We start from the raw sequence: 57,671 nt of genomic DNA, 5'->3' as shown, positions 1-57,671 counted from the left end.
GCGCGGCGGCTGATAGACCGCGGTGCTCTTCGAACCGCGACCGGCGTTGATGTCGCCCTGTGCCGACCACATGAACAGATCGCCGCCAAAGGTCGTGAAGACGCGGCTTTGCCCCAGCAGCACCGATCCGAGCGAATAGATGTCGATATCACCCGAACCCATGCTGAGCACGCCGGCCGTGGACGGCGGCGCGATGCCGCCGACACCGACCAACGTCTGGCCGCCGGCCACCATCAGCTCGATATTGCCGCCGAACAGCGTGCGCACGCCCGATCCGCCGAACATGGTGAGGTCGCCGGCATAGGAGATCGCCTTGCCGTTCGCGTCCTTTTCCGGGAACAGCGTGGCGATGGCGTTGCGGCCGCGCAGATAGCTGCCGAAGCGCGGCCCATCGGCATCGTTATATTCGCGGCCGCCGGCCTTCAGCTCGTCATAATAGGCCAGGCGGACGAAGATGCCGCGTTCGACGGGCTTGAGCTCGTTGAAATAATCGAGCGCGGCTTCCGGATTTTCGGCTTTGAAGTCATAGCGCTCGGCCAGCCATTCGATCAGCTCCGCCTCATAGGTCTTGGCGACCTTGCCCTCATTCACTTCGTGCACCAGCGGATAGGCCGGATCGGCGCGATTGGCAGGATCGAGATACAGGCGGGTGAACGCATCATAGTTCGGCCCGCCCGCGCCGACGCCGGTGAGCACCGAGATACCGGCGCCGCCGTTCCGCGTGGCCGGCGTCAGGTTGAACAGCGGCCCGACGCTGGTGAGGCGCCCCTGATCGGCCTGATAGACGTTGCGTCCGGCCTCGACGATCAGATTACCCGGCCCCGCGACGGTCATATTGGCATAGACGATGTCGCGCCCGGCCGAGATCAGCGTGATGTCGCGCGGATCGTTATGGACGACCAGGCCTGCGGTCAGGAACGGCCCGCCGAAGATCTGGGTGGTGCCGCGGCAATCGACCGGCCCGGTGGCGCCGCAGCCCAATGCGGGAACGGTGCCCAGATGGATGATATCGCGCGAAGCGCGGATATCGGCCGATCCCGAGCTCATATAGATCGGCGTCTGCCCCTGCCACGCCATCATGCCGAAGGCGAAGCGCAATATGTCGCCGCCCGCCGCATAGAACAGCGCCGGTGGTTTCTGCCCCTCGAGCAGGCGGCCCAGAGCGGAATCCTTCTGGAAGGCCATGTTGCTGCCGACCCGGGCGTCGCCGATATTTCCGTTCAGTGGAACCCCGCCCTCGGCTGCCGAGGGCGTGCCCTGCACCTGCGTCGTCCAGACCGGGCGGAAGGGGTTGGGCAGCAATTCCGGGCTGTTGGACATGCCCGAAAGCCCGATCGGCATCGTCGCCGGGAAATCCCCGACGCCGTCATACATGACCCGCCCGCCGCTGATGATCGAGCCGCCCGCCAGGAACTCCACCTGCCCCTTGGGCGACGGCGAGAGTTCGAGCGCGGCGATGCCGTCGCGGCAGTCATTGCCGCAGTCCGCCGGCACCCACTGGATATTCCCGCTCGGCGCCGTCGCCGTCAGGATCGGCGGATACCAGTAGCGATTGTCGCGCCTGGCGCCGTTGCCGTTCGCCATCGCCACCGGAGAGATGCCGCCGCCCGCCGAGAACAGGTGGATGGCGGTATCGTCCTGCCACAGCGTGAACGACGTCCGCAGCATGTTGCCGGGCGCGCGCTGATAGCCGCTCGGAATCCGCGTCTCGACGATGACGCACTGGCCGGGTTCCATCTCGCAGACATTGTAGCTCGGATCGAGCGCCCAATCGTCGGTCGGCTTGCCCGGCACGCCGCCATAGAGATTGTCCTCCGCCCAATACCAGGCCCGCCGCGTGCCGCCGGCCTGGATCGCGCCGAAGGAGACGCCCGCTTCAGGAAGCTCGGTGATCGCGCCCGGATCGCCGACGCCGGCCAGGTTGAGCTGGCCGCGCGTGTTGAGGCGGACCTCGCCATCGCCCGGCACCAGGGTGATGCCGCCATAACGGCTGCTCTCGATGATGCCGATATCGGTGCTCAGGCGCGGATCGAAATTGTCGTTGCGAAGTATCGATGCCGTGCCCCGGCCGACGGCGCGCGCCAGCAGATCGGTGTCGCCGCGCAGATTGGCGATCGATCCCCCCAGATCGGTATCGTCCATGATGGTGGGCGCCATCGGGTTGAGCGCGCCGCCGATGCGGATCTCGATGTTGCCGCCGCCGGTCTGCACGACCTTGCCCCCTGTGACGAAGCCGGAAGTGCGCGTCACCTCGGTCACCCGTCCCGTGCTCGCCACCGCGAAATTGAGCGCCTGGCTCGCCATCTTGGACCGCAGCCTGTCGCTGTAGATCTCGCCGGGGCGTGCAGACCAATCCTGCTGCATGCCCGCGTCGCCGCCGGCCGATACGGTCAGGTTGCCGCCGCCCAGCGTGCCGATGCCCATGAAGCCGACCAGTATCGGCGCGTTGAACCCGACGAAGCCGTTATCGGCGACCGACGGATTGTTCGGCACGTAACCGCCGAAATTCACCCACCAGGCCGTCGGGATATCCTGTTGCAGCGCCGGTGCGCTGCCTTCCGATATGCCATAGGCACCCTGCCGCCACAGCCAGTTGGTGACGGTGCCGCTGCCCGGGCGCAGATAGCCCGAATCCCGCCCGGTCTGATAGCCGGTGAGATTGCCCTGCACCGACAACAGCAGATCGCCGCCATGATCGGGATACCAGGCCTGATAGTCGCGGATGCTGTCGGCATAGCCGTCGAACCCGGCGCCGATCCAGGGATTGGCCAGCCCGTCCGAACCGGCCAGCGGCGCGCGCGGCTGGTTGTAGACATTATAGCCGTCGGGTGTTGTGCCGCCGAGTTCGGGCGTCGGCGTGCCTGCGGTATAGACGCCGAACAGCGACATTTGCTCGTAGGATCCGCCGGCCAGCAGGTCGAGCGAGCCGATGCCGGTGCGCACGACGCTGAACTGCTGGACGGTCTTCATGCCGTTCAGCCAGTTGCCGTTGAAGCCGTCGGCGACCGATGCCTGCGGGTTCAGATAATGCCGGTCGGACAGGGTGAGATTGCCCGTTTGCCCGTTCGCGGCCAGCTCACTGGCGGCGCGCAGCGCCCGGCCGTCGGACGACCCGATATCGGCGCCGGCGACGAGGCGCATCGACCAGGATTGCGATCCCGCTTTGAGCATCGGCGCCACCGCCCAGATGCGTCCCTGGGTGCCGTCCGCCTGTGTCGGGCGCGTCGGTTCCTTCACGCCGCCCACCGGCTGCATGTTGACGCCGGCCGGAATGGTCGTGCCCGGCGGCAGGGTGACGTTGGCGTTCAGCGAGACGTCGTTGAGGAACGCGCTGAAGGCCGACCCGGCCGGAATACGCGTCGGCGCGATGCCGATCTCGTTGGGCAGGATCGTTCCCGCGCCGAAATAGGCACGCGGTTCGATATACTGCGTCACCACGTCGCCCGCCGCGTAGAGCGGCGCCGCGCCGGCGAGGAAATCGGCCTGGCTCGCCCAGATCGGCGCCTTGGCCGTCCAACCGGTCGCAAAGAGATAGTCCCAGTCGCTGCTGGCGAAGCCGAACGGAATCTCGACACCGCCACGCACCTGCGATCCTTCGCGGACGACGACGTCGAAATCGAGCATGACCGTCGACGCGGCACCGCCGGCAAAGGTGGTGACGCCCGATGCCGTCGGATCGCCCTGCAGAACATAGGGCGAGGTCAGCACCGTCGGTTCGCGCACCAGCCCGAACAGGCCGTCGAGCTCGATCACGCTGTCGCGCGGGATGATGTCGCCGGCCTGCAATTGCGCCGAAGCCGACAGGGTGAGCGTCGCCGGAAGCGTCACGCCCTTCGGCCAGGTCATCGGCTGCAATTCGACGGCCATCGGCAGCACCGTTCCCGCACCGAGCACGGTGTCCGCCGGAAGCTCCATGCCCGTCTTCATGATCGTGCCGCGCGCGATCAGCCCGCCGCCGGGCAGGCGGATATCGGCGGTCGCCGTCCAGTCCTGCGCCAGCACATAGCTTTGCGCCAGCCGCGTTTCGGCGCCCAGCACGAAATTGCCCTGTACTTCGAAACCGTCGACCGGAATGTCGTAGCCGAGCGTCGCATGCACCGGCAGCTTCGCCCCGGCGGCCAGCTTCACCGGCATCGGCAGCTTGTAATCCTGCAGCCAGCCGGTGGTGACGCCCTGTCCGCCCGGATAGAGCACCCAGCCATTATCGTCCGGCGTCCGCGCCGGCATGCCGAAACCGTCGGTGATCGAACCGTGGATGTCGAGATCGTCGGCCGCGCGGATCAGCAGCACGCCGGCCTCGCCGGAACCATAGCCGCCGCCCGCCGGATCGGCGTAATTGGCCGCGCGCGGTGTGTTCGGATTGAGGCTGGCATAGCGATAGCCGGCAAGATTGAGGTCCCCCGAGACGCGTAGGCTGCCGCCCGGCGCGCTCGCCAGTTCGACGCCCGGCCGGAAATGGAAGGCATCGCGATAGGCGCTGAGCCCCGCCATCCGGCCGATGAGCGCGCCGTTGCCGAGCGCGGCATCGATAAAGGCGTCGCTGTCCAGATGCACGGCATCGAGCAGCGCCTGATTAATGACGCCGTTCGCCGGGTGATAGGTGCGGAACGCATTGACCGAGAGGCTCTGGGCGCCGCGGATGGTGAGCGTGCCGGCGGCCTGGATGGCGACGTCGTTGGCGCCCACGCGCGCGGCGTTGAGCTCGATGCGGCCGCGATCGACCTTGTCGGGCGAGCTGACGTCGATCGTCGCCCCGGCCTCCAGCGCGAGCGTGCCGCCCGCCGAGGTCAGTTCCACCGTCGCGCGATTGGACGCTTCGATCGGCGCGCCATAGCTGTCGACCTGCAGCGCGGTGCCGTGCGCATCGAGTATGGCGGTTGCCGCGAGCGTCAGGTCGTCGCGCGCCGACAGGCGAATGCTGCCGGGCTTCGCGCCGCTGGCATCGATACGCCCGCGAACGGTCAGATCACCGCCATCGGCCGCGATGCTGACATGCCGGGCCTTCACTTCGTCGCCGATCACCAGATCGCCGGTCTTGACGATGAAGTTGCGCCGCTCGGTGACGCCGCCTTCGGTCAGCCGGGTGTTGAGCCCGGTGAAATCGGCGAGCACGCCGGCGCGGACATCGATGCTGCCCGCACGCAGGCTGGGATCCACCTTATGATCGCCATTGCGGACATGGCCGTCGATCTTGCCGTCGAGCGCCACCGTGCCGCCCAGCGCGGTCACCTTGAGCACGCCGGCATGATTATAGTCGGCGGACAGATCGATGCCGGCGCCGGCGGTCAGGCGGATATTGCCGTTCCGGCTTTCCAGCTCGACATCGCCGCCCCAGCTATAGCGCGTCTCCTCGAAAAAGTCGGTCGCCTTGCCGGCCACGTCGATCGTCGCCTTGTCGCCCAATGTCAGGTCGCCGATCGCGGTCAGCACGAGCCGGCCGCTGGGCAGCGCCACATTGGTATCGGCGAGGATCGTCGCGCCCGTCATATGGATCTCGGCGCCCAGCGCGGCATCGACCCGCTTGGCGGGACGGGTATAGTCCGCGGGCGCGGTCAGGCGGATGTCGCCGCCGGCGACATAGGTGACGTTCGATCCGGCCGTGCCGGTCAGCAGCGGCGTCGTCAGGTTGAGGTTGCCGCCCGTGCCGGGCTTTCCATATTCGGCCTGCGACTGCCAGACCGAAATGGTGGCGCGATGGTTGCTCTCGATCCGTTCGGACGCGGTGAGATTGACCGTCGAGAAACCCAGCGCGAGCCGGTCGAGCGCCAGTTCGGCCGGCACCAGCAGCCCGTCCTGATAGCCGAGCACGATGCGGTCCGCGACGAAGTTGAGACTGCCCTTGCCCGTGCCCGGACCATTGGCGATCACCCCGCCGGGAAGGCCGGCGATCGGTTCCTTCTCCCATTGGCCGCCGCGCGCGCCCAGCATCCCGTTCCACACCAGGGTCCTGGCGCTGATCGTGGCGCTGTCGCCATCGCCGCCATGACCGTAAAGCGCGGGCGTGTTGAGCACGAGCTGCAGCGACGATGCGCCCGTCGCGGGATTGCGCGTGTCGAGATCGACACTGCCATAGAAATTGATCGACTGGCTGGCCGAGAGGATCAGCCGCTCGAGCGCCGGCGCGCGCTTCGCCGGGTCGCCGAGCATCAGCCGATCGAGCACGGCCTGGGTGAGCACGATACCGTCGGGCAGGATGTCCGCCCCCGCCGCCTGTTCCAGCGAGTCCGTCGTGCCGATGTTCACATAGCCGGTCGAGAAACCCAGATAGCGCGCGCCGTAATTCGCCTTTTCGCCAAGGCTGACGGGTCCGCCGCTGGCAAAGGCCAGGGTGCCGTCGGAATAGAGCGAAGCGCCGTTCTCGACGACGATCAGGCCGGTGGCGCCGGTGACCTGGGGGGCCGGCAGTTCGAGCAGGCCGTTGGAAACCGCGAGCACATTGGCGTTGGTGTTGGTGATGACATAGCCCATCGTCGAATCGAAGGCGGGCTTGCCCTTGCCGAGCGAGGTGATCGTGGCCCCCGCTTCGACCCGGATGTCGGTGTTGCCGTCCGAGACCAGCAGAATCTGCGGTGCCGACAGGACGGCGCCATCACGCACCGCGATCTCGCCGAAACTGCCATAGCTGAGCAGTCCGCCGCCGCCCGCCGTGATGTTGATCGACGGGCTGCCGAAGCCGATGCTGCGCCCGACGCGTCCGCCGAGCACCATCATGCTGGCGCCCACCGCATTCAGGTCCGACGCGCGCAGCCAGGCATTACCCGGTGTGCCCGTCGCGCCATCGGCCAGGATCTCCAGCGTGTAGCTGCTGCCGCTGCCCCAGTTTCCCGGTACCACGGCCAGCGAACCGCCCAGCCCGTTCTCCGCCGGCGCGAACAGCCCGGTTCCGGCGAACGAGAAAACCGGCCGGGTCGCATTCGCCTTCGGCGTCGAAAGCGCCAGCACGAATTCCTTGCCGTCGCGCGGCAGCAACGGCACCGGCTGTCCGAACAGCGACGAGGCCGGCCGCTTGATCAGGAAATCCTCGAAGCTCGTCTCGTTATATTGCGAGTGGGTGCGCACCACCTTGGCCGGCGTCAGGATGATATCGACCGGCGTGGCGGAAGGTGCGTCCATATGCGCGACGCTGGTATGCACGCCCAGCGCGATCGAGCCGTCAGGCAGGCGCGTGACGGCGCCGGCGCCCGGTTTCGTCACCTTGCCCATCTCGACGCGATAGGCTCCGTCCAGCAGCGCATATTCCGCCGGCAGCAGCATATAGGTGCCGGCCTTCAGCCCCTCGACACCGTCGGGGATGATGATCTGCCGGCCGAAATCGGGCTGATCGTGACCGTCGATCGCCGCGGGCGCGGCCGAATCCCGATAGGCGGGCACGATCGCATAGACCGTGTTGTCGGGATGGCTCAGACCCTGATAGCCCGGATTCACATTGGCGAGCGCGGTCTGCAATATGTCGACCGAGCCGCCGCGGCCGGGGATGAAGCCGGCGCCGGTCGGCGTCCCGCCGCCCGACAGGTCGAGCACCGCGCCCTTGTCCGCCTTTAGCGAGCCGACGACCGTCACGCCCTGCGATGAGACCGTCGTCTCCACCTTGGTACCGTTCCGGGTCCAGCTCAGCCCATCGGTCGTGCCGCCATAGGGAATGAAAAGCCCCTTCGCGCTGACCGACGTCAGGCTGCCGGGCAGCAGATTGACTTCGCTGGTGGTGAGATTGTCCACATTCGTCCAATAGTTCCGGCCGGGCTCGGCCATTTCAGGGCCGGGAAAATAGCCGCTGCCGCCGACGCCCAGCGTGATCTGGCCGAGCGGCGCGCGCAACACGCCATCCTGGTTGATGATGTCCGCGCCGACGACCAGCCGGCCATAGAGCGAGAGCGGCGGTGCCGCCGGTACGTCGCCCGGCAGACGATGGAAGCTGACGGTGCCCCCCGACATCATGGTCGTGTAGACGCTGGTCTCACCGGGAAAGCGATAGCCGTAAATGCCCGCCAGGATGCTCGCCTGCGCGCCGGTCACGGGATAGATCTGCGCCGCGGTGAAGGCGATGTTGCTCATCGTGCGGATCTCGCCGCCGGTCAGGCGGATGTCGCTCCGGCTGATGACGTTGATGTCCTTGGGCGCGGCATATTCATATTCGAGCTGCCTGCCGCCGGAGAGGCCGATCGATCCGTTCACGCCGAACCGGATGCCCGCCATATCGACCAGCCCGCCGGTGATGGTGATGCTGCCCTCGCCGACCGTCGGCCGCTGGAACAGCGCGATCGCGCCCGAATTCTGATAGGTGATGTCGTTGCCCCACATGGTTCCGCCGCCGGCGAAATTCACATAGGCGGCGCTCAGCTTCACATGGCCGTCGGTGTCGAAATTGCCGATGGTGCCGCTGAGCGTCAGGTTGCGCCCCAGATCGAGCGCGACGTCGCCGTTGAAGAGGACGACATCGTCGCTCTTCAGGGTCAGGCTGTCGAAACCGCCGGCCTTGGCCCGATCGGCGCCGACGCGCGCCTGGCCGACGAGATCGGCCCTGCCCGCATTGCTGGCCGTCGATTGCTCGACGGTCTGGCCCGGAGACCAGCATCCGGTGATGCAATCGCCGAACCGCAATGCGCCCGGCAGGCCGGCGTCATAGGTCTGGTCGATGATGACGCTGCGCAGACGGCGCATATAGTCGGGCACCGCGCGGCTGGGCGTGCCAGTGGCGCCGAAATCGTAGAGGATGGGGGTGGTGAGCGAGACCGACAATTCGCCGCCCAGCGCGCCTGCGCCGCCCGCATGCGCACGGATGTCCCCGTCGAGGAAGACGCCATATTGCGAATCGAAAGCGACACGGCCGCCATCGGTCGCGACGAGCAGGCTCTTGCGCTGTTCGGGCAGGTTCGACGCCAGATAATCGACTTCGGCGCTGGCGCCCGAAGCATCGAGCACCGCGCCGGGGCGCACGACCACATAGGCCGAAGTCAGTTCGCGCGGCACGGTCAGGCCGCGCGGCATCAGCACCTGGCCGCCGACATGAATGTCGCCGCCTTCCGACACCTGGGCATAGCGCAGGCCGCGACGATCGACGGCCGAGATCGCCCGGCCCGACACGTCGATGACGCTGCCCGTTTCCAGCCAGATCGCGCGGGTGGAATCGTAGAGGATGGGGCCCGCGCTTGTTTCGAAGCGATTCATGTTCTCGGCCGGGCCGGCCGCCAAGTCGACCGATCCGCCGCGCGCTTCGATGCGGCCTTCGATCAGCATACGATCGGCGGCGACCACCGAGATCGACTGGCCATCGTCGACGCGCAGGGTCGTGTCGGCGCCAAGATGGAAGCTGCCGAAGACCCGCGCATCGCGGTTCGTACCGCCATAGGGGCTGGGCGCGTTGGTATCGCCCACGCCTATGGCGGTCAGCTTCAGGCTGGCGCCCTTGCGCTGGATGAAGCGTCCGTTCGCCGCATCCTCCTGGAACAGCGGCGGCAACCATAATTCCATCGCATCGTCGGGCGCCGCGCCCGACGCGACGGTGAAGCTGTCGCTGGTGATCCGCCGTACGGGGGCATTCACCTCGATCGGCGCATCGCCACGCACGAGCAGGTCTCCGCCCGCCCTCACATGATAGGCACCGAAGCCCTGCTGGAAGATGTCGGTCGCGAGATGCAGCGGTTCGGCCACCTTCGCATCGACGGGGAATCGCCATCCCTTCTGCACCGTGGTGCCGACCGGTATCACGATGCCCTTCTCCAGAACCGTGCCGGCGGGAATCCGCTCCGCGAGGGGCGTGGTCAGCCTCAGGCCATCGGGAAAGACGGCGGCGAGGCCGGCGGGCAATATGCCGGGCTGGAAGGTGGTCGATCCATAGCCGAGCTTGGTGCCGGGGGGCACGACGGAGCCGGGCGCGAAGCTGTTGAAAGCCTCGTCATAGACATAGATCCCGTTCGGCACGGTCCAGTCGATCGCCGTGGTCGAACCGGTGAAGTCGACCGTGGCGGGTGCGGTGATCCTGTCCCCGCCGAACAGCCGGGTCGTCAGCGCCAGATAGTCGAACGCCATCCTGGTGCCGACCGACAGGGTGATCGCCTCTTTCAGCTGCGTCTCGAACGGCAGCGCCTCACCGGCGGAAAGCGTGTCGCCACCGCCCAGCAAGGCCTGGCCGATCGTGATCGACCGGCTGCCGGTTGTGAGAGTGAGCGTACCGCCCGTGTTGCGGCCCGAACCGAAGGCGCGGATGGTGCCGCCCAGCACCAGTTCGTTCATGCTGTCACGCGGCAGCATGCCGGTGGACAGCGCGACATCGCCGCCGGCGGCGCCGACGAAGCTCCCGTCCTCCAGAAGGGCGCCGCCGGCAGAAGCGTCGACAAGACTGTTCTTGCCCAGCCGCAACGATCCCTGCCGGCTCTGCAACAATACGTCGCCGCCATCGAGATGGGCAAGGTCGCGGCGATCGCCGCCCGACTTCAGATTGACCCAGAGTCCGCGCGTATCGAGCATCGCGCCGTCGGCGAGATCGATGCTGGTGACGATCCCGTCGCAATTGCTGGCGCAGACCACGGGAATGGCTTCGAGCATGATCCGGCCGCTGCGCGCGGTGATGTCCCCCTGCACGTCGATGTCGACGGCGCGCAGCAGGACACTGCCGCCAGCGCCGACGGCAAGATCGGATTCCACCCGCACACTTTCGCCACTGACCCGGAACATGCCGAGTCCGGCCTTGTTGATAGCGCCCAGCGAAAGCTGGACATTGCCCGCCATCTCCGGCGCCAGCACGCTGTCGACCGTCATACCGGACGTGACGTCAGTCCCGCCGCTCAAGGTCACATCGGATTTGAAGGCCTGCGCTGACCCCGAACCAGGGACGGGCGGGACATGGAGCTGGTTGCCGACATAGAGGCCGCCGGCGAGCGGCGCCACATTCTGCGGCAATTTATAGCCATCGATGCGCGGGGCCAGCGTGCCGGTGAAATTGCCGTAATCGTCGATCGCGATCGGCAGGTCCGGACGGGCATTGGTCTGGCGATCGCCGACAATGACATCGGCGAGCACCGTCCCTTCCATCAGCAGCGTCGGCACCGAGAGTGTCAGCGTGCCCGCGTCGCGGCCGACGGTATAGCCCGCTTCCCAGCGCGTGCTGTGCGTGCGGCTGAACGGCGTGCTGTAGAGCTCGGTATAGGCCTCGCCCCAGCGCTCATGCTTGCGCATCTGCGACGCGCCGACCGATACCAGCTTCACATCGGCAGGTGCCTGGCCCGACGCATAGAGCTTGCCGTCCGATCCCATGAACAGCGTGGAGCGGATCAGGCCGGCGGCATAGTCGAGCGAGCCGCCCGAGATATCGAGGATCGCACCCTTCTGGATCACGAGCTGCCCGACATCGGGCGGCGTCACGGTCGTCACCCCGCTGCCGCTGGTGAAGGTGATCGAGCCCGCATTGGCGGCCCATTCGCCGATCCTGTGCGATGCGTTGCCAAGATGGCCGCTCACTTCGATCAGGCCGCCCGGCGTATAATAGCGGTCGCCGTCATGCCCGCCGGTGCCCGAGGGCAGCAGCACGAGATCGCGCACGTCGATCCAGACGTCGTTGTGCTTGAGCTGCTCGACTTCGCGGTTCTGGCCGGAATCGCGCATCTCATAGGGCTGGAGATTGATCTTCAGATTGTTGGAATCCATCGTCATGGCGACACCGCGCACGCCCGACACGTCGAGCACGGCGCCGTCACTCACGAAGGTCCGCTTGCGCGCAGTCACCGCGATCTGGCCGCCCTGGGCCATGGTGTACGATCCGCCCTCGAACAGTGCAGTACCGCCGGTCATGATCTCGACGCGCGACAGATCGAGCCGATCCGGCTGCAGAAAGGCAAGATTGCCGGCGGCCTGGTTGTTGAGCAGCGACGGGCGAGAGCGGGCGGGCGGGTTGATCAGCGCGTCGCGCTGGGCGTTGGTCGCGGTCTCCTTGCTGTCCAGTTCGGGCAGGATCAGCGTCAGGCTGTCCTTCGCCAGCGTGACGCTGGTATTGCCCTTGTCATTGCCGACATTGGTCAGCAGGTGGATGGTACCGCGCGTGTGGACGCTGGTCGTGGCGATGGCGACGCCGCGCTGAACCACATGCTCACCCGCGATCGTGATATCGCCCTGACGCGCCTCGATCAGCCCGCTATTGACCGCCAGACCGCTGCCGCTGTTCGCCCCGACCGTCACCGCGATTTCATTGCCGCGCGTCGTCGACGCCTGGTTGACGTCGGTGCCGTAGCCGGGGCGGATCAGGAAATCGTCACCCGCCGCCAGCACGGTCTGCCCGCGATCGGTCCGGATCGTGCCGGCATTCTCGACCTCGGTGCCCAGCAACATCACGAAACCGCCCGATTCGACGACGGTCGTGGGATTGGACGTGGCGATCTGTGCGCCCGCCTCCACCTTCACCTTGCCCTGGGCCCCGGCGAAGCTGGGCAGCTGGATCGGCGGCTCCCACCAATTGGGGTTTTCCACCTGGCGCAGATGGATGCCGAAATCGCGGAACTGCTCGTTGGTCATGTTGGCGCTGGCCACGATCAGATTGCGGACATTGACCTGCGATGCGCCGCCAAAGACGATGCCGTTGCGATTGATCAGATAGACCGAGCCGTCCGCCTTGATCGATCCGAGGATGCGCGAGGGATCGGCGCCGGGATCGACGACGCGGTTCAGCGTGATCCAGTGGCTGTTGCCGTGATGATTGAACAGCAGGTCGGTTTCGCGGCCGACGTTGAACGTGTCCCAGGTGAGGATCGCCTTGTCCTGGGTCTGGTCGACGGTGACGTTGGTGCGGCCGTTCGCGCCCTGCGACTGGGTGGGGCCCTTCGCACCGATCCACAGGCTCGGATCGATCTGGATGTCGGGAGAGGGCTGAAGCCCGCCCTGCCCCAGGCCGTTGGGGATATTCGACTGGGCAAGCAGCGCGGCCTGACGAGCGGCCTTTTGCGCATCATCCATCTGCGCGCGCAGGCGCGATGCCTGTTCGAACGCCGCGCGGGTGCGCTGGGCGGTTCCTTCTGCGGAGGCATTGCGCGCAGCGGCATTCTGCGCCGCCTGCGCGGCGGCAACCGCGGGATCGACCGTGCGACGCGCCCCGAAATTCTGCGCATGGACGGCGCCGGCGAGCGTGAGTGTGGCAAGCGACACACCAAGCAAAAGGCGGTTGCGCAGCATATGGGTGGTGACGGTCATCGGGCGAACTCCAATGGATTGGCGGCCAAATGCCTGGCCGCATCATATTCGGGCTGTTGTTTGGTGGCGTGACGCCTAGCTGCGAGGCGCACCGGACGATGGCGATCGGTCATGGCCGCGGCACGCCCGCGCGAGGCATCGGCGCCGGAGGACCTGGGCGTTGCGAATGGACCGAGCGGCCAAAAGCATCGCCCATGCGCAAGCGCGTGGCGGTTTCGTTGGCGACGCCGATCCGGACATCGGGCGATCCGGCGCCGGCGACCGGCGCATCGATACCTGCCCGCGCCTCGGCCTGCGCAGCGCGGGCAGCGTCCTGGAGCTGCAGCGTCGAGCATTCGAGATGGCCGGCACGGTGGCCGGCGATATCGACCGTGACGCACGGCCCCGAAGCCGACGGCCGCCCCCCGATCCGGACGATATCCGCCGCTTCGGGTTCGGCTGGGGGCGGCGCCGTCTGCGCCAGCGCCGTGCCGCCAAGCGCGACCATGGCGATCGCGGCAAGGATCGCGGACCGCCCGCCAACCGATGATGACAAGGTGGCCCGTCCGGCAGGGAGTCGACCGGACGGGCCGGTTCCGGCAGGGGTGGGCCGGAAAATGCGCAATGAGGCGGCGCGCGCGACGTGGCGCCCGCGCGATCCTGCGCCGAGCAAGGACAGCCGGCAAAAGCGAGGCGCCACAGTCGTCGACCTCAGAATTTGGTCATCAGGTCGACGAACAGGCGATCGACCGAGAGCTGCGGCCCGGAAACCGGATCGGAAGACAGCCAGCGCACGCCCAGATAGCTGTTGCGGGCGACCGCATAATTGGCGCCGGCGAACCAGCCTTTGACGTTGGTGCCGCCGAGACCGAAGTCGGAATCGGCGAAACCGTCGATCACCGCGTCCGATTCAAGATGGCGATAGCCGAGATGGACGCTCCAGTCGCCACGATCGGCGGACCAGTCGCCCTGGGCAAGCCCCAGAGCCAGCTTGCCGAAGGTCAGGCGAGTCTGCCAGCCGGTATTGCCGCCGTCATAATGCCCCCCGGTCTTGCCGATCACAGGCGCGAAATTGTTGAGCGCGAGCGGCGCGATCGTGGCGCGGTCGAATCCGAGATTCCGGACATAGTCGCCCTCGAGACGGACACCGATACGGTCGTTCACGTCATATTCGAGCTGGCCGCGGACATTGAGCATCTCGAATTTCGAGGCCAGGCCGAAATACTGGACTTCGGGGCTGGCACCCGGCGCCACGCTGGGATCGGGCGTGATGTTCCTGAGTGCGAGCATCGTGTTGCCGAACTGCTGGAATGACGGGCGGGTGAGATCCGTGTCGCAGACATCCTGGATCCAGCGGCAGGGCGAAGAGAAGCGGCCCTCGACACCGTCGTAACGGAAATAGCCGCCGGCCAGTCGCGCGCGCAGCGTCTTCGAGAGACCGAGTTCGAAGCCGGCCTGTGCCGCGAACAGATATTTGTCGGTCGATCCGAACGCACCGGCGTCGCGCGAACCGAAGCTGAGGCTGGTGTTGAACACCGGGAACGCGCCCGCCGTCGCGAACAGACGGAGCTGATCGGATACCGCGCCCGACCCCGAAATCGCCACGCCGTCGAAGTTCATGTCGTTGTCGAAGAGGAGGTCCGAAGTCCAGAACGGGCTGGAGAACCGGCCCAGATCGATATTGAGGCCGGCGAGCGGCATCAGCCGGATCGAGGCGCGGTCGAGCCAGAGCTGGTATTTGCCGGTGCCGCCCGCGCCCATCGTCTGATTGGTCGAGACCGGCGACTCGTCGGCGCCGGTCGCCACGCGCACATCGGCCGAAATCCAGTCGTCGATCTTCACCTTGACGCCCAGGCGTGCGCGAAGCCGAAAGCGGCGGCGATCCTCGCTCGTGTTCAGATAGGGGGGATTGGCATAGCCCGGCGCGCCCTGGTTCGCCTGGAACCCGTCGCCGTGATTGATCCGGCCCCAGTCGACGAAGTCGGTGTAATTGCCGCCGATCTGCAGGCCCGCATTGTTATAGACCGGGGCGTCATAATATCGGCCTTCCCCGCGCACCCGGACATCGCCGTAAAGCGTGATGCGGCGGGTCCATTCGGGAGTCTCGCCTGGCTTTGCCCAGCCTTCGGCCTGTGCCTGGCCGGCAAGCTCGGTGCGCAGTTCCGCCTTGATCTGATCGCGCACGACCTGCGGGATATAGGGCACGGTCTGCACCCCGTCGGCCGATACGCCGCCCACGGGCAGCGGCACGGCCACGGATACTGGCGCCGGAGACGTGCGTGCCTCGGCGATCATCTGGTCGGCCTCGGCGCGGCTGACCAATCCCTTGCTGACCATGATCTCGAGAAGCTTGTTGGGGTCGACCGCCTGGCCAAAGGCCGGCGAGGTCATGAAGATCATGGTCGCGGCACAGGCCATGAGCATGGGCCTGACGCGATTGCGGACGGATATCTGGGACATTCTGGTCTTTCCCCTGGGCGTTGAAGTGCCGGTGAGCCGGTCGGACATGACGTCAGGCTCCCGAGCGGGCGTTGAGTTCGATCCGCATGACCGGCAGGCCGGCGGGCGGACGCTGAGCGAGTTGCAAGCCGGTCAGCACCTGACGGAGGCGCGCATTGCGGCGTTCGTCGCCGCCATCCAGCACGCGGACATCGGTGATGCGTCCATCCGGACCGACGCTGACGGCAAGCCGCACGGTGTAGCGGCCGCGCGAAAGATCGCGGTCGGACTGCGCGGCGCGGCGGATGCCGGCGAGCGCGACATTGGCATAGGCCGCGAACGCGTCACCGCCGCCGGGCCGCCCGCCGATCCGGGTGCCCGAGCCGTCGCCCGCGGCCAGGCCGTAATTGCTGGGACCGGCACCTTCCCGGGCGGTCAGCGCGTCATTGCCCGGGGTCGGTTCGGCCTGCGGCGTCGGTGGCGGCGGCGTATCCACCGGCTGGTCGATCGGCGGCGCGGGCGTCGGTTCGGGCGGCTTCTCCTGGGGCTTGGGTTCGGGCGGCGGCGGTGGCGGAGGCGGCGGAGGCAGGATCACCTTCGTCGTCCTCAATTCGTTCGGCCGCTCGCTGATCGTCTGCTGCGTGAAAAACGCATAGGTCAGCACCAATGCCAGCCCGATCCCCGCCACCCCGGCCACACGGCCGAAGGTGACGGACGACGGTTTGCGGCGGCGCGGGCCGTCGGGGCGACCCATCATGCCGGGATCGGCGGTCAGGCTTGCTGCCATGATCGTTCCCCCGGCCTAGTTGCCGCCGCCGGGCGGGCGGGTGGAAGCCATGCCGAGGCTGGGAACGCCGACTTTCGAACACAGGTCGAGCACCTGCATGATCTTGTCATACTGCACCGCCCGGTCGCCTCTGAGGATGACCGCGAGTTCGGGGGTGGACGCCACGCTGGAGCGCAGTTCCGCCTCGAGCTCGGCCAGCGACACCGGCACCGCGTCGATCGAGACCGTGCCGTCATTGGTGACCGCGATCACCCGGGATTTGGGCTGATCGAGCGTCTTGGCCGACGAGGCGGATGGAAGATCGACCTTGATGCCCTGAACCGCCGCGGTGGTCAGCAGGATGAAGATGATGAGGAGCACCAGCATCACGTCGATCATCGGCGTGACGTTGATCTCGTTATACGGCTTGTCTTCCTCGCCGATCTGGATCGCCATGGTCGCGTCCCCCTATTCGGCTGCTTGCAGCGTGGGGGCCGGGGCATCCTGCCATGTCTCGGCGATGCGCTTCTCCAGCTCGTCGGCGAAGATCTGGTTCCTGGCGGTGATCTTCTTCGAGCGGGTGAGCAGGCTGTTGTAGCCGAACATCGCCGGGATCGCGACGATGAGGCCGGCGACCGTCGCGAGCAGCGCGGCGGCAATGCCCGGCGCGATCGCGTTGATATTGACCTCACCCGCCGCCGCCACGCTGGCGAAGGTGATCATGACGCCGAGCACGGTACCGGCCAGGCCGATGAACGGGCCGCCCGAAATCGAGTTGGTCAGGAGTCCCATGCGTTCCTGCAGCCTTTGCGCTTCGAGCACCTGGGCGGCGTCGAGCGCGGAGCGGATCGCCGCGATCGACTGGGCACGGATCGCGAAGCGGCTGCCGGTGGCGCGGCCTTCCTTCAACCGATCGCCAAGCTCGCGCCGTCCGATCTGGTAGAGATGGCCGAGCGAGGATTCCGCGGCATCGGGCCCAGGATCGAAGGCCGGCAGCCCGTCATGATCGCCCGAGCGCCGCGCCTGCTGGCGATAGCTGTCGAGAAAAGCGTCATTGGCGGTTTCGATCCGCGAGAAGAGCAGATGCTTGGCGAGCATCGTCCAGAGCGCGAGCGCGAACATCACCGCGAGGATCGCGATCACGATCCAGGCATCGATCGTCAGAGCGCCGAACAATATGCCGATATAACCATGCCCGCTGCCGGTCTCGACCTGCTCGCCGGTGTCGGCCATCGCCAGCCTCGCGCCCTGCCCTTCCGAGGCGGCGGCAAGCTGGAACGCCGCCTGCGGAAGCGCGCTCCCCGCGACGCGGAATTCGTCGACCTCGCCCGCAAAGCCCTGGCCGAGCAATGCCGGCCCCGATGGCGCGCCGAGCGCGCCCGTCACTTCGCCGGCGGGCTGGCCGCCAATGTAGAGCCGGGTCTTCCCGCCGTCATTGACCAGCGCGACATGCACCCAGCTTCCCTGCGCCAGCGGTGCACCGGCGGAGCGGGCATTGCCCTGGCCGATGAACAATTTGCCGCCTTCGCTGACCAGGCTGACCGCGCCGGGCAAGGTGAACAGCGTGCCGTCGGCGCCCGGCTTCACCCAGAAGCTGATCGACAGCGGCCCCGAACCGAAAGCCGATACGGGCAAAGTCACCGGCGCGGCGCCGTCAAGGACCAGGCTGTTGCCGATCAGGCCGCCGGCATTGCGGCCTTCGCCGCCGACGGCGTTGGCGCCGTTGGATGTGGCGTCCCTGGGCGCGCCTGCGGCGTCGAAATGATAGACGAGGCGATAATCGGGACCGAAAGTGGCGGCGACGTCCTGGCCGGCCTGCGCGGCCTTGTTGCCGTAATAGGCATAGATCGCCGATGCCTGTCCGGGCTGGAGCCCCTGGACATCGACCCAGATCAGCGCCTGCTGTTCCTGCGGGCTCCATTTCTCGATGTGGAATTTGAGCGGCGTGCGATCGTCGCCCGCGACGAAACGCAGGTCCGATCCGTCGGCCTTCACATCGGTGAAGTTGAAATTGCCAGCGTGGAGCCGCACCAGCACCGGCGCCCGCGCGATTTCACCCGTAACGCCCGCCGCCGCCAGGTTGAGATTGATCTTGGTGCGATAGGCATAGTCCGCCTCCCACCAGGCGAAGGCGGGTGTGGAGACGGAGACGGCGGTCGCGGCCAGCAGGAGCCCGGCCACGCCCTTCTTGAAGCGTGCAGATACAGTCATGACCTAAAATTCCCCCTGGATGCGAAAACGGGCGAAGATGTCTCCGGACCGAGATTCCGGTCCGGAAATCAGCGGCGTGCCCAGGTCGAGCACGCCGGTGAAATGCTTGAAGAGCTTGACCCGGCCGCCAAGGCCGGCGCTCGCCATGAAATGTTCGCGCTTCTGGCCCGAGAGCGGATCATGGATGCCGGTGAAGCCGGAATCGGCGAAGGCATGCAGGCGCAGTTCGCCGAGCACACCCTTGCCGAGCAGCGCCGAAAGGTCGGGCGTGCGGATCTCGGTCTGATAGGCGAAGCCGTAATCGCCCAGCGCCTCGGATTCATAATAGCCGCGCACGCTCGACATGCCGCCAAGGCTGAAGCCCTCGTTCGAGATGAGCGGATCGGGCGACCATTGCGCCGTCAGGCGCGCATTGACCTGGATGTCCTGCGCGGTGTCCTGCGTGGTCTCGGCATCGAGCTTGAGCACGATGAAGCTCGGACGGGCATTGTAGCGTTTGGCGTCGAATTGCTGCCAGCCATTGCCGAGGCCCCTCAGCCCGAACACGCCCGAAGCGGTGATGCTGGTCTGGCCGCGCTCGCCCGACCAGTCGCCACGCCACGACGCGGTGACGGGGAAATATTCGATCGGTGCCGACGCCCGGTCGGCGCCGAGCAATACGTCTTCCTTGAAGTCCTTCCAGTCGAAACCCAGCGTCAGCGAATGGTAGAAACCCTCACCGCTGCCGAGCGACTGGATGAGCCGGGCGCCGACCATATTGCCCTTGCCGACGACGCTGGTGCCACCGACCACGGCGATGTCGCTATTCGAATGGACGCCATAGAGCAGGAACTGGCTGCCGGTGCCGAGGCGCATCAGATAATTGCCGGAAAAGACGGTGCCATCGCCGGTGCGGCGGGGTGCGGTCTGCGCCGAAAGCGACAGGCTGTCGCCGCGCCCCCACATATCGTCATAGCGGAGGGTCGCCGAAGCACGCAGGTCGGTGGTCGCCGACGAACTGAAATTGTTGAGTTCGGCCGAGGCGTGGAATGGCGACGTCTCCTCCACCTTCAGCACCACATCGAGCGTGGCCGGCGCGGTCCCCGCGCGCAGTTCGGGCGTCACCCGCCGGCTCGGCTTCTGGTTCAGGGCCATGACGTCGCGCTGAAAGGCCGGCAGGTTCGGCGCCTGTCCCGGCGCGACCGACGGCGCCAGCGCGCGTATCGCATCGGGATTGCGCGCACCCTCGACCAGAAGCTGCCCGACCGCCTGCTGCTGGACCTCCAGTTGCAGGATGCCGCCATCGACCGACTGCTCGGGGACGAACACGGAGACGGCGACATAACCGGCGTCCTCGAACGCCTTTTGCAGGGACGCCCGCGCACTTTCGACATCGGCTTCGGTGCGTCCCGGCCCCATATGCGGATAGACCGCGCGCTCCACGACCTCAGGCTTCAGGACGGTGTTCCCCTTCACCTGAAAGGCGCGGATGTCGAAGGTCGCGGGTGCCTGGACCGGGCCGGGCCCGGCGGAACGATCGACCGCGTCCGCCGCGCCGTCGACGGGCGGCGGAACGGCCTGCGCGAAAGCGGACGTCCCCGTCACACCCGACACCAGTCCGAGCATGGCCAGGCTGCGCGAAATGCGCCGGTGATCTCGTTCGAACCTCAAACCCATACCCCCTGCCGTATGCGCCGCCGCAGCACGAAGGCCGGACGGCGAACGATCAATGTCGTCGCGAGTGGGCGCTTGATGATTCGATGCTGCAACGCAGCGCCCAATTGACGCCGGGCTCTTAGGACTCGATCTCAATGATCCTCAAGCACAAATCAGGACAGTGCGTGTTTCGTCCAACTTCGTCATGATACTATGTAAGTTGTGTTACACATGATCGCGATATATGATCATCTTACATGCTGCGTGATTCGGATTGAAATCGACATTCATGTTTGAGAATTCATCAGCATTTCTATCAAACAACAAAAATATCGTCCTGACCATTGGCCAGAACGTCGATTCAACATTACACGCTTCGGGTGTGGAAGCGGATCTATTCGTGCGACAGGCGAAATGCCCGCGTGCGCGTCTGGCTCGGCGTTTCTCCAAAGCGGCGTTGATAGGCCCGGTTCAGCATTCCCGATGCGCCGAAACCCGCGGCCAGCGACAGCTCGCTGATCGAACGGCTCTCCTTCGCGCTTTCGAGGCGCGACCGCACCCATTCGAGGCGGATCTGCTGGACGAGCTGCGTGACGGTGACGCCGAGACAGGTGCGGAAATTGCGGCGCAGGGTGCCGACGGTCACCCCCGCGACGGGCGCGAGCTCATGGACCGACCAGCCACGATGCGGATCGGTTCGGATATGGTCGACGGCGCGCTGAACCGATCGGGCCAGGGGGAAAAGCGTTTCGACATGACCATCGGCGCGCAGCGCGGCGACAAGACTCGCCAGGGTGCGCTTCTCCGTGCGCATCTCGTCGATGGCTATCCGGTCGATACGGCGTCCGACAAGATCTTGGTGCGGCTGGAGCGCGCCGATATTCCCGGCCATATCGGCGGACCAGTCAAAGACATGGTCGATGATCGCGAGGCGTCGCGGCGCGCCCAAGGCGCGCGACGCTTCGGCCTGGATCGACGCGCGCGGCAAATGGAGCAGCATGGCGGAGGAACCCGCCGCCCAGACGCAGGTAATCCTGCTTCCCGACGCAACCAGCAGCGCCGCCCCAACGGCAAGCGTGACGCTTTCGCCTTCACCCACCACAACGGTTTCGCCGGCGACGGGGACGACGACATGCACCATCGTTTCCGTCGACATGATCGAGATCGCGCGCTGCCGCGGAAAAGTGCGATAATCGAAGTCGAGCCGACCGACCCGAAAGCGCTGACGCAGGATCGCAGGCCGCGCACCGGCGCGATCCGACGCGGCCTGCCGCCGCGGACCTGGTGCCCGCGCGGCAGCCGGAGCCGTGGACCCGGCGCTTTCGGAAAGAATCATATTGGCCAACATGCGGTTCATCGTCCTGCTTCTCGACTTGAAGACCGATGTCGCGAGATCGAACGAAACAGTTTTTTCGCGTCAGGCGATTTTTCCGCCGCGCACGGCGCGTCGGGCGCGGCGACGCACGGCTTCGATTGTCATCAAGACGCGACAATCGCGTTCTACGGGACCTACATTTTGATGACGGAGGAGTGACGTCGCCGCAATGGATCAGGAGTCGCCAACACGGCTGATCAGCGGAGTCCTCTCGCTTTCCCTGCATCTTGTCGCGGGTTTTGCGCTGCTGATGGCGTGGAACGAAAGCCGGGCGCTGCGTAACCATTCGAGCGGCAACAGCGGCGGCGTGCTGGTCGTCGAGTTGATTCCGCTCGATCAGGAAGGCGGCGCGGGCACGCCCGAGATCATGCCCGACAACGGCGCTTCCGAACCGATCGCGGCCCCGCATCCTCCGGCCAGGCCCGGCAGCGACCGGCAGGCCGAGCCGAGCAGGCAGGCGGCGAAGCCGGCATCGAACGCAAACCGCCCGGCAGTCGCATTGCAGGATCAGGCCGGCGAAATGGCGGAACTGCCCAGCACCGAGCTTCTCGCCTATCGCCAGCGCCTCGAAACCCATCTCGCGCGCTACCGCATCTATCCGCAGCGCGCACGCGAGGCGGGGCGCGAGGGCGTCGTGATGCTGCATTTCGTCATGACGCATGACGGCATGGTGCTCAATGCCTGGGTCGGCGAGAGTTCGGGCGTCGCCGATATCGATCGGGAAGCCGTCGCCGCGGTCATGCGTGCGCAACCGCTGCCTGCCTTTCCCCAGGGCTGGCCGGGGCAGCTCAACGTCAGCCTGCCCGTCACCTTCCGGCTCGGATGAAGGCGGTTGGACGTCATCCGCACCTATGCCGACGCCGTGGCCGGATATTGGCCCTGCTGGCGTTCGGCCTTTGCGCCATTGGCCCGTGTCCGATCGGCGTATCCGGCGCCGCCCGCGCGCAATCGGCCCCCGCCCCCGACGAGCGGCATTATGCGATACAGGCACAGCCCGTCGCGCGCGCATTGGCGCAGTTCGCGACGGTCAGCGGCGTGAACATCCTTTATCCGCAGAGCCTGGCGGGAGACCATCGCTCGACGCCGGTGAACGGCGTGTTCACCGCGCCGGTCGCCCTGCGTCGGCTGCTGCAGGGTACAGGACTCACCGCGCGTTTCACCAGTCCCAGATCGGCGATCATCTTCGTCGCGGGATCGCAACCTCCGCCGCCGCCGCAAGCCGCCCCGTCGGGCAGCACGGAAAGGCCTTCGCTGCGCCTCGACATGGCCGAAGTCCGCGCACCGCTCATCGTCGGCGGCCCCGACCGCAGGGCGCTCAATCAATATGCGCTTGCCGTCCAGGCCGAGATCATGGCGCTGCTGAAAAAGGACGGCGCCTATGAAGGTCGGACCTTCCGGATCGAGATCGCGATCGCGATCGACCGGCGGGGACGGATAGCGGAGGTGACGCTGCCCCGCCCCAGCGGCGAGCGCGCATGGGACGATCGCATCCACGGGCTCCTAATCGGGCAGGTCATCGGCCACCCGCCCCCGGACGGGCTGAACCAGGTCATGCGCTTCGAAATCGAGACCGATCGCCTTGCCGGCCGATCGGCGACACGCGGCGGCGGAACGCCCCGCCGATGAGTGCGACCCGCGCCGACCTCAGATCCTCGCTCGTCGCCCGCTACACGCAATTGCGCGACCGGCTTGCCGCGCGGCTCGGATCGCAGGATCTCGCCGGCGAGGCACTGCACGAGACATGGCTGAAGCTGAACGAGGTCAATGACCAGGCGCCGGTCGCCGACCCGGAGGCCTATATCTATCGCGCCGCGATCAACATGGCGTCGACCATGGCGGCCACCCGGCGACGCGTGCTGGGCGAGCAAGAGATCGACGATATTCTGGGCGTGGCGGACGATGCCCCCAACCCCGAACAGATCGCGATCGCGAAGAGCGAACTGGCCCTGATATGGCATGTGATGAACGAACTGACGCCGCGCCAGCGTCACGTCTTCATCGAGAGCTTTACCGGGACGATGAGCCATAGCGAGCTGGCCGACCATCACAGGGTGAGCGTGCGGATGATCCAGATCGACCTGCGCAACGCGATCCTGCACTGCGCGCGCCGCACGAGACGAAAAAACCCTTTCGCTCAACGCGCCGCCCGCGTGTCTACACGATAGAAAGGAAGACTCGATTGGGGATGCCGATAGCAATGCACGCCGACGACCGGGACGATATCCGTCCATGACCGCGGCGCGGGCCCGGAACGATGATCTCGATGAGCTCTTCATCGAGGCGGCGGATTGGCTGGTCTGCCTGACTTCGGGGGAAGCCACCGAGGACGATGCCGCACGCCTGGTCCAATGGCGTGCGACCAGCCCGGCGCATGAGGCGGCGTTCCGCGAAGTTGCGGGCGTGCGCGACTATGCGCGCATTGCCCGCACCACCCGCAAACCGCCGGCGGTCAGCCGCCGTGCGGTGCTCGCCGGCGGCGCGGGCATGACGCTGACCCTGGCGGCGCTGGGCATCGCACGCCCGCCGCTCGGCCTGTGGCCTTCCTATGCGGAACTGACGGCGGATCATCGCACCGCGGTCGGCGAGCGCTTTGCCTTTGCGCCGGCCGCCGGCGTCAAGGTGGAGATGAATTCGCGCACCGCCATCTCGCTGATCGACGGCAAAGCGGGGATCAGCCTGATCAGTGGCGAGGCGTTCGTGACCGCGTCGCAACTGGGCCGGCCGTTCCGGATCGAAGCCGGCCGCCTCCGCGCCGCGACGGGCAACGCGCAATTCAACGTCCGGACGCTGACGAACGGCGTGCGCCTCGCCTGCGTCTCGGGCACGATCGCGTGCACGGCGGGTGGAACATCGATGCTGCTGCGCGCCAATGACCAGATCACGCTGGCATCCGATGGCGACGTCCGCCGCACGCGCGTCGATGGCCGCAGCGCGACCGCCTGGCGCGCCGGGCTGCTGGTTTTCGAGGGCGCACCGCTCACCGAAGTGGTCGACCAGATCAACCTCTATCGGTCGGGCCGGATCGTCCTCACCGATGCATCGATCGGCTCGCTGCCGGTCAACGCCGTCTTCCACACCAACCGCATCGACGACGCAGTGTCGCAGATCGAACAGCTTCTCGACCTGCGCGTCCGGCGTCTTGCCGGCGGCGTCGTGCTGATGAGCTGACACCCGCCGATCACGGCATCAAGAGCCTCAGCGCAGGCACCACCTGCAAACCGTTCGCCGCTCCAAGCCGTTCGGGTCGTGGAGGGCCCGCAGATAAAATTACCAACGCTCGTCCGGCACTTCGCGCGTATAATATTTGCTGCAGAATCCAGCGCCCTGATATCGCTCCGCAATGGGGTCGCGGCTGGTGAGGCCTTCGATGGCGGGCGCATAGGGATCGGCGCTGTCCTGGGGTTGCCAGCCAATCAGCGCGCGCGAATCCGCTTGCCACCAGGTCATGCGCCGATTGTTCGACACGCCCCATATCGGAATGCAGCCGACCGCCTCCGTCAGCACGCTGCGCTCGACAAGACGGACAAGATCGGGATGCGACAGCCAGGTCGTGAGCATCCGGTCTTCAGTCGGTTGTGGACGGCTGACGCCGATGCGAACCAGCACGCTTTCGACGGCGTGTTTGTCCCAATAGAGGCGCGCCATCAGCTCACCATAGGTCTTGGACAGCGCATAATAGCCATCGGGCCGCATCGGACTGTCCGCCGTCACCGCCACGCCGCGTTCGTAGAAGCCGGCGACATGGTGCGACGATGCGAAGATCACGCGCGCTCCAACCTGCCGCGCCGCTTCATAGATATGATAAACACCCCGGATATTGGGGCCGATCACGGTTTCGAAAGGCTCCTCCATCGAGACCCCGCCGAAATGGAGGATCGCCCCGCATCCCTCGGCCAGATGGCGGATGGCAGCCTCGTCTTCCAGATCGGCGAGCGTGAATTCCGCCCCATCGGGCACCGCGTCGAGGGGGGACACCCGGTCGGTGAGGCGCAACTGCCAGCCCTTGGCCGACAGGGCCTGGGCAAGCACGGTTCCCAGGGCACCCGATGCGCCGGTCAGCAGCACCGGCTTCGAGGGGATATCGGATAATGTCGTCATCCAGCTTTGTCCTGACTTGTGGCGAAGGCATCGCCAGCGTCACAAAAGGCGATCGCGCTCGGGCTCTCGCACTGCGCGACGACGGTCTCGAATGAGAGCCGGCCATTGTCCGGAGCGCACCCGAACGCGGAGATCCGTCCCTCCCCTTCGGATGCGACAAGCAGATTGCCGTTATCGGGATCGAGCATCATGAATCGCGGGCATGCGCCGTTCGCCGACGTCCACTCCACGGGCAGGATCCGCATTGCCTGCGGATCGAAAGCGAAATGGGCGATGCTGTCATGCCCCCGGTTGGAGACGTAGAGATTGCGTCCATCGGGCGAGATGACGATCGCCGACGCGGTATTGACCGCGAACATGTCGGGCGGCAGCGTCGATGCCAGGCCCAGCGGCCGGATGCCGCCCGACGCCTTATCCCAGCCGCACAGCGCGACCGAGGACTCGATCTCGTTGACGACGAACAGAACGGGAAGCGTCGGGTGGAAAACGAGATGCCGGGGCCCGGCGCCGGGCCGCATCACGGCATGGCCATGATCGCGCAATCGCAGCCGACCGCGCACATCGTCGAATTCGAAGACGAACACGCGATCGAGCCCCTTGGCGGGCACGAGCAGATAGCGCCCCGACGGATCGAATATCACCTGATGGGGCTGTGCGCTGAACTGCTCCGATCGCGGCCCCAATTCGCCCGGCAGTTCGAGGCATTGTGCGACCGCCCCCAGCGCCCCGTCCTCATCGACCGGCAACAGGCTGAGCGATCCGCTGTCATGGTTCGCGACGATCAGGAAACGCCCGCTCGGATCGAGCACATGATGCACGCCGTTCAGGCCGTCGGTCTGCGCATGGTTGATCAGCCTGAGCCTGCCGGCGACGGGGTCGATCGCGAAAGCGGAGGCATGGCGCCCGTCGCCATAGATGCAGAACAGAAGGTTTCGCCGCGCATCGACGGTCAGGAACGACGGATTGTCGAACGCCACCAGCCCGGGGAGCGCGCTCCATGTCGTGGCATCAGTATCATAGGCGTAGATGCCCGTCCCGCGCGCGCCGCGATGTTGCGTGGTGAAACATCCCACAAATGCGGCGCGGCGCGGATTCGATCGGGCCGGTTCGTCCACCTCAGGCCCGGGCTGCCAGATAGTCCTTGAAGCGGCGCTTATTCTCTTCATTGGGAGGATAAAGACCGGGAAGGCTGGCGCCGCCACGGACTTCGTTCAGGATCCACTCCTCGAGCTTTTCCTGCTCGATCGCGAGATCGGCGATCTCCGCCGCGATGGCCTGGGGCACGACCACGGCACCATCGCTGTCGGCCACGATCAGATCGTCGGGGAATATGGCGACGCCGCCGCAACCGATCGGCTCCTGCCAATTGACGAATGTCAGCCCGGCGACCGAAGGCGGCGATGCCACACCGCTGCACCAGACCGGCAGCTCGGTTTCGAGCACGCCGGCGACATCGCGCATCACCCCGTCGGTCACCAGCGCCGTCACGTCACGCAGCTTGATCCGCTCACAGAGAATGTCGCCGAAGATACCGGCATCCTGCACCCCCATCGCGTCGACGACGACGATGCAGCCCGGTGGCATCGCCTCGATCGCGGCGCGGGTCGAAATCGGCGATGCCCAGGATTCGGGCGTGGCGAGATCCTCACGTGCCGGCACGAATCTGAGCGTGAACGCCGCCCCCACCAGCCGGCCCTGGCCAGCCTGCAGCGGCATCGCGCCGCGCAACCAGACGTTCCTCAGGCCCTTCTTGAGAAGAACCGTGGTCAGGGTCGCGGTGGAAATGGCCGAGAGCTTCTCGATCACGGCCGTCATGTCTGTCTTGCTCATAAGCTGTTCCATCTACTGATCGTCAAACCGTGGGGATCAGGCCCCCATCGACGCGGAGCGTGGTGCCGGTGACATAAGCGGCACGTTCGCTGGCCAGAAAGGCGACGCCGTTTCCGAACTCTTCCGGGCGGCCGTAGCGGCCCAGCGGGATCGACGCCTCGCTTTCCGCCGAAACCTCGCCGACGGAGCGGCCTTCCCGATTGGCCTTGGCTTCATCCAGCTGCGTGATCCGGGCCGTGGCGATCCGGCCGGGCACGATGATGTTCGCGGTGACGCCATCGGCACCCACTTCGCGCGCAAGCGTCTTGGACCAGCCGAGCAGCGACATGCGCAAGGTGTTGGACATGCCGAGATTGGGGATGGGCGCGATGACGCCCGACGAGGTGCTGGTGATGATGCGCCCCCATTTGCGCTGGCGCATGCCCGGCAGGACGCGATCGGTGATCGCGATGACCGACAGGATCATCGCCTGGAATTGCCGCGCCCATGTGGCGGGATCCTGATGCGAGACCGGCGTCGGCGGCGGTCCGCCGGTGATGTTGACCAGGATATCGACAGGGCCGAGCCGGCTTTCGATCGCCGCCACATTGCCGTCGATGACCGAGAGATCCGCCAGATCCCATTGCAGGCCGAGGCACGCGCCACCGATAGCCGCGATTTCGGCTTGCGTCGCCGCGGCGGCATCGGCGTTGATATCGGCGACCGCCACTTTGGCGCCTTCCTGCGCCAATATTATCGCGGTGGCGCGCCCCAGGCCGCCCCCGCCGCCAAGCACGAGCGCCGTCTTGCCGCTGAGACCGAGATCCATATCAAATCCTTTCCGGTGTCACGTCGCGTGAGGTCATTGCCAGCCGTCGCTGTCGAAGCGCGCGATGCTCTTCTCGTCGAACCGGTAACCCAGGCCCGGCCCCTCGGGCAGCGCCAGGCCGCCATCGCGGATCTCGAGCTGGTGATCGATCAGCTCGCGGAAATTGAGCACCTTCGCGTCGGGGAAGAATTCGACGAACTGGCCATTGGGCGAGGATGCGACCAGATGGATATGCAGATCGTGGAACCAGTGCGGGCACATGGTGACGCCATGGGCATCCGCCAGCGCCGCGATCTTGCGGAATTCGGAAATGCCGCCGCACACCGCCGCATCGGTCTGCAGGATCGCCGCGGCATTCTTTTCCAGCAATTCCTTGAAGCGCCAGCGGCCGGCCTCGATCTCACCGGTCGCGACCGGAACATGGGTGGACGCGGCAAGCCTTGCATGATTGTCGATCTGGTCGGGGCCGAAAGGCTCCTCGATCCAGTAAGGATCATAGGGTTCGTAGCGTTCGAGGAAGCGCAGCGCGGTGGGCACGTCCGCCCAGGCATTGTTCGCATCGAGCATGAGCAGCACATCGGGTCCGATCGCATCACGCGCGGCGGCGATACGCGCCTCCTCCGACCGGAGATCGCCGCGGCCAACCTTCATCTTGACCGCGTTCAGGCCGAGCGCGACATAGCTCGCCATTTCCTCGCCCAGCATTTCCGGCGATTTTCCGTCGAGATAATAGCCGCCACTGGCATAGGCCGGAACGACGCCCTCGAACGCGGCGCCGAGATAGCGATAAAGGGGCAGATTGGCGGCGCGGGCATTGCAATCCCACAGCGCGATATCGACGATGCTGAGCGCGCGCATCACCGATCCCGCGCGACCGTGCAGCAGCACTTCCTGATACATCTGCTTCCACAACAGCTCGGTTGCCGTCGTGTCCCGGCCGATCAGCATCGGCGCGAGCAGTTCGCGCACCGCGACCGCCACGACGGCGCCGCCCGCATGGCCGGCATAGCAATGGCCGATGCCCTCCACCCCATCTTCCGTCCGGATCCGGACCAGGCAATAGTCGCGGCCATTGACCTGCCGCTGCGCGAATGCGGTCGGCTGGCCCAGCGGCATGCGAACGGCGCGCGCTTCGACGGACGTGATTTTCATGTCGATTTCCCCGGATTGCTGGCGCGAACCGTCGGAGCATCCGATGTGCTGCGACGGGCCGCGATATGGCTGTTCATCGGACGGGCGATTCCGCCCGCCCCCGTTTCGTCAGGCCGCCTCGGCAACGCCGACCGGCTTGTCGCCCTTCGCCCATAGCCGGTACATCAGCCGCGAATATTTCTTGTCGTCATACAAGGTGCCGGTGTGCAGCGTGCAGCGATTGTCCCACACCAGCACGTCGCCGACGCGCCATTTGTGGCGATAGACGAACCTGTCCTGCGTCACGAATTTGACGATGTCCTCCAGCAGCTCCAGCCCTTGCGGATTGGGCATGCCGACGACTTCCTTGACCGTGCCCGTGCTGACCCACAAAGCGCGCCGCTGATTGCGGGGATGGACGCGAACCAGGGGGTGGATCACGTCGGGATTGTCCGCGATCAGCTCCGGCGTGTGCGCCTTGCGGCCAAGCTCGCGCGTTTCCATGAAATGCAGATAGCTGTGATGCAGCGACAGTGAATCGTAGAAACGCCGACGATCGTCCGGCAGCTCGTCATAGGCGGCGCAGAGATCGGCCAGCAGCGTATCGGAGCCTTCGGGCGGAACCTCGACCCCGTAGAGCATCGTGCACATGACCGGATTTTCGCGGAAGGAATAATCGGTGTGCCAGCCGACCCCGTCATTGTGCGCACCGACCGGTTTCCCGTCCACCACCTTGTTCGACAAGAGATAGATCTGCGGATGCTCCGGCATCGTGAATTGCGTGATCGTATGCCCTTCGGGCTCGTTGAAGCGAGAGATGAAGCGGATCAGGTCATCCGGTTCGAGCTGCTGATCGCGCAACAGCACAGCACCCCGCAGGTTGAAAACCTCCACCACCGAATCGAGAGTCTCATCCGAACTCCGGGCGAGATCCACATCAAGGATCTCCGCACCGAAGCCCGGCTTGAGCTCTGTGGTTTTCAATCCTGCAACTATCACCATTCTTCTCCCGACGACTTCAACGACAGTTGACCCGATCTAATCCCCCGACGATTTCGCGTCTTGTCGAGGGGTGTCGGCGGAGTTGACCATTTGTCCTTGGCGACAATTTCAGGCCGGATTGCGCAGAATTTCGGGCGGACTCCCCGCATCCGGAACGGCGGCATTGCCGGCCGAAGGCGCAAAGACCGGCATGCGCATCAGCCAGACGGGCAGTGCCAGGACCAGCATGACGCCGCCCAGAATATAGAATACGGGCGTGAATGTTCCCCAGCGATCGGCGACAAGGCCGGCGACCAGCGGCCCCGCGGCCGAAAGCGTCGTCGCCAGCCAGACACCGGACAGGATGCGCGGTCCCACGGTTCGACCGAAATAGCGGATCAGCAGCACCGGCCCCGCGACATAGGCAAGCCCCCAGCCGGCACCAAAAGCGACCGCGGCGAGCAGTTGCACGGCGGGTGAAGCGGCGAACGCGAAGAATATGTTGCCGATCATTTGCAGCAGCAGCCCGACGGCCGCGATCGCTTCGGGCCTGATCTTCTCGCACGCCCAGCCCGCCGCCGCCTTCACGAAGGTCGCGACCAGCCCCAATATGCCGAAGACGAATGCCGCGCTGGTGGGTGTCGCGCCGAGATCGACGAGGTGGCGGATCACCATGCTCGACAGCGTCAGCACGCATGCCATCGTTCCCGTCATGACTGCCGCAATCAACAGGAACTGACGGGTCATCATGGCCTGGCGCGGCGTCCATGATTGCGCGTCCGGTGCCCCGGCCGCCTGATTTTTGCTGACGTTCGCCGATGCATCGCTCGCCACGTCGCGAACCAGGAAGAGGCAGATCGCGCCGAGCACGCCGGCGACGATCGCCATCGCCGTCCAGTGACCGCGCCAGCCCAGTTCGTGCACGATCCAGTCGACGATCGGCGGACCGAACGCCGCCCCCAGAGCACCGAACATGAAGTAGAAGCCGATGGCGCGCGACGAGTATTTTTCGAACCACCCGGCGATCAGATAGACGCCGGGCACCGTTCCGCTGAACGAAAAACCCGCTCCGATCATGGTCATCGCGATGTAGAAGGTGACCAGCGTATCGCCGTTCGCGCAGAGCCAGAAGCCGGCGGCCAGCAATATGGCGCCGATGCACAGAGTGGCGCGGCTGCCGAACCTTCGGATCGTCAGCGCGGGCAAGGGGCTCATCAACCCGCACGCCAGGCCCAGAAAGACGAAGCTCGAGCCCGCCGCGGTCTGCGACCAGCTCAGCTCGGCAACCATCTTGAAAAGGACGACTCCCAAAGTCTGGAATGTCGCCAGGTTCAAGAAGAAGAACATCATGGAAACACAGAAAAATGCCAGCCAACCAAGCAGAGGCGGTTGCGACTTCACGCCGGAATCAACCTGAGTCTTCATAATATATCCTCTGCGATTTGTGCGTTTCTCAACAATATGGCCGATCAGCCCTCGTGATTTTCATGGCGTGCACCTGAGACGCGCATTCATTCCTGGTACGATTCAAAAGGGATCGCCCGGTTCGATGACATCATCGGCCTGGGCGCCGGCGGCGCGGCGATATTCGCGAGGCGACATGCCATATTGATTGCGAAATGCGCGGCTGAAATGCGCGGAATCGTTGAAGCCCCAACGAAAGCAGATTTCGGAGATCGACAGCCGCATCCGCATCGGGCTGCCGAGATCGAGGCGGCACCGCTCAAGCCTGCGCACCCGGACATAATGGCCGAACGTATCGCCCGCCGATGCAAAGAGCTTTTGTATATAGCGCGGCGAGGCATGGGCCTTGTCGGCGAGCCGCCGCAACGAGAGGTCGGCGTCCGGCAGCAGGGTTTCGATCATCTGGCAGATCCGGTGGAGATAGGGCGACATCGCGCCAGCCTCGCCATTGCCGTTCTCGCTGACCACCGCCAGGCTGGCCGCGAGCAGCTCGGTCAGCGCCAGTTCCACCGGCCGCAGATCGTCCGCCGACAAATCGGGCAAGGCGTCGGCGGTGGAGCGCAGAAAGCCGGAAAGAATGCCCGCAACACCCTGGCCCGCTTCCAGCCGGCCGATCTGCAGACTGCGCGCCGACACCAGGCGATGATCGAGCGCCACGCGCGGGGCACTGACGAAGAGGATCCGGCACGATGTGTGCAGTGCCAGCGTGGCCGTTCGCCCCGTCGGCCCATAGGCGATATCGCCGATCGCCATGGACAGGCTGTCTTCGCCGTCCTGGATCGTGGCCTCTCCGCTGAGCAGAACCGCCAGCCAGATCGCTGCGGGAAGATCGGTGCGGCGCCCGCTGATCGTCTGGGCGTCCGCATCGATCAGTGCGAACTCGATCCCGAGCGGCGAGGTCAGACAGGTCACCGAGGCTTCGGGTGGGTCCCTGTCTTCAAGCTCCCCCACCGGCAAGCCGAGCCGGCTCATCGCATCTCGCCAGGCCGTGGCCCGTTCGAGCGGGGAATAGGAATCGGTGCTGAATCGCCAAGCCTCCACTGATTTTCAAACCTCTCCTGCTTCGTCGGCTGTTTGCCTCACGATATATTTCGGCGCGCTCGCGATCGACAAGCCGCCAAGGACCCGATGATTACACCCCTTGATCCACGCCTGCCTTTCGCGCCTGCCACGCGGCGAGATAGCGCAGGATCAGCCAACGGTTGAACTGCGATTGCGCGCCCTCCTGCCAGGAATAGCGACCGCGCGTGGCGAAGCGGGAACGCAGCCCCTGCTGCACCAGTTCGTCGACATGCATATCCTGGGCAATGATCTTGCGCGACGATGTCATGATCATTTCCAGCCGATGCTCGAATGCGGGATCCTTGCTCGCGCCGGGCGCCACCAGAAAACCGGTATCCTGCTCCATCGTCTCCGCCCCGTCGGGACGGAGGATCAGATAGATGACCAGATCGCTCGTCATGACCAGCGACAGCGTCGGCGGCACATTGGCGAAGGTCATGCGGCCGCGATCCTCCTCGACCAGATTCGGGAAGATCGGCAGCACCGCGCGCTGCGTGGGATTGAAGCTCGCATCTGGGTGAAGCGTGCCGTTGAAACGCAGGAAACCAGCATCGCTCGGGTCGGAATCGGGGAAGACCGCGCGTTCGCTGGGCACGAAATTGTGCAAGGGCCCCTGGTGAAGCCGGCTGGCGTGATAGCCGTCATTGTTGTTTTCGAACATCACCTTCCAGTTCCACGGAAACTGTCCGGTAAACGGCGTCAGCGTTTCCGCCTCGTCGAGGCGATAATTCGCGATCGCCTTGCCGACTTCGGCCAGCCTCGGCGCCAGCGGCGCGGCATTCCGATCGAAATTGATGAAGATGAATCCGAGCCAGATCTCGACCTTGAAGGACGGCAATCCCGCGGACGATTTTTCGAAATCGCACGTCCGGCTCATCGCCGGCGCACCGACCAGATCGCCGTTCAGCCCATAGGTCCAGTGGTGATAGGGGCAGACGAAGCTGCGCGCATTGCCCGCACCTTCCGCGACCAGCATGGCGCGGTGCTGGCAGACCGCCGACATGGCATGGATGGCCCCGTCGCGATCGCGCGCGACGATGATCGGTTCGCCGATGATCCGCGTCGTGAAATAGTCGCCCGGCTTCGCAACTTGCGCTTCCCGGCCCACGCACAGCCATTCGTGGTTGAACAGCGCTTCCTGTTCGAACCGATAGAAATCGGCATCGGTGTAACAGGCGGGCGGAAGCGTGTTGGCTTTCTCGAGCGCCACGTTCGAACTCCCGAAAGACTCGAAGAATGCGTCGCTGAGCACGTCTGAATTCACGTCCACCCCCAAATACTGGCTTCATGCAGATGTGAACTTAGGGAGCATCGCGGAGGCGGGTCTTGTTTCCAGATGCACGGAAACACTGCGCGGATTCACCTGCGGCCGGAAATCCGCGGTGCCAGGCGAATAACCGTAGAAATACAGTCTTGGCGCGTTTGCGGCGCTTCGGCATCGATGGCCGCGCCGGCACAAGGTGAGGAGCGCATCGTCATGGAACCATTGATCGTCGGATGGGGGCATACGAAGTTCGGGCGGCATGACGGGCTGGACATCGAGGCGCTGATCCAATCGGCCGCGCGCGAGGCGCTCGACGATGCCGGGATCGATGGCCGCGACGTGGACGCCGTTTGGCTCGGCCACTTCAATTCCGGCATGGTTGCGGACGGTTTCTGCTCGTCGATGATCCTCGGGATCGATCCCGCGCTCCGCTACAAGCCCGCGACGCGTTGCGAAAATGCCTGCGCCTCCGGATCGGCGGCGCTCTATTCGGCGATCGATGCGATCCGCAGCGGCCGCGTGCGCGTGGCGCTGGTGGTCGGCGCGGAGAAGATGAGCGGGCTCGATACGGCGGGCATCACCCGGGCGCTTGGCGGCGCATCCTATCAGCGCGAAGAAGCCGGCGTCTCGTTCCCCGACATCTTCGCGCGCTTCGCCCGGGCCTATGGCGAACGCCATGGCGATCCGGCCGAGGCGATGGCGCATATCGCGGTCAAGAATCATCAAAACGCGATGGCGAATCCGCTGGCGCAGATGCAGCGGCCACTAACGCTCGATTTCTGCCGCACGGTCTCGGACAGGAATCCGATGATCTCCGATCCGCTGAAGGTCAGCGACTGCTCGCTGATCTCCGACGGCGCGGCGGCGGTCGTGCTTGTCGCCGATGACATGGCGGGCGATTTCGCAAAGGGAGTCCGTTTTCGCGCCACGGCGCATGTCAGCGACCTGCTGCCACTTTCGAGCAAGGATCTGGCGGCATTCGAAGGGCCGGCCCGCGCGATCGCCCAGGCCTATGCGCTGGGTGGCGTGAGCGTCGACGATCTCGACCTCGCCGAGGTGCATGACTGTTTCACCATCGCCGAATTGCTGTTCGTCGAGGCGCTGGGGCTGGCGCCGCCCGGTCAAGGCAGGGCCGCGATCATCGACGGCGCGACCGGGCGCGACGGCAGGCTGCCGATCAACCTGTCCGGGGGGCTGAAGGCGAAGGGGCATCCCGTGGGCGCGACCGGTGTCTCGATGCATGTGATCGCCGCGCGGCAAGTGACCGGTCAGGCCGGGGACATGCAGCGTCCCGGCGCGGAGATCGCGATGTGCGTCAATATGGGGGGCGGCGCCGTCACCACCTACGCATCGATCCTGGAGGCGATGAAGTGAAGCCGATCTATCATGACGCGGAGACCGCGCTACACGACATCCTGGGCGACGAGATGATCCTTCTGGTCGGCGGTTTCGGGCTGTGCGGCCTTCCCGAAGCGCTGATCGGCGCGATCGAGACGCTGGGCGCCAAGCGCCTGACCTGCGTTTCCAACAATGCCGGCATCGACGGGATCGGGCTGGGACGATTGTTGCGCACGCGCCAGATCGCCAGGATGATCTCCTCCTATGTCGGCGAGAACAAGGAGTTCGAACGCCAATATCTTGCCGGCGAGCTGGAGCTCGAATTCTGCCCGCAAGGCACGCTCGCCGAGCGGTGCCGCGCGGGTGGTGCGGGCATTCCCGCCTTCTTCACGCGCACTGGCGTCGGCACGCTGGCGGCCCAGGGCAAGGAACTGCGCGATTTCAAGGGCGTCACCTATGTGATGGAGGAAGCGATCCAGGGGGATCTCGCCCTTATCAAGGCTTGGCGCGCCGACGAGACGGGCAATCTCCAGTTCCGCAAGACGGCGCGCAACTTCAACGCGTCGATGGCGGCGGCGGGCCGGATCTGCGTCGCGGAAGTCGAGGAGATCGTGCCCGCCGGGTCGATCGATCCGGATCAGGTTCACCTGCCCGGCATCTATGTCCAGCGGCTGCTGCTCAACCCCGCCCCCGTCAAGCATATCGAATTCATCACCAATCGCCCGAGGGAGGCCGTTTGATGCCCTGGACCCGCAACGAGATCGCCGCCCGGGCCGCGCAGGAATTGCGCGACGGCTATTATGTCAATCTCGGCATCGGCATCCCGACCCTGGTCGCCAACAACATCCCCGACGGGATGTTCGTGACGCTGCAATCCGAAAACGGCATGCTCGGCATCGGCCCCTTTCCCTATGAGGGCGAGGAGGATCCGGACCTGATCAATGCCGGCAAGCAGACCATCAGCGCCCTGCCCAATTCCAGCTTCTTCTCGTCATCGGACAGTTTCGCGATGATCCGCGGCGGTCACATCGACCTGACCATCCTCGGTGCGCTCGAGGTCTCCGAAACGGGGGACATCGCCAACTGGATCATTCCGGGCAAGATGATCAAGGGCATGGGGGGCGCGATGGATCTGGTCGCGGGCGCGCGGCGCGTGATCGTGACGATGGATCACCTGTCCAAATCGGGAGAGCCCAAGATCAAGCGCGCATGCACCTTGCCGCTGACCGGCCAGAATGTCGTCGACATGGTCATCACCGACCTGTGCGTGCTGCGCCGTGAGGGCCCGGCATCTCCTTTTCAGCTCGTCGAATGCGCACCCGGCGTGACCGCGGACGAAGTCGTCGCCAGGACCGAAGCGCGCATCCGCGTTTGAAACCCGGCATTCTGCGGAAAAGCGGGATGCAGGCGAGACACCAGTTCGGCGACGTTCCGCACGGCCAGCGTGGCCTTGATCCGCGCGAGATAGGCTTCGACCGTGCGGGGCGAAAGGTTCAGCATATGTCCGATATGCTTTGCCGTGTGGCCCGCGCATACAAGCATCGCCACATCCCGGTCGCGCGGGCGTAGCGCGCCGATATTCCATTGCCGGGAGAGATCCTGAAAGCACCATACGGCCCGCGCGAACGGATCCTCGGGCTGCAATGCCTGGCCGGTGACCGCGCACCAGAACAGGGATCCGCCCTGGCGCCGCATGACGCGTTCGTCGGCATGACGGCCGGTTGCGCGCAGCGCGCGCCCGGCATTGCCGGCGACGCGTTCGGACTCCGCGATTGCGGGGTAGAATATCTCCATCGCGAGCCCCCCGATCCGCTCGGCGGGAAGCTCGAACATCTCGGCGAACGCCGCATTGGCGCGTTTGACCACGCGATCCTCGGTATAGATGGTCGCGACGGGCGAACATTCGAAAGCCAGCGCTGCCAGCGTGCCGGACTCGCAATCCGACATTGCGGCCGCCCCCTCACTGCCCCCGATCATGCCGTGCCATTCGATGATCGCCCCGGCATGATCGAGTGGTCTGCATCAGAATTTATGCTTGAGTGTGATCCGCCATTCGCGACCGCGGCTCGGCAATGCGCCAAGGTCGGCAATCACCCCGGCATCGGGCGTGAAATAGAGCTTGTCGAACAGGTTATCGACGTTGAGCGTGACGTTCCAGGGGCCATGCTCCGCGAATAGCGAGAAGTTCGCGACGGCATAGCTCGGATAGACGACGGCACCGGGCAATATCCCCGATGTCTTCGAGGCCCTGGATACACCCGCCGTCGAACCCCAGCGCCCCCATGACAGCCGATCGCTGGTATAGGTCGCGAACGCACTCACCACCGATTTGGGAACCAGGGTGTTGATGTAGTCACCTGGTACGCCCCCATATTTCGAGAAATCGAAGGTCAGATAAGCGCCGCCAAACCCGTTTTGCGGCGACACGCCGACGATCCGCGCCGGCAGATAGATCGTGCTCTTGTCCGGACCGCTGATCTTCGTTTCCTGGATATTGCCGACGAGCGTGAAGCTCAGATTATCGGTCGCCAGCCAGCGGAATTCATATTCGAAACCCTTGCCGATCGTCGGTTGCACGATGCTGGACAGGCCGCCCAGCTGGGTCCGCTTCTGCCGGTACACGTTGAGCGCGCCCAACAGCGTGTTGTCGAACAGCTGGAATTTGATGCCGCCCTCGATCAGCGACGAGTCCGATACGAAGCTGTTCGGGATGTTCGACGGCCGGATATCGCCGGCCTGCTCGACCTCCAGCGCCGCCGAGCGCGCATAGGTGATATAGGGCATGAACCCGCCGGGCAGCTTGTAAGTGGCGCTGCCGCTATAGGTGAACTTGTCCTTCTTGCCCTCGACCCCGGTCTTGAGCTCCGGTGCGCCGAAGACGAACACGCCCAGATCCTTGGACTTGGCATAATAGGAATCGTAGCGGCCGCCGAGGATGAGGTTGAGCCGGCCGATGACGATGTCGCTGGTCAGGAAGATGCCGAAATCGTTCCACCGGCTTTTGACGTCGGTTTCCCAGCCGAGCCCGCCCTGATTGTCGAACGGGGAATCGAAGATGTCAGTGGCCGTCGGCCCGAAGATCAGGTCCCGACGATCGAGCGACAGAAGCCCGCTATTGTAGGACTCCTTTTTCCGGCCACGATAGGTCCGGTAGGATGCGCCGATCAGGTTCCTGGAGGTCAGCCCGCCGCCGAACAGATCGAGCGGGAAGGTGAGGCTGAGGCGCGTTTCGGCGGTCCAGGAGTTATAATCGGCTGGGTAACCGTAGCTGACGAAACGTTCGTTATCGAGGCTGTCATAGAATTGCTGAAGTTTGATCTGGGAATTGTCGCCCAGCGACTTCGCCAGATCGAAATAGAAAGTGTAGGTTGATGTTCGCGAAAAATCCGCGTCGCTTACGAAGACCGTGCGCGGGCTGATTTTTGCGGTTCCGAAGTCCGTATCGAGGACGAAGCGGGGGTCGGCCGCAGGCTTGAAGCCGAAATAGCCTTTGTACAGCGAGGTCGTGAACGGATAGGTGCCGCCGGGGCTGATTTCGGTAGGCTCCAGCCGCCCGTTGCCATTGGCGTCCACCAGCACGGTGTTGCGGCCGGTGATGTAAGTCTGATTGTCGATCAGATCCTGCGTCAGGCGATTCCAGCCCGGCGTCTGGATATCGCCCTTGGAATGATAAGCCATCCCGCCAAAGGCGACGCTCCAGTCGGATCCCAGATCGAGATCGACCGAAATCTCGCCGAGTTGGCGACGAGGATTGATACCGCGATAGAAACTGTGCGAATCCTCGACTTCGCCATAGGCATAGATGCCACCCTGGACACCACCCAGGCGAACCGGAAGCCCGATCTGCGCGGTGGCATTCTTTTTCTTGTAGCTGCCCGCGGTCAACGTGATCTCACCGGTCGCTTCGGTCAGATATTTGCCCTCCTTGGTGGCGGACTTGGGAATGAAATTAACCAGGCCGCCGATCTTGCCGGGGCCAAACACTGCGGCCGGCGGGCCGCGCAGGATCTGCAGTTCCGCGGCACCGCCGATCGGGGTGGAAAAGGTTCCCTTGTTCTCGATGCGCTTGAAACCGCGAAAATAATTCTCGGCCAGGGTGCCCCGGATCTGCACGGCCCCGGCAATGCCGAAATAGCTGGCGGTATAGGTGCCCGGCGAAATCGCGGTCAGCTTGTCTAGCGTCTGGATGCCGTAGCGATCCAGCGTGGTCTCGCTCACGAAGCTTGCCGATCGCGGCGTTTCAATGAGGGGCTTGTCCAGGCCGAATACGGTATCGTTCGGGAGTCTTTCCAACAGCCCGACACGGTCGGCCGTCACCACGATCTCCGGGGTATCAGCGTCCTGCGACTGCTCCGCGCTCGATGGCGCGGCGCCCGCCGCCTGCTGAGGCTGCGCGATCGCTACACCGCCGGCCAGCAGGCCGCCGATTGCGGCAGACGCGCGCATCAATGAAACGACAAACGAAATCCGACGATTCAACATGAAGCCCCTCCCTACCGATCGTTCGACTGAATTCGAAGCTCAGCCAAATCCAATTCAAGCTAATATCGATTCAGATATTCGCTCTTGTCTAAGCGCGCATCGAAATTTGCATTCGATTTTTTCAGAGACAACTATATCCAATCCGCCGCGAACATTTTCGTTCGGCGGATCAGATGATATCTTTTCCTGCTACTTTGTTACTTTTAACTATTCAGAGAACAGGATCTTTCATTTTGTTCAATTGGCCGGAAACCGGCCTATTCGCGCGTATAGTCCGATGGAATGACAGGATTTTCGCCCGCCTTCACCCACAGGATGATCTCGTTGCCCCATGGGTCGGCGAATGCGTGGTTGAAGCCGTTGAAGGTTTCCCAATAATGATTGCGCCACAGGATCGAGGCGCCGCGATCGACGGCCCGCTGGAGAATATCCTCGTGCGATTGCCCGTCGCCGACCAGGATCCAGATGCGCGCCTTGCGACCACCAGTCGCCAGGCTGCGCGGCTCGACACCGCCGGTCTCGGGATGCGGCCGCGCGTTCGCCGCGTCGAAGATGCCCAGGTGCAGATTGCCGATCTGGCTTTCGCTGCCGTCCGAATTGAGGAAGTTTCCGCCCGGCACCATACGATGAAACACGCCATGCGGACGATCGTCATCACGCCAACCGAAGACTTCGTTGTAGAATCTTCCAGCCGCAGCGGGATCGTCAGACGCCAGATCGACAAAAATCAGTGTATTGGGAGTAGTCATTTCCGCTCCTTGTCAATAATCAACTTATGTATTCGTCACGCTTTGGCGTGAATATGTCGAGATTGAGCACCGGGACATCGCCGACAACGACGCCATAATGTTCGATATCAGGTGGCAGCACGAGCAAACCTCCCGGCCCGAGATGATGGACGGCACCATCCTTCCCGACATGGAAATCGATCTGCCCTTCGATGATGTAGACGATCTGTTCGTGCACATGGCTATGCGGACGCGGCTCGTGCCCCGGCTGCAGCCGGTTCAACGAAATGGTCGCGCCTTCACCGGAGAAGACCTTGCGCTGGACGCCTTCGCGCACATCTTCCCATGCGAGCGCATCCCAGTTCGCGGCTTTCAAATCGAGCATCGCGACCTCCCTCAAGCCAGACCGTAGCCGCCGCCTCCCGGCGTTTCGAAGAGCACGACATCTTCCGGATTCATCATCATCTTCTTGGATTCGGAATGCATTTCGCCATTGACCAGGAACCGTCCCGCAGCGCCCTTTTCACCACCGTCGAGGCCGTCCGGGCCGCTGTCGAGCCGGCTCGGCACGGCATTCAGCAGCCAGGGTTCGTTGGTATTCATATGGAAACCGATGATCTGCCCGTCGCCCCCGCGCGAACGCCCTTTTCCGCCCGAACCCCGCCGCAGTTCGCGCCGGTCGAAAACGATCGGCATTGCCGCTTCGAGGATTTCGATCGGCACCGCGGCCACGCCCGTCGGGTAACAGGTCGCGCTGGGGCCGGGCTTCGTCGCGCGCGCGCCCATGCCGCCCGAATAGTTGAACATCGAGGAGGTGAACGCCTCGCCGCTGGCCTGCTTGCCTTGAATCTGCACCGTCCAGACGGCGCCCGACCCTTCGGCGATCACGCGATCCGGAATCACCTGATGCAGGGCCTTCAGGATCGGCATTGGCACGAACATGCCCACGACGTGCCGCGCGTTGAGCGGAGAGGGATAGGCCGCGTTGACGATGCACCCTTCCGGTGCCTTGACCCTGATCGGCGCGAGCGAGCCGTAATTGTTCGGCTGCTCGGGGTTGAGGCAGCTCCGCACCGCAAAGGTGGAATAGGCATGGGTGTAGTTCATGACGACGTTGATACCGAGCGGGCTGGCATCGCTGCTGCCGGTGAAATCGATCACGACCTCACCCAGTTCGTTATCGATCGTCACCGCTGCCTTGAGCGCGATCACCTCGCCACCCGGAACGTCGAACCGGCTTTCACCATGCCAGGTTCCGGCGGGCAGGTTGCGAATGGCCTCACGCGTTGCGGCCTCGGAGCGGCTGATGATTTCTTCCGACAGATCCTCGATATCGTGCAATCCCGCCCTTTCGCAGAGCGCGATCAGGCGCTCGCCCCCCGCGCGGCCGCTGGAGATCTGTGCGGCCAGATCGCCCAGGACGTGATCGGGCGTGCGCACGTTGCGGCGGATGATGTCGTGCAGAACCGGGTTGGGCTCGCCGGCTTCATATAGTTTGAGCGGCGGAATCCACAGCCCCTCCTCATGGATGTCGCGCGCGCCGGCACCGATGCCATAGCCGCCGATATCGGTGTGATGGATCGTCGAGCCGACGAACGCGATCAGCCGGTCGTCCCAGAAGATCGGCGTGAGCACCGTGATGTCGAAGAAATGCCCCGCCGACAGCCAGGGATCGTTGGTGATCAGGACATCGCCGGACACGAGCCGGTTCGCGAACATATCCGCCAGCGTCTTTCCGGCGGCGGCGAGCGAGTTGATATGCCCGGGCGTCCCGGTATTGGCCTGCGCCACCATGCGACCGCGCGCGTCGAACAAACCGCTCGCAAGGTCACCCGCCTCGCGCACGATCGGGCTGAACGCGGTGCGCTGAAGCGCCTTGGCTTGTTCGCTCACGATCCCGATGACATTCGACCACAGGATTTCGAGTTCGATTCCGTCCATGCTCATTTCCTAGTTTCCGCGACGATGCAGCCCAGTTCATTGATCATCGCGTCCCAGTTCGGCGGCAGAACGATGGTTGTCTCACGCTCTTCGATCAAAGCCGGGCCCGGGACGACCTGCCCCGTCGCAAGCGTCGCACGCTCATAGACCGGCACCGGCCCCACCCCGGGCCAGAGCGTGGTCAGGCGTTCCCGCTTCACCTTGCCCTGCTCGCCGGCGGCCGGCCGGGTTCCCCTGAAGTCGATATCGGGGCCGACCGCGGTGAGGCGCCAGTTCACGATCTCAAGCGAGACGTGCGATGGATTGACGCCGTACTGCGCAAAATAGGCGGCCTCGAAATCGGCCTGGATCGCCGCGATATCGCGATGCTGGCGCGGATCGCCCTCGAACATGATCCCGAGTTCGTTCTGCTGACCGAAATAGCGCAGATCGGCACCGAAGATCAGGCGCACCGATTCATGATCGCAGCCTGCCTCCGCAAGCGCATCCATCGCCTCGGCAACCATCTCGTCGAGGAGCAGGTTGACCTCCTGCCAGTCCAGCGCATCGAGCCGCCCCAGGCAGCTGCGCACCAGATCCAGCCGGACCGGCGTCACCAAAGTGCCGAACGCGGAGAGGACGCTCGCCTGTGGCGGGAAGATCACCGCGGAACTGCCGAGCAGCTCCCCGACGGCGCAGGCGTGCACCGGTCCCGCCCCACCGAAGGCGAGCAACGGAATGCCGCGATAATCCACGCCCCGATCGGTCAGATGGGTGCGCGCCGCACTGGCCATCGCTTCGGCGACGATACGGTAGATGCCCTGTGCCGCGCGCGCGATGTCCGTGCCGAGCGCGGAGGCGAGCGACGACATCGCGCCTTCCGCAGCGGCCCGATCGAGCTTCATATCGCCGCCCAGGAAATTGTCCGCATCGAGCAGGCCCAGGACGAGATCGGCATCGGTGACGGTCGGCGATGTGCCGCCCCGCCCGTAACAGGCCGGTCCCGGCATCGATCCCGCGCTATGCGGACCGACCTTGAGCAGGCCCAGCGTGTCGACGCTGGCGATGCTGCCGCCCCCCGCGCCGATTTCGATCATGTCCACCGACGGGATGAGCAACGGCATGCCGCTACCTTCGCAAAAGCGATACATGCGATCGACTTCGAACGTCCCCGTGACCAGGGGTTCCTGATCTTCGATCAGGCAGGCCTTCGCAGTCGTCCCGCCCATGTCGAACGACAGCAGCCGGTCGAGGCCCAGGCGTTCGGCATACCAGCTGGCGGCAAGTGCGCCTGCGGCGGGGCCGCTTTCGATCATGCGCACCGGATTGCGCGCGGCGACGTCCGCCCCGATGATGCCGCCCGAACTCAGCATGATCAGCACGCGATTGGGAATGCCGGCCTCTTCCAGGCCGATCTGCAATCCGTGCAGATAGGGCTGGGTGATCGGCATCGCATAGGCGTTGACGGCGGTCGTCGAGGTACGCGGATATTCGCGGATCTGCGGGGCGATCGTCGAGGATAGCGAGATATGGAGTTCGGGCGCCTTCTCGCTCAGGATCGCGGCCACCTCGCGCTCGTTCGCCGCGTTGCGGAAACTGTTGAGCAGGCACACGGCCACCGACGAAACGCCTTCCGCCTTCAGGCGATCGGCCAGCGCCTCGACCTCCGCGCGATCCACCTGTTTCGCGATCGAGCCGTCCGCGAGCGTCCGCTCGGCCAGCCCGAAGGTCAGCTCACCCGGAATGAGCGACGGCGCGAACTCGATCTGGGGATCGTACATTTCATAGCGATGCTCGTTCCGGATCGAGAGCACATCGCCGAACCCCTTGGTCGTGACGAGAGCGGTCGGCGACCCCTTGCGCTCGATCAGCGCGTTGGTGACGATCGTGGTGGCGTGAACGACGACGCCCGTCACATCCTTGGGGCTGACTCCGGCCTTGTCCAGGACAAGTCCGACGCCGCGGAAAAAGCCTTTCTTGAGATCGTCATGCGTCGTCAAAGTCTTGTCGAGACTGAGCGAACCATCCTCACCGCGAAGAACAACGTCGGTGAACGTGCCGCCAATATCGACCGCAAGCGAATAAGTCATGCTACCTTTACTTTCCAAACAAAATTACCGGAAGCCGCGGCGGCGGCCGCCAGGACTTCATCAAGTTGCTGTTGAGCGGGCGGATCGGTGATGAACTGTGCCGATCCGACCAACGCCAGGCCGCCACGCCAGTCTCCACGATGATCGAACACCGGCGCCGCAAGGGCGTTCACGCCCAGCATCAGTTGGTCGGGCGCCGACGCCCAGCCTTGCCGGCGCACCTGTTCCACGGCGGCGATCAGCCCCGCTTCACTCGTGATCGTCGCGGAGGTCCAGGCCTTGAGCGGCCCTTTGGCGACGGCGGGGAGAAGCTCGGGCGGCCCGAAGGCCAATGCCAGAAGACCGTGCGCCGTGGCATGATAGTCCAGGCTTGCCCCCGGTCTCACGCCGAATTCGATGAGGTTGCGGCCGTGGAGAAATTCCAGGACGACGACGGCACCATCGATGAAGGTCGACGCCGTCACGGTCTGCGAGGTTCGCTCCCGCAGCCGCGACATTTGCGGCCGCATCGCGGCCAGCACATCGAAACGCTCGCGCACCGCGTCTCCCAGTGTCATCAGCTTGATCGCGATTTCGTAGCGCTCGCTCTCTTCGTCCTGCCGCACATAGCCGCGCTTCATCAACGACCGGAGGTGACGATGGGCCCTGGCCTTGGAGATGCCCAGGTCGCGGGCGATCTCGGTGAGACGACAGGGGCGCGGCGCTTCCGCGAGCAGTTCGATCAAGCTCAACACCAGATCGACCGAGGCAAGGCCAGTCTCTTCATTTGCTTCCATTTGGCAAAGATTTGTCAAGATAACTTGGCCCGTGTTCCGCTGAGAGAAACGATGATCTGCTCTGCGATCCAAGTAACCAGCAACCGCCAAATCGGGCAATGGCCCGACTTGACCAATGGCGCACGCCGACATGTCGGGACGTTGTTCTATTGCGTAAAAGCCCGTCCGGTGTTGCCATCGATGGAGAATGGAAGGAATTTCAGCCGGTCATTCCTGGGGAGCCCGCCTTGACCAGCTTGCGTGAACGAATTCGACGGCGAGAGCCGATTCTGGGCACTTTCCTCAAAAGCGCGTCACACCATGTCGCCGAGGTCCTGGGCCGCGCCGGGCTCGATTTCATCATTGCCGATGCCGAACATGCGCCCTTCGGAATCGGCGAAATCGATCGTGTCGTCCTGGGCGCCCGCAGCGCCGATATTCCGTGTTTAGTGCGCCCCGCGGATCATTCGCCCGCGTTCATCGGCCAGTGCCTGGACCTGGGCGCAGACGGGATCGTGGCGCCGCATGTGGTCGACGGCGACCGCGCAGCCGATCTCGTCGCGGCAATGAAATATGCGAGAGGCCAGCGCGGCTTTTCGCCATCGACACGCGCGGCGGGTTTCGGTGGACATGCGGCTGGAACACAACGCGTTCAAGCCGATGCCCATACATCGCTCTGGTGCCAGATCGAGGATGAGGCCGCGCTGAGGCGGCTCGACGACATTGCGCGAACCGACGGCGTCGATTGCCTGTTCGTCGGGCGCGCGGATCTGGCCATGTCATTGGGCGCCGAGGGTAATGGCGATCCCAGATTGATCGACGCGGTCGCTGCCGTCGCAGAGGCCGCGCAGCGCAACGCGGTCGCCTTCGGGATCTTCGTCACCGATACGAGCGAGATTCCCCAGTTCCTGCAACTGGGTGCATCGGTGTTCGTGTGCGGATCCGACCAGAGCTATCTGATCGGTCAGGGACGCGCCAATCGCGCCGCGTTCCGGCACGCGATCGACGCCGTCTGAACCTAGGGCATGCTGTGATCCGCTGGAAGCGGATCGCATGCCCTAGGTTTTTGTTTTACCGCGATTTTAGCTTCGCTGGCCTACGGCTCGAGTCGTTCGATGATTCCATCGAACTACAAATCGCTCTACCCCCCCCGTTCGGCGCCTATGCGCTCCACACCTCTCGCGCCTTTTCGTACACGCCCTGATCGTACGAGAACTCGACATTGTTCCCGTCCGGATCCTTGAGCATGCAGATATAGCCGACATGTTTGGGCATCTGCTTCGGACCGAAACCGAGGCACCCATCGGCGCTCGCGCGGGCGGCGACGTCATCCACCGCTTCCTTGGTCGGCAATTCGATGCCGATATGCGCGAACGGCGCCATCGGCGGATGCTGCGCCGGCGCGAACGGGTCCTTGCCCTCGAAGAACTGCGCGAGAACCAGGACGAAGGGATTGTCAGCCGTCGTGGGATCGCCGAGCCAGGCATTGTAACCCAGCATCTCCTGCCCGCGCTGAAGCAGCTTGAGATGGGTGTAGCGTTCGTACCAGGCGATAGTCTTGTCGATATCCTTCACGTGGAGCGCGATGTGCGTCCAGCTGGCGCGGCGCGGACGATGGTCGTGATTGATCTGATCGGACATGGTCGCCTCCGCTGACAATGGACTTCAACCGACTGATGGCATCAAATGCAACGGCGTGACTTGGACGAACGCGCACGAACATGCCGCTACCGTTTCTCCGCCGCGGCACAGAAAGCCCGCCAGCCACCAAAATCGGTGATATTCCGGGCGCCGACGATTGCGCGCGGCTCGCCGACAAATCCTTTCACCGGTTCACCGTCGTCCAGCGTCAGCGTACCGATGGCGAGTGGCGCCGGCACATCGACGGTGAAGCTGCCAAACGCCGCCATCCCCATTTCATAGACTTCGACCTCGATCGCGGCGCCACCGTCCCCGACATGCATCAGCGCCGGCTTGGGCGGCACGCTGTCCGCCATCGCATAAAGTTCGTAGCAAGGCGCGGTCCGGCACTGCCGGACCAGACGCGCGCCGCGCGACGACAATTGCCAGTTGAGCGGCATGCCCGAAAGATGGGCGCCGACGACGGCCAGCCTGACCACATCCGCGGAAGGCGCAAGATCCAACAGGGGTTCTTCCATTCCGTCATCCTGAAGATCGAGGGCGAGATCGGCCAGCGCCGGGTCGCTCCATGCCGGGCCGATCAGGGTCACGCCGAAACCCGTTCCATTGCCGCGGAATCCGCACGGGATCGCGATCGCGCACAGATCCAGCATGTTCACGAAATTGGTGTACAGTCCCAGATTGGCGTTCAGGCCGAACGGCTCGGCCAGCACCTCGTCGATGCGATAGATGGTGGGGGTGGTCGGCAGGAGCAGCGCGTCGACCGTATCGAAGATTTCGCGGCAAAGACGTTCATAGCCTTTCAGCGCGGCGAGGTCCTCGAACGCCTGTCCTGCCGTCATCTGGCCGCCGGGCGCGACGATCGCGCGCACCACCGGGTGAATGGCGGAGGGGTTGTCGCGCAGCAAATCCGAAATCACGCTGTGGCGCTCGGCCACCCAGCCGCCCCGATAGAGCAGTTTCGCGCATTCGAGCAGCGGCGCGATATCGACATCGACCAAATTCAGGCCGGATTGCTCCGCCCGCCGCCGCGCCCGTTCGTAAAGCGCCTCCGACTCACCGTCGCCGCACCAGTTCAGGTTCCGGGCGAGCGGAACGCCGATCTTCGCGATCGCGCCAGGCGCGCTCGATGCGATGCGCGAATAGGGATCGTCGCGGTCGAACGCCGTCAGCACGCCATCGATCAATACGGCATCGGCGACATTCGTGGTGAAGAGGCTGACGCAGTCGAGCGAGCGGCACGCCGGCACGACGCCGCGCTTGCTCCATCGCCCGCCGCTCGGCTTGTAACCGATCAGTCCATTGAACGCGGCCGGCACCCGCCCCGATCCGGCGGTATCGGTTCCGAGCGCGAACGACACGATGCCCGCCGCCACGGCGACCGCCGATCCCGAACTCGAACCACCCGACACATAATCGCGATTATAGACGCAGGCACAGGCGCCATAGGGGCTGCGGCTGCCGACAAGCCCGGTCGCGAACTGATCGAGATTGGTCTTGCCGATCGGTATGGCGCCCGCGTCGAGCAGGCGCTGGACGGCAACCGCGCTTTCGCTCGCCACATAGCCGAAAGCAGGGCATGCCGCGGTGGTCGGGATCCCGGCAAGATCGATATTGTCCTTGATCGCGAACGGCACGCCCGCCAGCAGCAGGTCTTCGCCCGCAGCGACGCGCCCGTCGACCTCAGCCGCATGCGCCAGGACCTCATCGCGCGACAGACGGGTGATCCAGGTCTGCGGCTGCACTGCGTCATAGGCGTCGGCCCGGGCCAACGCCTCTTCGGCGATCGTAACCGCCGATCGCGAGCCGGCGCGAACCTGCGCCGCGAGCGCCGCCACACCCTGGCTGATACCGGTCACAGCGGCGCGAAATCCGGAAACCCGCCCTTGTGATACAGCAAAGGCGGCGCATCCGAAGCGAAGTCGACGCGAACGCCGCGACCGATGAAGATGACATGGTCGCCCGCTTCATAGCTGTGCTCCAGCGTGCAATCGATGAAGACCGGCGCGCCGATGATCTGCGGCGAAGCCCCTTCCGTCGCGCGATGGGGCAGATCGGTGAATCCGCTCGCATTCGGACCGTTCGAAAAGGCGAAGGCCAACGCCTGTTGACCACGGCCGAGGATATTGACGCCGAACGCCTTGCGCTCCGCAATGGGGCCGAACACCCGGCTGTTGCGCCCGGAACAGATCGATACCAGAGGCGGATCGAGCGACGCCGAGCAGAACGAACTGTACGTCGCGCCAATCGGCCGATCGCCCTCCCAGCTCGTCACCACCACCACGCCCGATGGGAAGGACCCCATCGCCGCGCGCCATTCCTCCTGCGTCGGCGCCTCCGGATACATCACAGGATCGGCCACACAGGCTGCCTGGGCAGGTTGGTCCGCGCGATGATTTCGGCACCGCGCTGCCGGGCATCGGCCATCAGTTTCTCCTCATCGATCTGTGTCGCCCGTCCACCCTCGATCACGCGGACGCCGTCGATCCAGACGCTGTGCACCGGCCCCAAAGGCGCGCACAGCGCCAGCTGGTAGACCGGATCGAAGATCGCGCTCCATTCCGGATTGTCGGTGTCGTGCAGGACCAGATCCGCCTTTTTGCCGGTTTCGAGCGACCCGATCATATCGGTCATCCCGAGCGCACGCGCGCCGTGCAGCGTCGCCAGCTCCAATATGGTCGCGGGTCCGAAAATCGTGCGATCGACGCGCGCGTCCCGGAAAAGATGCGCCGTCAGCCGGGCCGCGGCCAATATGCCAGTGGCCAATCCATCGGTTCCGAGCGCGACGTTGACGCCGGCGGCAAGCATTTCAGGATAGAGGCCATGCTGCGAAATCCCGAAGCCGCCTTGAAGTGCGGCATGCGGACAGAGGATCGCCTGGGTGCCGGTCTCGATCAGGATATCGAGTTCCGACTGGTCGATATCGGCGAGATGGGTCAGGCAGATATTGGGGCCGAGCACGCCGATCGCCGCGAGATGCTCGAGGGGGCGGCGGCCATGCCTGGCCTGGAACCAGTCAGGGTCCGACGACCGCGCACTCATATGCGCGGACACGCGGATACCATGCTGATCGGCCAGCGCCTTCGCCGCCTGCCAGACCTCGTCCGAATTCGTCGAATGCCCGACCAGAACCGGCCAGGCCGCAAGCATCGCGCCTTTGCTGTCGGGATAGCGCGCGACCTCGGATTCCAGGATCCGGATCGCATCGGCGGATTTTCTGGGCTGGTCCTCAGGATTGGATGCCCGCCCCTCCACCCATTCACCCACACGCCCACGGATGCCGGTCAGCGACAGGCCCTCCATGACCGCGTCGAGCTGACGCACCGTCCCTGCCTCGAGAAAACTGGTGGTGCCGCCCCGCATCATGGCCAGCGCCGCGCATTGCGCCGAGATCGCTTCATCTTCGGCGGATTGCGCGCGAAAGATCGGGATCACCCAGCCGCCCATCACCTGCGATGGCGCTTCTCCCGGCCCGCCCCGTTTGAAACCGCGGGTCAGCGGATCACCAGTGATGTGGATATGCGCATCGACGAAACCCGGGGTCATGACGAAACCGCGCGCGTCCAATGTCTCCCTGGCGGCGACGGTGCGCGCCAGCGCTTCGCGCTTGCCGACCGCGACGATCCTGTCGTCCGCGATCGCCACCGCGCCGTCCTCCACCACATGCCGTTCGGCGTTCATCGTGATGAGGGTGGCGCCCGAAATCAGCAGATCGGCGACAATCGGATCTTCAGCCAAGCACAGTCCTCCAACCAATATCTCTACAAGCGCGATCAGCCGAAGCGGAAGCCGGAGAGATGCGCCTCCATGGCGACATCGCTGAACACCCGCACACCCGGCGCATCGCCCGCGGCGCCGGCGGCGACCATCAACGGCAACAGATGTTCTTCGCGCGGATGCGCATTTCGCGCGGCGGGCGCTTCCGCCCAATGCGCGAGCCCATGCCAGCGGGATTCCGCATCCTCGTCGCCGATCGTATCGGTCAGCCACCGGTCGAACGCTTCCGACGGCGCGGTCGCGGCCGGTGTCCGGAATGCGCGCATATTGTGATAGCTCATGCCGGAGCCGATAATGAGCACGCCTTCCTCGCGCAGCGCCTGAAGCGCCTGCCCCGCCTTCAGATGCGCCTCCGGATCGAGATCGCGCGTCAGCGAAAGCGGCACCACCGGGATATCGGCATCCGGAAAGATCAGCAGCAAGGGGATGAAGATCCCATGATCGAAACCGCGCGACGGGCTCGTCTCGGCCGCAAGGCCGGCGCCCTGCAGCAGCTCGACGATGCGCGCCGCGACTTCGGGCGCGCCTGGTGCGGGATATTGCAGTTCGTAGGTATGGGGCGGGAAACCGGTATAGTCATAGATCATCGCGGGGGCCGCGGCGGTCGACGCGGTGAACACCGCTTCCTCCCAATGGCCGGAAATGACGACGATCGCCTTGGGCTTCGCGGGCAGCGTGTCGGCAAGGCCGCGCAGCCATGCCGCCATCTTGTCCCAGGTGTCGGCCGGGCCGCCCATCTGCCGCCAGTCCATGAAAAAGCAGGGCCCGCCCCCGTGCGGAATGAACCATGTCGGAAAGATCGTGTCCGTCACGGCGTCTTGCTGGCTGGGGGAAGCGGCTTTGGTCATGGGTCCTCGCGCGATGTCGACTGCGCTCGAACCATATAAGGCGCGACCGGAAAGTCTTGACCAGAGATGCGGCCAGACTTGGCCGATACTGTCGAAGCGGCCGGTTGCGCCCCTGATCCCGCTGCCGGATCCACATGGCGAAGCCGGCGATAGCAGCGAGTCATGAAGCGCAAATCGAGAGCGAAACCCACCAGCTTCGATGCGGCAAGCGGTTCGCACAAAACTAAAATTCCAAGCCGATCTCAGGCCGACAGGATGGCGCGGATAATATGGCGGAATCTGTCCTGTTCATCGCCCTGAGGCAGACGGCGTGCAAGTTGCCCGACAACCGCTAGCGCGGCTTCGACATGCACTTTCGCCCCCTCTTGCGCCAATGTCGGCCGCGCCTGGCAAAGCAGGGTCGCCCATCGCATGACCAACTCTGCCCGTATCGCTTCGAGCCGCGCCTGATCGGCTTCGTCCATTTCCCGCAACGTGCCTTGCAACAGGCCGATCAATGTCCCCTCGCGCAAGGCGTGATCCGCCATCAGATCGGCCATTGCGGCCACGACATCGCCATCGCCGATCGATGCGACCGACGCTTCCAGCGTCCTGATCGCCTCGGTCACAGCCGCCTCCAGCAAGGCGACGAGCAACTCGGTCTTGCGCTTGAAATAGCGATAAATGGCGGGCCCGCTGATGCCCGACGCCGTGGCGATCGCATCGATGCTCGCGGCGGCATAGCCGCGTTCCTGGAACATCTGTGCAGCGGCCGACAGGATCATCTCCCGCCGCGCCTCCGGTGTCATCCGGGTTCTTCGCCTGATCGCGTCCGCCTCTGTCTCGCCACCCACTGATGCGCTCTAGCATCGCCGCCTCCGGAATGCTAGTGAACGATCGTTAATTAGGAGACGAGACTATGACTTCGCCCCTCGCTCGCCCGCTCGCGGACCCGGCATGTTTCGATCCGGATCGGTTCGCCAGCCATGGCTATCCGCATGATATCTGGACGAAGATGCGGGCCGAGCAGCCAGTGGCCTGGCATGACGACGGCGTGCGCGAGCCGTTCTGGGCGATCACCCGCTATGCGGACATCACCGCGATCGGGAAGGACAGCGACAATTTCATCAGCAGCCCCGGCGTCACGATTCTGCGCAAGGACCAGATGGTTGCCGACAACACGCCGCGCGTGCCGCTGATGCTGACGATGGATCCGCCCGAGCATCACAAGAACCGCATGATCCTGCGCGAACGCTTCAAGCCCAGCGTGATGCGTGCGCTGGAAGAACATATCATCGCGCGCTGCGGCGAGATCGCCGACGACGTCGCCGCCGCCCGCGTCGCCGCGGCGCAGGGCGACGACGTGATCGACTTTGTCGATGCGATCGCGATGCGGCTGCCGCTCGACGTCATCCTGGAACTGCTGGGCGTGCCCACCGACGATCGCGACCAGATGTATCTGTGGAGCAATGCCGTGATCGGCAGCGAGGACCCCGAATATGGCAGCGTCGAGCTGCCGCGCGAGGCGATCGTCGCCGCGCAGCAGGCGATGTTCGGCTATTTCGCGCGCTTCATCGCAGAACGCCGGAAGGCGCCGCGCGAGGATCTGGTGAGCCTGCTGGTCGAGGCGCGGATCGACGGCACGCCGCTCAACGACATGGAGATACTGGGCTTCTGCTTCCTGCTCGCGATCGCGGGCAATGAGACGACGCGCAACGCGACCAGCGGCGCGATGCTGGCGCTGATCGAGCATCCCGAAGCGCGACATATTCTGACGCAGGATCTCTCGATCATGACCCCGGCGGTCGAGGAACTGCTGCGCTGGGTAACGCCGATCGTCTATATGGCGCGCACGGCGACAACCGATATCGACATCGGCGGCCAGACGGTGCGGGCGGGCGAGAAGGTCGTGCTGTTCTACCCCTCCGCCAATCGCGACGAGACCGTGTTCGAAAACCCCTTCTCGCTCGATTTCTCGCGGCGGCCCAATCGCCATCTCACCTTCGGCTTCGGCCGGCATAGCTGCCTGGGCAACGATCTCGCCCGCATCGAACTCCGCGCGGTGCTGAACGAGATCCTCACGCGTTTTCCGGGAATCGAGCTTGCCGGTCCGGTCAGCCGGCTGCGCTCCAACTTCGTCGGCGGCATCAAGCATATGCCCATCCGCCTGGAACCCTGAGGGCTCGACAAACTCCTCCACGTCCTATTAGAGTAAAGATTATAAGGATAGGAGGGGCTGATGCGGCGGATCGTCGCGCTTTTGCCGTGCGCGCTTGCGGGATTGCTGCTTGCGGGTATCGGCGCGGCGCTGGGCTGGTGGGGCGTTCGCCTCGCCGCGCTCGGTGGCTCTCTCTATTATGCAGCGGCCGGAGTGGCGCTGATTATCGCCGGCATCGCGCTCCTGCTGCGGCGGCGCTGGGGCTATTGGCTTTATCTCGCGACCACGCTGGCGACACTAATCTGGGCGGTGTGGGAAGTCGGCCTCGGCCACTGGGGGCTGATGGCCCGCCTGCTCGCCCCTGCCCTGCTATTGGTCGTACTGACATTGCTCGCACCTTTGCTCAGGCCGGCGCGCTTCGAGAAGGGCCGGATCGGCAGCCGCGCCCTATTCGGCTTCGCACTCGTCCAGCTCGTCATTCTGGGCGGCGCCTGGCTGGCCGTTCGCGATCCGGCCCCGTCGGCAAAGGGTGATGCGACCGAGGTCGCGGGTGTGGCCGACGGCATCTGGGCCAATTATGGCGGCGACTGGAAAGGCGATCATTTCAGCCCGCTCGGGCAGATCACGCCGGCCAATGCGGCGCGGCTCGAACATGCCTGGACCTATCGCGTCGGCGGGCTCGACGATCTCGGCACCAACAGCCGCTTCACCGCTACGCCGCTCGCGATCGACGACACGCTCTACCTCTGCGATCCGCGCAACATCATCGTCGCGCTCGATGCGACGACCGGGAAGCAGCGTTGGCGGCACGATCCGAAGGTCGTCGCCTCCAAGGCGTTTTCGGTGGTGTGCCGCGGCGTCGCGCATCATCGTTCGGGGGATGCGGGGCAGTGCGCCTCGCGCATCCTGGAAGCGACGCTCGATGCGCGGCTGATCGCGGTCGATGCGCGCGACGGGACGCCCTGTGCCGGCTTCGGCGATGCAGGCGCGGTCGATCTGCGTCCGGGCGTGCAGACACGCTTCGACGGCTATTATTACGTGACCTCCGCGCCGACCATCATCGGCGATCTCGCAGTGCTCGGCGGCTACGTCATCGACAACCAGCGCGTCGATGCGCCGCACAGCGTGATCCGCGCCTATGACGTGCGCAGCGGCGCGCTGCGCTGGGTGTGGGACGCCGGTGCACCGCCGGGCAAGCCGCCGGGAAAACCGGGCGAGCTGTTTTCCGCAGGCAATCCCAATGCCTGGACCGCGTTCAGTGCCGATCCCGCGCTCGGGCTGGTCTATGTGCCCACGGGCAACAGCTCGCCCGATTTCTTCGGTGGCCTCAGGACGCCCGCGGCCGAGCGCTACGGCACCTCGATCGTCGCGCTCGACGCGGCGAGCGGCGCGGTGCGCTGGTCGTTCCAGACCGTCCATCACGACCTGTGGGATTACGACATGCCGGCCCAGCCAGCGCTGGTCGACCTGGGCAATGGCGATGACGCGGTGCCCGCGCTGGTGGCTACCGGCAAGACCGGCGAAGTCTTCCTGCTCGATCGTCGCGACGGACGCCCGATCGCCCCGGTCGAGGAACGCGCCGTGCCGCGCTCCACCGTGCCCGGCGAACGGAGCGCCCCCACCCAGCCCTATTCGGTCGGCATGCCCAGCTTCGCGCCACCGCGCGTCGAGGAACGGACGCTCTGGGGCGCGACGCCGATCGACATGCTGCTGTGCCGGCTGCGCTTTCGCGAGCTCCATTATGCAGGCGCCTATACGCCGCCATCGGTCGAACCCTGGCTGATGGCGCCCGGGACGTTCGGCGCGATCAACTGGGGCGGGGTCGCGATCGACCGGTCGCGCGGGCTGATGATCGTCAACAGCTCGTCCATGCCCTTCACCGGACAGCTCGTCCCGCGCGCCGAGGCCGATGCGCAGGGCGCAGCACCCTTCGATCCGGACTCGAAGCGGCCGTCGCGCCCGGTCAAGGGCCAACCGATGCCGCCCATGGCCATGCAGGGCACCCCGTTCGGACTGCGGTTGATGCCCTTCCTGTCGCCGATCGGCTTCCCCTGCGCCGCGCCGCCCTGGGGCGAGATCGCCGCGATCGACCTGAAAAGCCGCAAACTGGCATGGCGCCGTCCCTTCGGCACCACCAAAGGCCTTGCGCCGTTCGGCCTCGCTTTGCCGACGGGCATCTTCAATCTCGGCGGGGCCGTGACCACCGCCGGCGGGGTCACCTTCATCGGTGCGGCGACCGATGGCTATCTCCGCGCGATCGAAACCGCCACCGGTACCGAACTCTGGCGTTCGCCATTGCCCGCCGGCGGCCAGGCCACGCCGATCAGCTATTCGGCGCGCGACGGCCGCCAGATGGTCGCGATCGTCGCCGGCGGGCACGGATCGCTCAGAACCCCACGCGGCGATTATGTCGTCGCCTATTCGCTTCCCCGCAGCCAGATCAGAAAGACGACGCCATGACCGATTGGAACAGCCTGTACGCATCGCGCATGGACGGCGTCGTCGCGTCGGACATACGCGAGCGCATGAAGCTGCTCGCGGCGCGCGAGATCATCCATCTCGGCGGCGGCCTGCCCGATCCGGAGATCTTCCCTTATGATGCGCTTTCGGCGGCGTCGCAGGCGATCTGGGCCGATCGGGCGCTGGCACGCACCGCCCTGCAATATGCGCCGAGCGAAGGCCATGGGCCGCTGCGCGCGTGGATCGCGGACTATCTGACGCGCACCGGATCGCCATGCGGCGTCGACAACATCCTGATCACCAACGGATCGCAGCAAGGCCTGGATTTCATCGCCAAGCTGCTGCTGTCGCCGGGCGACACCGCGATGGTCGAGATTCCCAGCTTCATCGGCGCGCTGCGCGCCTTCGATGCCTATCAGCCGCGCTATCTCGGCCTGCCGGAAGATGCCGAGGACTGGCGGGCGGAGAAACTTTCGGGCGCCAAATTCTGCTATGTCGGCCCCGATTTCCGCAATCCGACCGGCACCACCATGACGCTCGACGAGCGTAACGCGCTGCTCGATCTGGCGGACGCGACGGGCATGGCGCTGGTCGAGGACGGCTGCTACGAACAACTCCGCTATGACGGCGAGACGATACCGTCGCTGCTGTCGCTCGCCATCCGGCGCCATGGCGATATCGAGAATATTCCCGTCCTCCAGACCGGCACCTTCTCCAAGACCATCGCGCCGTCGCTCCGCGTCGGCTGGATCGCGGGACCGGCCGACGCGATCCGCAAGCTGGTGCTGATCAAGCAGGCGAGCGATCTCGCGACCAGTGCGCTCAACCAGATGCTGCTGCTCGAGGTGGTGAAGACGCACCTCGACGACGCGATCGCGCTGGCCTGCACGGTCTATCGCGAGCGGCGGGATTCAATGCTGAAGGCGCTTGCCGACAACATGCCCGAGGATGTGCGCTGGACGATGCCCGAAGGGGGTCTCTATGTCTGGGTGGAACTGCCGGACGGCATGGACGCCACTCTCTTCGCGCAGCGCGCATTGGCCGAGCATTCGGTATCGGTCATCTCCGGCGCGGCCTTCTATCCGGCCGGCGCGAGCAACGTCACCGTCAAGCGCAACACCTTCCGCCTGAGCTTCTCGATGATCGGCGCCGATCCGGCGCGGACGGGTGTGGAGAGGCTGGGGATGCTGGCGCGGGAGATGGCGGTGGTCTGAACTTTAAAACCCTCGCCCCCTTTAGGGGGAGAGGGTGATCGAGCGTAGCGAGATCGGGAGAGGGG

The 57,671-nt window shown here is 65.1% G+C and carries 42 protein-coding genes (1 of these 42 running past the window's edge); 12 read left to right on the top strand and 30 right to left on the bottom strand.

The genetic code is table 11. The features are described from left to right. The 8 genes from AC3WN8_RS13030 to AC3WN8_RS12995 form a co-directional block, all read right to left on the bottom strand. Positions 1–13,173, bottom strand: partial view of a filamentous hemagglutinin family protein gene (locus tag AC3WN8_RS13030; RefSeq protein WP_492669860.1) — the 5' portion only. The gene continues 402 nt to the left of window position 1, outside the view; the window shows 13,173 of its 13,575 coding nt (coding positions 1–13,173); the start codon lies at positions 13,171–13,173; the stop codon falls past the left edge of the window. 109 nt (positions 13,174–13,282) lie between these two features. Further along, positions 13,283–13,708, bottom strand: coding sequence for a hypothetical protein (locus AC3WN8_RS13025; RefSeq protein WP_492669859.1), 426 nt, complete (start codon positions 13,706–13,708; stop codon positions 13,283–13,285). A 155-nt stretch (positions 13,709–13,863) separates the two neighbouring features. Beyond that, positions 13,864–15,612 carry a putative porin gene (locus tag AC3WN8_RS13020; RefSeq protein WP_492669858.1) on the bottom strand — a complete coding sequence of 583 codons (1,749 nt, stop codon included), beginning with the start codon at positions 15,610–15,612 and terminating at the stop codon, positions 13,864–13,866. Between the two features lie 52 nt (positions 15,613–15,664). Next, on the bottom strand, positions 15,665–16,378 hold the full coding sequence (locus tag AC3WN8_RS13015) for a TonB-dependent receptor (RefSeq protein ID WP_492669857.1): 714 nt from the start codon (positions 16,376–16,378) through the stop codon (positions 15,665–15,667). 15 nt (positions 16,379–16,393) lie between these two features. Further along, positions 16,394–16,813, bottom strand: a complete 420-nt coding sequence (locus AC3WN8_RS13010; protein WP_492669856.1) for an ExbD/TolR family protein — start codon at positions 16,811–16,813, stop codon at positions 16,394–16,396. A gap of 12 nt (positions 16,814–16,825) precedes the next feature. Continuing rightward, on the bottom strand, positions 16,826–18,568 hold the full coding sequence (locus AC3WN8_RS13005; protein ID WP_492669855.1) for a DUF2341 domain-containing protein: 1,743 nt from the start codon (positions 18,566–18,568) through the stop codon (positions 16,826–16,828). A gap of 3 nt (positions 18,569–18,571) precedes the next feature. Then, the gene (locus tag AC3WN8_RS13000; RefSeq protein ID WP_492669854.1) at positions 18,572–20,218 is read right to left on the bottom strand and encodes a ShlB/FhaC/HecB family hemolysin secretion/activation protein; all 1,647 of its coding nucleotides are present in this window, start codon (positions 20,216–20,218) and stop codon (positions 18,572–18,574) included. Between the two features lie 379 nt (positions 20,219–20,597). Beyond that, entirely contained in the window at positions 20,598–21,362 is a 765-nt protein-coding gene (locus AC3WN8_RS12995; protein WP_492669937.1) for a helix-turn-helix domain-containing protein, read from the bottom strand. Between AC3WN8_RS12995 and AC3WN8_RS12990 the strand changes: the two genes are divergently transcribed. From AC3WN8_RS12990 to AC3WN8_RS12970, 5 genes are all read left to right on the top strand, one after another. Then, positions 21,336–21,737 (top strand): hypothetical protein, encoded by a 402-nt coding sequence (locus tag AC3WN8_RS12990; RefSeq protein WP_492669943.1) that lies wholly within the window; start codon positions 21,336–21,338, stop codon positions 21,735–21,737. The genes AC3WN8_RS12995 and AC3WN8_RS12990 overlap by 27 nt on opposite strands. Before the next feature lie 10 nt (positions 21,738–21,747). Next, a complete protein-coding gene (locus tag AC3WN8_RS12985) occupies positions 21,748–22,404 on the top strand; it encodes an energy transducer TonB family protein (protein ID WP_492669853.1) in 657 nt (218 codons plus the stop codon). Positions 22,405–22,451: 47 nt separating this feature from the next. After that, complete coding sequence (locus tag AC3WN8_RS12980; protein ID WP_492669852.1) at positions 22,452–23,204, top strand: STN domain-containing protein; 753 nt, start codon at positions 22,452–22,454, stop codon at positions 23,202–23,204. Next, complete coding sequence (locus AC3WN8_RS12975) at positions 23,201–23,743, top strand: RNA polymerase sigma factor (protein ID WP_492669851.1); 543 nt, start codon at positions 23,201–23,203, stop codon at positions 23,741–23,743. Before AC3WN8_RS12980 ends, AC3WN8_RS12975 begins: the two co-directional genes overlap by 4 nt. Before the next feature lie 64 nt (positions 23,744–23,807). After that, positions 23,808–24,746 carry a FecR family protein gene (locus tag AC3WN8_RS12970; protein WP_492669850.1) on the top strand — a complete coding sequence of 313 codons (939 nt, stop codon included), beginning with the start codon at positions 23,808–23,810 and terminating at the stop codon, positions 24,744–24,746. 99 nt (positions 24,747–24,845) lie between these two features. On the opposite strand, the gene AC3WN8_RS12965 is transcribed toward AC3WN8_RS12970, so the two are convergent. From AC3WN8_RS12965 to AC3WN8_RS12925, 9 genes are all read right to left on the bottom strand, one after another. Then, positions 24,846–25,676, bottom strand: a complete 831-nt coding sequence (locus AC3WN8_RS12965; protein WP_492669849.1) for an NAD-dependent epimerase/dehydratase family protein — start codon at positions 25,674–25,676, stop codon at positions 24,846–24,848. Beyond that, on the bottom strand, positions 25,673–26,791 hold the full coding sequence (locus tag AC3WN8_RS12960; protein ID WP_492669848.1) for a lactonase family protein: 1,119 nt from the start codon (positions 26,789–26,791) through the stop codon (positions 25,673–25,675). Before AC3WN8_RS12960 ends, AC3WN8_RS12965 begins: the two co-directional genes overlap by 4 nt. A 1-nt stretch (position 26,792) precedes the next feature. After that, entirely contained in the window at positions 26,793–27,506 is a 714-nt protein-coding gene (locus tag AC3WN8_RS12955; protein WP_492669847.1) for a ribonuclease activity regulator RraA, read from the bottom strand. Between the two features lie 22 nt (positions 27,507–27,528). Beyond that, positions 27,529–28,314 carry an SDR family oxidoreductase gene (locus tag AC3WN8_RS12950; RefSeq protein WP_492669846.1) on the bottom strand — a complete coding sequence of 262 codons (786 nt, stop codon included), beginning with the start codon at positions 28,312–28,314 and terminating at the stop codon, positions 27,529–27,531. 33 nt (positions 28,315–28,347) lie between these two features. After that, complete coding sequence (locus AC3WN8_RS12945) at positions 28,348–29,466, bottom strand: mandelate racemase/muconate lactonizing enzyme family protein (protein WP_492669845.1); 1,119 nt, start codon at positions 29,464–29,466, stop codon at positions 28,348–28,350. 108 nt (positions 29,467–29,574) lie between these two features. Then, positions 29,575–30,447: a TauD/TfdA dioxygenase family protein gene (locus AC3WN8_RS12940; protein ID WP_492669844.1), complete on the bottom strand. Its 873-nt coding sequence runs from the start codon at positions 30,445–30,447 to the stop codon at positions 29,575–29,577. A 108-nt stretch (positions 30,448–30,555) separates the two neighbouring features. Further along, positions 30,556–31,776, bottom strand: coding sequence for an MFS transporter (locus tag AC3WN8_RS12935; protein ID WP_492669843.1), 1,221 nt, complete (start codon positions 31,774–31,776; stop codon positions 30,556–30,558). A 177-nt stretch (positions 31,777–31,953) separates the two neighbouring features. After that, positions 31,954–32,862 (bottom strand): helix-turn-helix domain-containing protein, encoded by a 909-nt coding sequence (locus AC3WN8_RS12930; RefSeq protein WP_492669842.1) that lies wholly within the window; start codon positions 32,860–32,862, stop codon positions 31,954–31,956. A 160-nt stretch (positions 32,863–33,022) separates the two neighbouring features. Next, positions 33,023–34,162, bottom strand: coding sequence for an aromatic ring-hydroxylating oxygenase subunit alpha (locus AC3WN8_RS12925; RefSeq protein WP_492669841.1), 1,140 nt, complete (start codon positions 34,160–34,162; stop codon positions 33,023–33,025). 267 nt (positions 34,163–34,429) lie between these two features. Between AC3WN8_RS12925 and AC3WN8_RS12920 the strand changes: the two genes are divergently transcribed. From AC3WN8_RS12920 to AC3WN8_RS12910, 3 genes are read left to right on the top strand one after another with little or no spacing between them, the layout of a single operon-like run. After that, positions 34,430–35,590: an acetyl-CoA acetyltransferase gene (locus AC3WN8_RS12920; RefSeq protein WP_492669840.1), complete on the top strand. Its 1,161-nt coding sequence runs from the start codon at positions 34,430–34,432 to the stop codon at positions 35,588–35,590. Continuing rightward, entirely contained in the window at positions 35,587–36,294 is a 708-nt protein-coding gene (locus AC3WN8_RS12915; protein ID WP_492669839.1) for a CoA transferase subunit A, read from the top strand. Before AC3WN8_RS12920 ends, AC3WN8_RS12915 begins: the two co-directional genes overlap by 4 nt. Beyond that, on the top strand, positions 36,294–36,929 hold the full coding sequence (locus tag AC3WN8_RS12910; protein WP_492669838.1) for a 3-oxoacid CoA-transferase subunit B: 636 nt from the start codon (positions 36,294–36,296) through the stop codon (positions 36,927–36,929). Before AC3WN8_RS12915 ends, AC3WN8_RS12910 begins: the two co-directional genes overlap by 1 nt. On the opposite strand, the gene AC3WN8_RS12905 is transcribed toward AC3WN8_RS12910, so the two are convergent. The 7 genes from AC3WN8_RS12905 to AC3WN8_RS12875 all read right to left on the bottom strand — a co-directional run bounded on the left by AC3WN8_RS12905 (position 36,854) and on the right by AC3WN8_RS12875 (position 45,550). Beyond that, positions 36,854–37,501 carry a helix-turn-helix transcriptional regulator gene (locus AC3WN8_RS12905; protein ID WP_492669837.1) on the bottom strand — a complete coding sequence of 216 codons (648 nt, stop codon included), beginning with the start codon at positions 37,499–37,501 and terminating at the stop codon, positions 36,854–36,856. The genes AC3WN8_RS12910 and AC3WN8_RS12905 overlap by 76 nt on opposite strands. 75 nt (positions 37,502–37,576) lie before the next feature. Beyond that, entirely contained in the window at positions 37,577–40,036 is a 2,460-nt protein-coding gene (locus AC3WN8_RS12900) for a TonB-dependent siderophore receptor (protein WP_492669836.1), read from the bottom strand. 257 nt (positions 40,037–40,293) lie between these two features. Beyond that, a complete protein-coding gene (locus AC3WN8_RS12895; RefSeq protein ID WP_492669835.1) occupies positions 40,294–40,785 on the bottom strand; it encodes a VOC family protein in 492 nt (163 codons plus the stop codon). A 19-nt stretch (positions 40,786–40,804) separates the two neighbouring features. Next, positions 40,805–41,149 carry a cupin domain-containing protein gene (locus tag AC3WN8_RS12890; protein WP_492669834.1) on the bottom strand — a complete coding sequence of 115 codons (345 nt, stop codon included), beginning with the start codon at positions 41,147–41,149 and terminating at the stop codon, positions 40,805–40,807. 11 nt (positions 41,150–41,160) lie between these two features. Then, positions 41,161–42,705, bottom strand: coding sequence for a hydantoinase B/oxoprolinase family protein (locus tag AC3WN8_RS12885; protein WP_492669833.1), 1,545 nt, complete (start codon positions 42,703–42,705; stop codon positions 41,161–41,163). Between the two features lie 2 nt (positions 42,706–42,707). Further along, a complete protein-coding gene (locus AC3WN8_RS12880) occupies positions 42,708–44,774 on the bottom strand; it encodes a hydantoinase/oxoprolinase family protein (RefSeq protein ID WP_492669832.1) in 2,067 nt (688 codons plus the stop codon). After that, the gene (locus AC3WN8_RS12875; protein WP_492669936.1) at positions 44,771–45,550 is read right to left on the bottom strand and encodes an IclR family transcriptional regulator; all 780 of its coding nucleotides are present in this window, start codon (positions 45,548–45,550) and stop codon (positions 44,771–44,773) included. Before AC3WN8_RS12875 ends, AC3WN8_RS12880 begins: the two co-directional genes overlap by 4 nt. A gap of 227 nt (positions 45,551–45,777) precedes the next feature. On the opposite strand from AC3WN8_RS12875, the gene AC3WN8_RS12870 reads away from it, so the two are divergent. Further along, positions 45,778–46,545, top strand: a complete 768-nt coding sequence (locus AC3WN8_RS12870) for an HpcH/HpaI aldolase family protein (RefSeq protein WP_492669831.1) — start codon at positions 45,778–45,780, stop codon at positions 46,543–46,545. Between the two features lie 145 nt (positions 46,546–46,690). Here the strand turns inward: AC3WN8_RS12870 and AC3WN8_RS12865 are convergent, their stop codons facing one another. The 6 genes from AC3WN8_RS12865 to AC3WN8_RS12840 form a co-directional block, all read right to left on the bottom strand. Further along, a complete protein-coding gene (locus AC3WN8_RS12865) occupies positions 46,691–47,170 on the bottom strand; it encodes a VOC family protein (RefSeq protein WP_492669830.1) in 480 nt (159 codons plus the stop codon). Positions 47,171–47,256: 86 nt separating this feature from the next. Then, complete coding sequence (gene atzF, locus AC3WN8_RS12860; protein WP_492669829.1) at positions 47,257–49,029, bottom strand: allophanate hydrolase; 1,773 nt, start codon at positions 49,027–49,029, stop codon at positions 47,257–47,259. Further along, on the bottom strand, positions 49,026–49,532 hold the full coding sequence (locus AC3WN8_RS12855; protein WP_492669828.1) for a flavin reductase family protein: 507 nt from the start codon (positions 49,530–49,532) through the stop codon (positions 49,026–49,028). The genes atzF and AC3WN8_RS12855 overlap by 4 nt, the downstream gene beginning before the upstream one ends. Then, positions 49,517–50,908, bottom strand: a complete 1,392-nt coding sequence (locus tag AC3WN8_RS12850) for an amidohydrolase family protein (protein ID WP_492669827.1) — start codon at positions 50,906–50,908, stop codon at positions 49,517–49,519. The genes AC3WN8_RS12855 and AC3WN8_RS12850 overlap by 16 nt, the downstream gene beginning before the upstream one ends. Positions 50,909–50,943: 35 nt before the next feature. Next, complete coding sequence (locus AC3WN8_RS12845; RefSeq protein ID WP_492669826.1) at positions 50,944–51,795, bottom strand: DODA-type extradiol aromatic ring-opening family dioxygenase; 852 nt, start codon at positions 51,793–51,795, stop codon at positions 50,944–50,946. 242 nt (positions 51,796–52,037) lie between these two features. Further along, positions 52,038–52,583 (bottom strand): TetR/AcrR family transcriptional regulator, encoded by a 546-nt coding sequence (locus AC3WN8_RS12840; protein WP_492669825.1) that lies wholly within the window; start codon positions 52,581–52,583, stop codon positions 52,038–52,040. A 110-nt stretch (positions 52,584–52,693) separates the two neighbouring features. On the opposite strand from AC3WN8_RS12840, the gene AC3WN8_RS12835 reads away from it, so the two are divergent. The 3 genes from AC3WN8_RS12835 to AC3WN8_RS12825 are packed head-to-tail and all read left to right on the top strand — an operon-like array spanning position 52,694 to position 57,606. After that, the gene (locus AC3WN8_RS12835; RefSeq protein ID WP_492669824.1) at positions 52,694–53,953 is read left to right on the top strand and encodes a cytochrome P450; all 1,260 of its coding nucleotides are present in this window, start codon (positions 52,694–52,696) and stop codon (positions 53,951–53,953) included. A gap of 60 nt (positions 53,954–54,013) precedes the next feature. Beyond that, entirely contained in the window at positions 54,014–56,392 is a 2,379-nt protein-coding gene (locus AC3WN8_RS12830) for a membrane-bound PQQ-dependent dehydrogenase, glucose/quinate/shikimate family (protein ID WP_492669823.1), read from the top strand. Next, complete coding sequence (locus tag AC3WN8_RS12825; RefSeq protein WP_492669822.1) at positions 56,389–57,606, top strand: aminotransferase-like domain-containing protein; 1,218 nt, start codon at positions 56,389–56,391, stop codon at positions 57,604–57,606. The genes AC3WN8_RS12830 and AC3WN8_RS12825 overlap by 4 nt, the downstream gene beginning before the upstream one ends. Positions 57,607–57,671: the final 65 nt, after the last annotated feature.

This window comes from Sphingobium sp. FW305-3-2-15-F-TSA7, from assembly GCF_058787155.1.
The sequence above is the reverse complement of the archived record's forward strand: the minus strand, read 5'-3'. Positions and strand labels throughout refer to the sequence as shown.

Coding starts and splice junctions, on each gene's coding strand:
- AC3WN8_RS13020 (WP_492669858.1), bottom strand. CDS start 15,612: ATGTCCCAGATATCCGTCCGCAATCGCGTCAGGCCCATGCTCATGGCC.
- AC3WN8_RS12880 (WP_492669832.1), bottom strand. CDS start 44,774: ATGACTTATTCGCTTGCGGTCGATATTGGCGGCACGTTCACCGACGTT.
- AC3WN8_RS12900 (WP_492669836.1), bottom strand. CDS start 40,036: ATGTTGAATCGTCGGATTTCGTTTGTCGTTTCATTGATGCGCGCGTCT.
- AC3WN8_RS12890 (WP_492669834.1), bottom strand. CDS start 41,149: ATGCTCGATTTGAAAGCCGCGAACTGGGATGCGCTCGCATGGGAAGAT.
- AC3WN8_RS12905 (WP_492669837.1), bottom strand. CDS start 37,501: ATGTCGGATTGCGAGTCCGGCACGCTGGCAGCGCTGGCTTTCGAATGT.
- AC3WN8_RS12965 (WP_492669849.1), bottom strand. CDS start 25,676: ATGACGACATTATCCGATATCCCCTCGAAGCCGGTGCTGCTGACCGGC.
- AC3WN8_RS13010 (WP_492669856.1), bottom strand. CDS start 16,813: ATGGCGATCCAGATCGGCGAGGAAGACAAGCCGTATAACGAGATCAAC.
- AC3WN8_RS13005 (WP_492669855.1), bottom strand. CDS start 18,568: ATGACTGTATCTGCACGCTTCAAGAAGGGCGTGGCCGGGCTCCTGCTG.
- AC3WN8_RS12885 (WP_492669833.1), bottom strand. CDS start 42,705: ATGGACGGAATCGAACTCGAAATCCTGTGGTCGAATGTCATCGGGATC.
- AC3WN8_RS12935 (WP_492669843.1), bottom strand. CDS start 31,776: ATGATGTTCTTCTTCTTGAACCTGGCGACATTCCAGACTTTGGGAGTC.
- AC3WN8_RS12875 (WP_492669936.1), bottom strand. CDS start 45,550: ATGGAAGCAAATGAAGAGACTGGCCTTGCCTCGGTCGATCTGGTGTTG.
- AC3WN8_RS12955 (WP_492669847.1), bottom strand. CDS start 27,506: ATGAGCAAGACAGACATGACGGCCGTGATCGAGAAGCTCTCGGCCATT.
- AC3WN8_RS12950 (WP_492669846.1), bottom strand. CDS start 28,314: ATGGATCTCGGTCTCAGCGGCAAGACGGCGCTCGTGCTTGGCGGCGGG.
- AC3WN8_RS12940 (WP_492669844.1), bottom strand. CDS start 30,447: ATGGTGATAGTTGCAGGATTGAAAACCACAGAGCTCAAGCCGGGCTTC.
- AC3WN8_RS12920 (WP_492669840.1), top strand. CDS start 34,430: ATGGAACCATTGATCGTCGGATGGGGGCATACGAAGTTCGGGCGGCAT.
- AC3WN8_RS12835 (WP_492669824.1), top strand. CDS start 52,694: ATGACTTCGCCCCTCGCTCGCCCGCTCGCGGACCCGGCATGTTTCGAT.
- AC3WN8_RS12975 (WP_492669851.1), top strand. CDS start 23,201: ATGAGTGCGACCCGCGCCGACCTCAGATCCTCGCTCGTCGCCCGCTAC.
- AC3WN8_RS12970 (WP_492669850.1), top strand. CDS start 23,808: ATGACCGCGGCGCGGGCCCGGAACGATGATCTCGATGAGCTCTTCATC.
- AC3WN8_RS12845 (WP_492669826.1), bottom strand. CDS start 51,795: ATGACCAAAGCCGCTTCCCCCAGCCAGCAAGACGCCGTGACGGACACG.
- AC3WN8_RS12825 (WP_492669822.1), top strand. CDS start 56,389: ATGACCGATTGGAACAGCCTGTACGCATCGCGCATGGACGGCGTCGTC.
- AC3WN8_RS12910 (WP_492669838.1), top strand. CDS start 36,294: ATGCCCTGGACCCGCAACGAGATCGCCGCCCGGGCCGCGCAGGAATTG.
- AC3WN8_RS12930 (WP_492669842.1), bottom strand. CDS start 32,862: ATGAGCCGGCTCGGCTTGCCGGTGGGGGAGCTTGAAGACAGGGACCCA.
- AC3WN8_RS13015 (WP_492669857.1), bottom strand. CDS start 16,378: ATGGCAGCAAGCCTGACCGCCGATCCCGGCATGATGGGTCGCCCCGAC.
- AC3WN8_RS12945 (WP_492669845.1), bottom strand. CDS start 29,466: ATGAAAATCACGTCCGTCGAAGCGCGCGCCGTTCGCATGCCGCTGGGC.
- AC3WN8_RS12865 (WP_492669830.1), bottom strand. CDS start 47,170: ATGTCCGATCAGATCAATCACGACCATCGTCCGCGCCGCGCCAGCTGG.
- AC3WN8_RS12985 (WP_492669853.1), top strand. CDS start 21,748: ATGGATCAGGAGTCGCCAACACGGCTGATCAGCGGAGTCCTCTCGCTT.
- AC3WN8_RS12895 (WP_492669835.1), bottom strand. CDS start 40,785: ATGACTACTCCCAATACACTGATTTTTGTCGATCTGGCGTCTGACGAT.
- AC3WN8_RS12840 (WP_492669825.1), bottom strand. CDS start 52,583: ATGACACCGGAGGCGCGGCGGGAGATGATCCTGTCGGCCGCTGCACAG.
- AC3WN8_RS12990 (WP_492669943.1), top strand. CDS start 21,336: ATGCACCATCGTTTCCGTCGACATGATCGAGATCGCGCGCTGCCGCGG.
- AC3WN8_RS12830 (WP_492669823.1), top strand. CDS start 54,014: ATGCGGCGGATCGTCGCGCTTTTGCCGTGCGCGCTTGCGGGATTGCTG.